Origin of the sequence: Streptomyces sp. NPDC053493, assembly GCF_044544825.1 — a bacterium.
Lineage (GTDB): Bacteria > Actinomycetota > Actinomycetes > Streptomycetales > Streptomycetaceae > Streptomyces.
Window position 1 is genome coordinate 57,672 of sequence record NZ_JBITXS010000015.1, and the last position, 40,539, is coordinate 98,210.

A 40,539-nucleotide genomic window follows, 5' to 3' on the forward strand; every position below is an offset into this window, starting at 1 on the left:
CGGCTTCGGCGCCCTTGCCGCACACATCGCCCAGGAAGAACGCCCACCGGCCCCCGTCCACGGGGAAGACGTCGTAGAAGTCGCCGCCCACTTGTTGCGGGGAGGCGGTCTGGTAGTGGCAGGCCAGTTCCAGCCCCGGTACGGCGGGCAGTGCCGGGGGCACCAGGGTGCGCTGCAGGGTGGAGGCGAACGCGGCGATGGCCGCCTTGTCCCGCTCCGCGCGCCGGCGGGCCTCTTCCTCCGCCTGGCGCTTCTCCTGCTCGGCGCGCACGACGTGCAGCGCGGACAGCCGCAGCTCCAGCTGGTCACGCACTACCGCCGCCAGGTCCGCCAGCGTGGCCGAATCCGCCTCGCTGATCTCGCGGGGGCGGGTGTCCAGGACGTTGACCGTGCCCAGCCGGTATCCGTCGGCGGTGATGATCGGAGCGGCGGCGTAGAACCGTACCCCCATCGGGCCGGCGACCAGCGGGTTGGAGCAGGCGACCGGATCGAGCAGGGTGTCGGGGATGACGGTGATGTCATCGGTGAGCACCGCCGAGGCGCACAGGCCCGGATCCCGGCCGATCTCGGTGACGCCTTCCAGGCCGTGCGTGGCCTTGAACCAGATCCGGTCCTCGTCCACGATCGTCACCGTCGCCACCGGCACCTCGAACAGGCGCGCGGCCAGCGCCGCGACCCTGTCGTAGGCGCCGTCCGGAGGAGTGTCGAGAATGTCGTAACGGCGTACGGCCGCCATCCGCGCCGCCTCGAGCGACGCGACCGCAGGTTCCTTCGGTGTTATCGCAGGCGGGCTCGCTTGCTCCGGCATGTTCCTCGTCTCGTCATCCCCCCCGGGAAGGCACTGACCAGACAGCCAGCACCCCGAGACCCTATCGAACATGCCAGCGCCACTGCTCAGGAGCGTCGCCGAGCGGCCGGTCCGGAGGCTTGCGGAGGAAGCCGGTGATCCGGCGGTACGCGTTCGCGTCCGGCTGTCTGCTCGGTCGGCCGCGTCCGGGCAGCGCCTGGGCGTCTGGGCCGCCGGTCGGGTCCGCCACGCCGGCACGTGGGTCCGGGGCGGTGCCGGGCGGCAGGCCGACCAAGCCACCGGGAGGCCGGCGGCGGGCATGCGCAGCGGCCCCGTAGACAGGAGGAGCAGGGTTCCACTGCCGGGTCTGCGGGGCCGGTGCGTGGGTCACGTACCCGCTAGGGCGTCCGATACGCCCGATCTTTCCCAACTGGCCCAGAGTCGGCCTTCTATACGAGTGGGGCCCGGCCTCATCGGCCGGGCCCCATCACCTCACGGGTAGCGCGTTCTCGCGCCGAGTGCTTCCTTCTTTACCAGCGGTACCAGCGGCCCCTGCGGCCTGCACCGTCCGCGGAACGGACGACGAAGCCCAGCAGCCAAACGATCAGCACGATCACCGCGACCCACCACAGGGCCTTCAGTGCGAAACCCGCACCGAAGAGGATCAGAGCCAGAAGCAGAACCAGAAGCAGGGGAACCATTGTTATCAACCTCCTGGCCAACGCATGCCCTTACCTCGACCCGACAAGCACATAAAATGTGAGTTACTTTCACGAAGTGCGGGGCATATGCAGACGCCGCGCGGGACATGCCTGACGTCCCAAGTCCCGCACCGCACGCAGGACCGACAGACAACACCCTCACCGCCCGGCGGCACGCCGCAGTCTGCGGCTCTGTCTTCTCCGGCGATGCGGCCGAACTGACCGTCCACGAGAAGGTGCGAGACAGCGAGGCAGAACGGCCCACCGGCTCGACGGAAGCGGAAACCGGGAATGTGCCGGCTTGGAAGGCGAGCCCAAGGTCCTGCCAAGGCCCTCGTCTTCGAACCGACCGTGCCGGGCCCTGGCGGGGAGGCCGTGCCCGGGGTCGGGGTCGGACTCTGCTGGGCGTGGTCGGCGAGGCCCCCGCCTATCTCGCCGAGCTGATCGCCGCCAAGGAAGCCGCGGAACACGCCCCAGCCGCCGGACCCGCGTCAGACGTCCTGGCCGCGGACCTGGAGTCCCTTCTCGCCGCCCTGACCGACGCCCAGAGCCGCACCCACCTGCCCGGCGAGGCCCGGGCCCACGACGACCTCGACGCGTTCGTCGTCCGTATCCGACTGACGTACGGACGCTGAGCCAGGACCTGGATGCCGGCCCGCATGCCGGCCGGCTTCGATCTGACGATCGCGCCGGAGCCGGCGTACGAGCTCAGGACGGCCGTCCCGCGGGGACATAGCCGCAGTCGGGCGGGCCGGCTGGCTGCTTCTGGCCTTCGTCCCTTCCCTCGTCTCGGTGGTGGCCGGGGCAACGGTCCTCGGCTTCGGGTCCGACGCCGACGGGGTCCGGCGTGCGGTGGGCGTACGCACGCCGTGACCTGGTGGCGCGGTTAGAGGGCTGGCCGGCCGGTGGGACGGGAGCGGGTCAGCGCGCGGCGGCCGAGGAGCACGGCGCCCAGTCCCAGAGGGATGGCCACGATGGCGCCGACGAGTCCGTTGCCGGTGCCGGGGCCGCCGCTGGAGGTGGCCAGGTGGAGCACCGCGAGGGCCGTGCCGACCAGCCCCACCGCGATGGCCGACATCCCGCCGATGCGTGCGTTGCCGGTGCTGGTCCGGCGGGCGGCGCGGGCCAGGGTCAGCCAGCCGGTGGCCAGTCCGAGGGCCCCCACTCCGAGGGCGAGGTTGGCCCCGGTTCGGCCGTCGCCGATGATCCCGCCCTCGGCGGCTGCCATCAGCGCTGCTGAAGCACTCATGCCGGTCTTCTCCTTCTCCGTGATGGGTATGCGAGGTTCGATGCGTGAAGAGCTTGCGGGGCGGGTCCCCTGTCGGTCGTCCAGCGGATGCAGGCACTTCGCGCTGCCGCCGTTGCTGCATCCGAATACTGCGGATGCAGCAGGCGGAGAGGCGGTGTCGTGCGCGCGGTAGCTGACTGATCGTCCTGGAGTCGGACTCGCCCGGAAACGCGTACGGTTACGGTGCACCCATGGAAAGAGGGCGGTTCGCTGTACCGGCCCAGGTCACCGACTGGGCGATCGCCGCTGGTGTGGCGGCGCTGTTGCTGAGCACCGGGCTGTCCGGGCCGCCGGCCGGGGGCCGCGAGCTGCTCGGCTCCGCGCTGTTGGCGGCCGGCGGGCTGGCGCTGGCCGCGCGCCGCCGGGCACCGCTTGTGGTCCTGGCCGTCACCGGGCTGTCCGCGGTGGGCTACCAGGCGGCCGGGTTCGAGGTGCTCGCCGTGTCGTACCTGGTCGCGGTCTACGGCGCGGTACGTGCTGGGCACCGCACCGTCGCACTGGTGGCAAGCGTGGGCCTGCTGGTCGTGCTCCACGTCACCGCCCTGGTTTCCCACGACGGGCCCGCGCGCGAGGTCGTGGCGCAGGCGCGGAGCACCCTGGAGATCGCCTGGCTGATCGCCGCGTTCGCCGCCGGGGAGGCGGTGCGGCAGGCCGAACGACGGGCGGACGAAGCCGAGCGCTCCCGCGAGGAGACCGCGCGACACCGGGCCGACGAGGAGCGGCTGCGCATCGCCCGGGAGCTGCACGACTCGCTCACCCACCAGATCTCGGTCATCAAGGTGCAGTCCGAGGTCGCCGTCCACGTGGCCCGCCGACGGGGCGAGCAGGTGCCGGAGGCCCTGCTGGCGATTCAGGAAGCCGGCCGGGAGGCCAGCCGGGAGCTGCGCGCGACCCTCGAGGCGCTGCGCGACGACGACACCGCCCCGCCGCACGGACTCGACCACATCCCCAGCTTGGTGAAACGGTTCCGAACGACCGGCCTGGAGACGACGCTGACGATCGACGGGCGACCGCAGGCCGTGCCGGCGGCAGTGGGCCGAACCGCGTACCGGATCGTTCAGGAGTCGCTCACCAACGTCGCCCGGCACGCCGCCGCCTCCACTGTCGCGGTGCTGATCGACTACCGGCCGGACCACCTCGCCATCCGCGTCGACGACAACGGAAAGGCCGCCCCGCATCCCGCGCCGGCGCCCGGCCTCGGGCTGCTCGGCATGCGCGAACGCGTCACGGCCCTGGGCGGCCGACTGCGCACCGAGCCGCGCAGCGCAGGCGGCTTCACCGTCCAGGCCGAACTCCCCACGAACGGAGCGCCGTGATCCGGGTCGTGCTGGTCGACGACCAGCCGCTCATCCGCAGCGGCTTCCGCGCGCTGCTCGGCCTCGAGGACGACATCGAGGTGGTCGCCGAGGCCGCCGACGGCGAAGAGGGCTTGGCGCTCGTCAAGGAGCTGCTGCCCGACGTCGCGCTCCTCGACATCCAGATGCCCGTCATGGACGGCATCGAAGCGACCCGGCGCATCGCCGCGGACCCGGCCACGGCCGGCGTACACGTCGTCATGCTGACCAACTACGGCATGGACGAGTACGTCTTCGAGGCGCTGCGGGCCGGCGCCGCCGGCTTTCTCGTCAAGGACATCGTCCCGGAGGACTTCCTGCACGCCGTGCGGGTCGCCGCCCGCGGCGACGCCCTGCTCGCCCCCGCGATCACCCGCAAGCTCATCGCCCGGTACGTCGCCCAGCCGCCCCGCGCCCGTGCCGGCAGCGGGCTGGAGCAACTGACCGGCCGCGAGCGCGAGGCGGTCGCCCTGGTCGCACAGGGCCTGTCCAACGACGAGATCGCGGACCGCCTGGTCATCAGCCCGTTGACCGCCAAGACCCACATCAACCGGGCCATGGCCAAGCTTCACGCGCGCGACCGCGCCCAGCTCGTGGTTCTTGCCTACGAATCCGGCCTGGTCACCCCGCGCAGCGGTGACGCTGCTTGACGACGAGGACGTTCCCGGCGAACGCGCCGTCACACCGGGAGCAGTCGGCCGGAGAAAGGGCTCCACGGGTCGCGGTGGAGCGAGGACGCGATGGAGTGATCCACGTCAGAGGCGGACCGCGACGAGGGCGATGTCGTCGCGGGCGCCGCCGGCGACTCCGAGGCGGGCGAGGACGGCGTCCGCGAGGCGGTCGGGGCTCATGGTGGCGTGACGGGCGAGGGCGTCGGTGAGCTGCTGCAGGCCGGCTTCGATGTCCTGGTCGCGGCGTTCGATGAGCCCGTCGGTGTACAGCACGAGCTGGTCGCCCGGGGTGTAGGGCACGGCGGCTTGCGGGCGCGGGACGTGGTCGGGGCGCGCGCCGAGAGGTGGGTCGGTGGCTTGGTCCAGCAGGTCGCAGGTGCCGTCGGCGTGCAGCAGGACCGGTGGCGGATGGCCGGCGCTGCTGTACGCGATCTGTCGGCGGCCGGCGTCGATGACGACCTGGACGGCGGTGGTGGCGAGCGCCCCTTCGACGGAGCGGGAGTACAGGCCGAGCACTTCCAGCGACCTGGCCGGTTCCTGCAGGGCTCTCACGGCGGCGCTCAGTGCGCTGCGGAGCATGCCCATGACGGTGGCGGCTTCGAGGCCGTGGCCCACGACGTCTCCGACGGCGACGGCGAAGGCGCCGTCGGGCAGATCGACGACGTCGTACCAGTCGCCGCACACGTTCAGCGACCCGACCGCGGGCACGTAACGCACGGCGATGTCCGGGTGCCGTTCGAGGTCGGGCGAGTGCAGCATGGCCTCCTGCAGGGTGAGAGCCACCTGGCGCTCCCGGGCGTGCGCCTGTCGGAGTTCTTCGTTCAGTCTCTGCAGCTCCCGCGCCCGGGCGTACAGCTCGGCCTCGATCGCCTCGCGCCGGCCCAGCGGTCCTATGGCAGGGCCGGGCGGGCGGGAGCGGACGAACTCGGTGACGTCCTCCACCCGGTGGATGATCCATGCCACCTGCCCGTCCGGGCCGAGGACGGGCGTGTTGATGGGCGACCACCACCGCTCCTCGAAGGTCCAGGATCGGGACGGGACAGGGATGTCGTATTTCTGTACCGCCATCGTGTCCGGCCGTCTGGACTGCAGGACCCGGTGCAGCGAGGCCGTCAGGTTCCGCACCCCGTCCGCGCTCGCATCGGCCGGGTTGTCCGGGAAGGCATCGAAGACGTACTGGCCGACCAGGTCCTGTCGGCTGCGGCCGGTGGCCTGCAGGTACGAATCGTTGACGTCGACGATCACCAGGTCCGGATCCAGGACCAGATACGGACTGGGCGTGGCGATGAACAACGCCTTGTAGTCGATCGTCGGTTCCACAGGCTCGGCCCTTTCCGCTGTTCGACGACGCCGGCCAGATCCGGGCCGGAGACGGCCCGGGGACCCTGCCAGGTGGGCTGGACGGTGAGGCGTCGGCGACCATGGCGGAACGGGAGAAGACGTTCAGTCCACTCCCTCATTCGATTGTCCCAGGGGACCGCCGGTAGCACCTGATGAGAGGGGCAGCGTCCGCGACAGCCGGTCGACAATCCGCCCGATACGCCTCGCGGCGCCGGCGCTTCTTCCGAGGTGGCCCACCGCTCGCGCAGGGTCTTCAGCCTCGGCTGCTTGGTAACTCTTCGAGGGACGGTGACGCTGCGTATGGGAGGGGAAAGCCTCTGTTGCGGGTGACCGGTGATGCGCCAGGCTGGGGCTGGGGCGCGGACGGGGGCCGGCAGGGGGCGCTGGCGGTCGCGTTCGATCGGTGATCGCCGATGGGCTGACTTATCCGGCGTCCGCGGACGACGACGGCGTGCACCAGGCTCGGGCTTCAGGTGGGCGGCGCCGGTGCGGACGTCAAGAGGTGGCGGAGGTCGCCGAGGCCCCCCTGGCCCAGCGTGCGGCGGTGCTCGGGGTCGGCGCCGATCTCTTCGAGTACCGACCGACCGCACGGGTCGCCGCGCAGGGCGAGCCCGCCCGCGGCGGCGATCCTGGCTTCGAGGCGCGGGTGTGCGAGCTGTGAAGCGAGGACGGCACGCAGTTCGGGGGTGTCGGCGGACGACCAGGTGAGCTGGTGGAGCGCGGTCTCCCGTACGTCGGGATCGGGGTCGGCGGCCAGGCGCCGGAGAGCGCCGAGGACCGCCCGGTCGACGGCCGCTCCGTCGGCCCTGGCGAGGGTGAGGCACGAGGCGACGGTCCGGCGGACGCGGGGATCGGGATGGCCGGAGTGCCGCAGGACGACGTGGCTTTCGTCGAGGCTGCTGTAGGAGGTGAAGGCGGCGATGACGGTGCCGAGGGCGTACGGGTCCTGCTCGTCCTGCAGCATCGGGCGCAGCAGTTCGACGGCTTCGCTGTCGAAGGAAAGCTCGATGTCGTCGACGCTGATGCTGGGCGCGAGCCCCAAGAACTGCACGGTGTCGAGGCCGAAGCGTCTGCGGGCGAGGGAGGACCTGTCCGTGGCGAGCTCGCGCGCCCAGTCGAAGGTCTCCTGGTCGGCTCGCAAGCCGAGCTGATAGAGCGAGGAGAACCAGTCGTCGTGATCGGGGTCGGCGTGTACCAGGGCGCGGGCGAGCAGCTCGTCCGGGGAGCGGTGCACGCCGAGCGCGGCCTCCAGCTCGGTGACGATCGCCCGGTGCGCGGGCGGTGGTTCGGTCCCGGCACCGGACCCGGTGCGGAGCGCGTCCTGGGCGACGCGGAGGGCGCGGCGGTGCGGGCTGTCAGGTGCCAGCGGGTCGTGGCGGGAGGACAGCAAAGCCTGGAGCACTCGGTACCTGCCGTGCCGGGCCGCCCACGTCACCAGGTCTGGGCCGCCGGCCCGGGGCCGGGTCACGTCGCTGTCGCGGACGACGAGCCGGTCGACGACCTCGTGCCGCCCGGCGTAGGCGGCGGCGGTCAGGAGCGCGACGGCGTCGTCTCTCCCGAGCGCTTCCGGGGTGGTGTGGTCGAGGAAGTCGAACACGACGGGGTCGTCGCCACGTTCGACGGCGGCGAGGAGGCTGGGCAGGCGCATCAGGCGATGATGGCGAGGGGAGCGGGGCTGGGGACAGTCCTTTTCGCCCTCGCCCACCGGTCTGACGACGACACGACCCGACTGAAGCGGCGTCCTGGCGCGTCCGGTCCTGCGGCAAGGAGACGCCCATGTGGATGCACAGGGACAGGCCGTTGCCCTTCGCAGCTCACATGATTTCTCGGACGGGAGTTCACGTAATCGCCGGCTGCCGACGCGAGGCGGTCTGTCTCAGTCCCACCACAGCACGGTGAGCAGCTGCCGTTGGGATGCCTCACGGTAGAACGCGCGCAGGGCGTTGAAGTGTCCCAGCAGGTACACCTTCGGGCCACCGGCGATCTTGTCTGCGCCGTTGCCGATCAAGGAGGCGGCCTCTGCTTCGTCTGCCGGAAGGGCGGCCAGGAGGGCCGGGAAGTCGATCTGCCCGAGCAGTTCCGCGACGCGAGCCACTTGAGCCGCTGAGAGGGCCGTGGGGTTCGGCCCGAAGGGGCTCAAGGCATACGGGTGGGTGCTGAGGAAGGTCACGTCGATGGTCGTGTCGCCGTCGAGAGCCTGCCGGAGGGCGTTCCGGTGGACGTCACCGAGACCTCCCAGCTCGCAGACCCGTTCGAGTAGGGTCGGTGCCCAGTCCAGATCCAGGACGTCCGCCGAGGGTGGGGCCCAGAGAGGGTCTCCATCCGGCGATGCGTCGGCCGACAGGCGGCAGGAGGCGAGACACTCCGCCGAGATGCGGGCGAGTTGCTGGGTGACGGCCATGACGCCAGTATCCCGACGGCGTCCACCGCTTTCCCGACGAGGTCTTGGCGGTCGGGTGTTTGGGCCGCGAACAGCTGCGGAGCCGGGCTCACCCGAGCATCGGTCAGGCAGTGACGCGCCACGCTCGCGCGTTGTTTCTCGTGAACATGTGCGGGCGGACGTCCCGACCCGATGAACGTGCTCAGTCCCCGGTGGTTCGGCGGAAGACCTGGGCGTTCTCCTGAGCCCATTGCCGGAACGGGCGGGCCGGCCTTCCCGTGACCTGGGAGACGGTGTCGCGCACCTTCAGCAGCTCCTGGTTCACGTCTCCGCCCATGACGTCGAGCACCGCGTCCGCGGCCTGGGGTCCGAAGACCGCGGCCATCCGTGCGTAGGCCTGCTCGCGGCTGATTTCGGCGAAGGGGATCTCGCGCCCCAAAGCCGTCGCGATGGCTTCGACCTGTTGGCGGGCGGTCACCGGCTCTGGACCGGTCAAGGCGTAGGTGCGTCCGTGGTGGCCGGGCTCGGTCAGTGCCACGCGTGCCACCGATGCGATGTCCGCGGGGTGGATGGTCGGCAGCGCGGTCTCGGCGTAGGGCGCGTGGACGGTCTCGTGGTCCCGGATGGAAGCGGCCCACATGAGAGCGTTGGATGCGAACTGCGTCGGCCGCAGGATCGTCCACGCCACGCCGCTTGTCTTGAGCAGCTGTTCCACTGCCAGGTTCTCGCCGGCGGGTCCGAGGTGCGGGTGGGTCTGGACGGTGATGGACGACACCAGCACGACGTGCTCCACGCCCGCCTGCCGGGCGGCTTCGAGGATGTCGGCCTCCGGGCCCAGACCCGGCACGAGAAACAGCGAGCGCACCCCCTCCAGTGCGTGCCTCAACGACGCGGGCTCCGCGAGGTCGCCCTCCACAGCCTCGACCCCTGCGGGGAAGTCGGCCCGTGCGGCATCACGGGTGAGCCCTCTGAGTGGCCCGACACCGCTTGCGCTCAGCTCTTTCAGCAAGGCACGGCCTATGTTTCCCGTAGCTCCGGTCACAAGGATCACAGCGTGTCTCCCGTCGTCAGATGATCACGTGAGCCATACGCTAAAACCTCAATCATGCTTAAGGTCAAGGGCCTTGCCGGGCTCGTGTCGCATGGGCAGGACGTCCTTCGTGGCCGTGCGTACGGTGCCGGCGGGAGTCGTCTCCGGCTCGGAGGTGCCGCGTCCGGTGAGGGTGAGGTCCGTCGTGCGGTCGGTGAACACGGACTTCGGTCGCACACGCATACGTGTCAAGTGCCCGGGCAGGCGAAAACCGTTGCCGATGACGGATCGGCAGGAAATGCCCCATTCCCGGTGTGACAGGTGGAGTGCATGAGCTCGGCAGACAACGGCACCTCGAAGCGGCTGTCCTTGACGGCCGTGATGCGTGGAGCCCGTGAACAGCTCGGTGATCTCCTGCAGAGACCGGCAGGAGCCGTGTCCGCCATCAAGGCCACCGACAGCGGGTGGACGGCGGACGTGGAGGTCGTCGAGCTGGAGAAGGTGCCCGACACCATGAGCGTGATGGCCCTGTACCACGTGGAGCTCGACTCGGACGGCGAGATCGTCGCCTACGAGCGAGGCCGCCGGTACGCCCGGGGCCAGATCGACCGCCGCTGAATCAGACGGCGCGGACGCCGCACGCCGGCGTCCGGGCCCGATCCACGGAAGGAGATCGACATGACCATCGTTCAGCAGCAGGGCAGTGCGGCCGCACGGAGCAGTGGCGGCGGTTCCGGAAATCTGTACGACGTTCTCGAGCTCATCCTCGACCGCGGCCTCGTCATCGACGCGTTCGTCCGCGTGTCGCTGGTGGGCATCGAGATCCTGAAGGTCGACATACGCGTCGTCGTGGCGAGCGTGGACACGTATCTGCGGTTCGCCGAAGCCTGCAACCGCCTCGACCTGGAGTCCGGCCGCAAGGCTCCCAGCCAGCTCACCGACATCGTCGGTGACATGACCGAGAGCGGCGCGAAGGGCAAGTCGAAGGGCGTGCTGAGCGGCGCCGTCGAGGCGTTCACCGACTCGCTCCAGGGCAAGCGGGACGAGTCGGAGGAAGAGCAGCCCCGCAAGCGCCCCGCCCGCAAGTCGACGTCCGCCCAGCGCCGAGAGGAGTAGTCCTTTGTCCACGTACGTCTACGGAATCACCGCCGCCGACCACCCGCTGCGTCTCGACGGCGTGCCCGGTGTCGGCGAACCCGCCGCACCCCTGCGTTCGGTACGCAGCGGCACCCTCACCGCGGTCGTCAGCGACGCTCCTCCCGGCCTGCGGGCCAAGCGTCGTGACGTCCAGGCGCACCAGGGCGTGATCGAGGCGCTCATGGTGGACGGCGCGACCCTGCCGATGCGTTTCGGGCTCGTGGCGCCCGACGACTCGGAGGTGGCCGCGGCGTTGGAGGCGGAGGGCGAGAACTATCTGGCGCGGCTGGAGGAGCTGGAAGGCCACGTCGAGTACAACCTGAAGGTGGCGCGAGAGGAGGACGACCTGCTGCGGGAGGTCGTCGCGGAGTCCGAGCGCGTCCGTGAGCTGCGGGAGCGGACCCGCGACGGGGCCGGCACGCACGAGGAGCGTCTGGAGCTGGGCGAGCTCGTCGCGAACGAGGTCGCCGCCCGCCGCGACGCCGAGGCCCAGCGCCTGGCGGAGGCGCTGTCTCCGAAGGCGAAGCGCGTCTCGGTCGGCGAGCCGACCGCGTCGGCGCTGCTCAGCGTCTCCTTCCTGGTGCCCGCTTCGGACGTCGACTCGTTCGTGCGGGCCGTGCAGGAGCAGGCCGACCGCCGGGGCGACGGCTACACCTTCACGCTCACCGGCCCGCTGCCGCCCTACAGCTTCGTCTGACGCGCCGCGCGGTGCGTCCGCCCGTGAGGGAGGCGATCGATGGGACTCATCACCGGTCTGGTGACCTTTCCACTGGCTCCGCTGCGCGGAACGCTCTGGGTCGTCGACCAGGTCCTGACGGCGGCGGAGCGCGAGTACTACGACCCGGAGCCCGTGGTGCAGGAGCTGAAGGACCTCGAGCGGCGCCTGGGCAGCGGGGAGATCGATGAGGACGAGTACGACCGCCGCGAGGACGAGCTGCTCGACCGGCTGGAGGAGATCGAGCGCTTCCGCGAGGGCGGCTGACGCACCGGCGCAGGACGCCTGCCCCTCCACGCGACCACGCGGCCACGCGACCACGAAGGGAGAGACAGAGGTGCACAGATCATGACGAGGAACGCGCAGATAGCGGTCGCGCTGGTGGGCGGGTATCTGCTCGGCCGTACGAAGAAGGCCAAGGTGGCCGTGGGGCTGGGCGTCTTCCTGGCGGGCAGGAAGGTCGGCTTCGATCCGCGGCGGATCGGCGAACTGCTGGGGAACGTCCCCGCGCTGAGCGGGCTGGACGAGCAGGTCCGCCGGGAGCTGGTGGAGGCGACGAAGTCGGCCGCCGGCAGGGCCCTCACGCAGCGGGCGACCGGACTCGCCGACTCCCTCGCCGAGCGCATCCGGGCTCTGGAGGAGCCTCGCTCCGAGGAAGAGGGAGAGGACGAGGGAGAGGAAGGAGACGACGGCGCTCAGGGCCCCGAGGAGGGTGAGGAGGGCGGCGATGAGCCGCGCAAGGGCGCGAGCCGCGGCCCGGCGCGTAACGGCGGCTCCGGACGGCGGTCGTCGGACGGAAACGCTCCCCGGGCCGGTGCGGCCAAGAAGGCCACTTCCGCCGCCCGGAAGCGTACGACCTCGAGCCGCTCCGGAGCGGCGAAGAAGCGGACCGCGTCGGCCGCCCGCAAGCGAGGTGGCGACGATGCCTGACTCGACCTTCGCCAAGGTCAGAAGCGACGTGCTCGCCGGCCCGGCGGCCGAGCGGCTCAAGGAAGAGCTGCGGCGCTACCTGCGCGCCCGCGCCGAGCACACCGTCACCCGGCTGGGAGCCCGGCTGGGCGAGAGCGTCGCGAGGCTCGGGCAGCCTGGCGCGTCGTCCGGCGGGGGCAGGAAGGGCCTGGCCAAGAGCCGGCAGGCGCTCGCCGACGGCAGGTCGCCCGCGCAGGCCGTGGTCGCGGGCGCCGTCACGTATCTGAAGGAAGGAGTGAAGGGCAAGGTCAAGGGCTTGGTGGGCAACGGCCGCACGTCGGCCGACGGGGCGGCGGCCGGCGGCATGTCGAGGAGCGTGACGATCGTCGAGGACATCGACGTCGGCGTGCCCGTGCGTGAGGCGTACGACGAGTGGATCCGGTTCCAGAAGTCCGTCGAGGAGGCGGAGGTCACCGAACAGGTCCCCGGCGAGCGGATCGCCTGGACCACGGAAGGCGCCAAGGGCACGGTCACGGGCGTCGTGACGTTCCACGCCCTGACCGACGACCTGACCCGGGTGCTCCTGGTCCTCGAGAAGACCGGCGGCCTCTGGCGTGCCCAGGGCCGCCGGGCCCGGCTCGACCTGAAGCGCTACCGCACGTTCGTCACGATGCGCGGAGCGGACGGCGAGGAGCCGCACGCGCACGATCGAGCCGCCGGCTGAGAGAGGAGGTGGAGACGTGTCCGATTCCTTCACCGGTCGACTGCCGACCGCACGCAGCACCGCGGCGTATCCGAGCCAGGGCTCCGGAGCGAACCTGGCCGACATCCTGGAGCGGGTGCTCGACAAGGGCATCGTGATCGCGGGTGACATCCAGATCAACCTGCTGGACATCGAGCTGCTCACCATCAAGCTCCGTCTCCTGGTCGCCTCCGTGGACAAGGCGAAGGAGATGGGGATCGACTGGTGGGAACACGATCCCTCGCTGTCGTCCAAGGCGCAGCCGTCGTCCAAGGCGCAGCCGTCGTCCAAGGCGGAGTTGTCGCCGGCGGCGGAGCCGTCGTCGACGGCGGACGTGCCGGCCCCTGCCGGGCGCGCATCGCTGAGCGAGGAGAACGAGCGGCTGCGGGCCGAGATCGCGCAGCTGCGGGCCGCCGCGGCGGGTGCGCCCGGCGGCCGGGACGATGCCGAGGCCGTCGTCCGGGCGGAGCACGCCGCGAACGGCCGTGACGGAGAGGGAGGCGAGCGCCGATGACCGATCGAGTGCTGCTCTACGTGTACGCGGTCGGAGCGGACGGGGCCGCGCTCGACGACGTGGCCCGCGACGTCACCGGTATCGACGGGACGGCCCTGCGCTGCGTCGCGGGTCCCGGCGGCCTCACTGCGCTCGTCTCCCCGGTCGACGGCCACCGCTTCGCCGAGGAAGCCCTTCCGGCCCAGCTGGAGGACCTGGAACGGCTCGAGGCGATCGCCCGCTCCCACCACGGTGTCGTCGACGCGGCGTTCGCCCGTACGACCGCGCTGCCTCTGCGGCTGGCCACGGTCTACCGTGACGAGGAGCGGGTCGTCGCGATGCTGACGGAGCGTCAGGTCTCTTTCTCGTCCCTGCTGGAGACGCTCCACGGGCAGGTGGAGATGGGCGTGAAGGTCTACGCCCGCGCCCCGGCGGCGGCCGGGCGCGCCCCCGGGGCCGTGGAGGCCGCCGTGGCCGCCGGTGACGGCGCCGACAGTCCCGGGCGTGCCTATCTGCAGCGTCGGCGGGCGCAGCGCCGGGCCGTTGACGACGTCTACCGGTCGGCGTCCGCCGCCGCGGACGACGTGACCAGGCGGGCGGAGCGCCACGCCTCCGCGCGGGCGATGCACCGCCCTCAGCAGAACGCGTGGTCGGCGGGGCGCGGCGAGAACGTCGTCAACGACGCCTACCTCGTCCCGGCGGCGCTCGTCGACGCCTTCCGCGCCGACATCGCCGCCCTGGCCGATCCCGCGTCGGGCGTCGTGGTCGAGGTCACCGGGCCCTGGGCCCCGTACTCCTTCGCGGGCGCGGACGCCGTGAGCGCGGAGGTGCGGGTATGAGCCTCTCCCCCGGCGGTCCCGAACCGGAACCGGGACTCGGCCGGCAGGTCGCGCTCGTCGATCTGCTCGACCGGCTGCTCAACGGCGGCGCGGTCCTCACCGGCGACCTGGTCCTGAGCATCGCGGACGTGGACCTGGTGCACATCAACCTGCGCGCCGTCATCCGTTCCGTCACGCACGACGCGCCGGCGCTCCTCTTCCCTTCGGCTCGTCATGCGGAGGTGAGCGAGCATGGCCGGTGAGAGCGGTCGCGACCTGGTGCCGTCGGGGCGGCACCACCTCGACCAGCGCGTCCGGACCGACCCCGACACCGTCGAACGCGACCTCATCAAGCTGGTCCTCACCATCGTCGAGCTGCTGCGCCAGCTGATGGAGCGCACGGCCCTCCACCGCGTGGACGTGGGCGACCTCGACGGCGACCAGGAGGAGCGCATCGGGATGACGCTCATGATCCTCGAGGAGCGCATGGAAGAACTGTGCGACCGCTACGGGCTGACGATGGACGATCTGAACCTCGACCTCGGCCCTCTGGGGTCCCTCCTGCCTCCTCGTTCCCAACCGAACTGACGGGCCGTTTGGCCTGGGCACAACCGGACAGAAGGAGTCACATGAGTACGGAAGAGAAGAACACGAAGAGCACCGCCGCGGGCAATTCCGGCGCCTCCGGGACCAAGAGCGGCGGCAACGGCCGCGTCAACGGCTCGGCCACCGCCAAGGCGGCAGCCGGTACCGCGAAGAAGTCGGCCGCCTCGGGCGCGCAGGCAGCCGGTGAGACCGGCCAGCGCGTCACGCGCAAGGTCTCGGACGGCCTGCAGAGCGGGCAGCAGGCCCTCACGGCCAATGCCGCCAAGCTCGCGTCGGCGGCGGGCACCGCCTGGACGGTGGTCAAGGACCGCAAGATGATCGCCGCCGGCGCCGCGGCCGGAGTCGTCGGTGTGGCGAGCGCCGCCTTCGCGGTCGGCCGGACCACGGCCAAGCCGGCGATGGGTCCCCTGACGCGACTGGCGCGCGGTCGCATCTGATCCGCGGTCACGTCTGATCCGCGGTCGCCGCACGGCGTCGCAGGCCCGCCGGTGAGCCATTCGCCTCCCGCCCCCGTACGGGGGCGGAGGCGAATGGCTCACCGCCGGCCGGTTCTGGAGGTCAGCAGCCGCTCGAGCGGCCAGGTCGTGATCAGCCGGTCCGCTTCGAGGCCGATCCGTGCCGCCCGGGCGTAACCGGAGCTCTGCCAGTGCAGTTGCTCGGGAGCGTGGGCGTCGGTGTCCACGGCGAACAGGCAGCCCGCCTCGGCGGCCTTGAGGAGCAGGTCGTCCGGCGGGTCGCGGCGTTCGGGCCGGCAGTTGATCTCCACGGCGGTGCCGGACTCGGCGCACGCGGCGAACACGGCTTCGGCGTCGAAGCGGGACTGCGGGCGCCCGCGGCCGGTGATGATGCGTCCCGTGCAGTGTCCGAGGACGTCCGTGTGCGGGTTGCGGACCGCGGCCAGCATGCGGGCGGTCATCGGCTCGGGTTCCGAGCGGAGCTTGGAGTGCACGGACGCCACGACGATGTCGAGCCGGTCGAGCAGCTCCTCGTCCTGGTCGAGTGAGCCGTCCTCGAGGATGTCGCACTCGATGCCGGTGAGCAGCCGGAAGCCGGGACCCGTTCTGGCGTTCAGGTCGGCCACGGCCTGGAGTTGGCGTCTGAGCCGGTCCGGGCTGAGTCCGTGGGCGATCGTCAGGCGGGGCGAGTGATCGGTCAGCACGGCCCACCGGTGGCCGAGGGCGCGGGCCGCGTCGGCCATCTCCTCGAGCGGACTGCCGCCGTCCGACCAGTCGGAGTGCAGGTGGCAGTCCCCGGCGCTCGCGGCGGCGAGTTCCCAGCCGGTGCGGGCGGCCGGGTCGGCTTCGGCCTGGAGACGGGCGAGGTAGTTCGGTACAGCTCCGGTCGATGCCTGGGCGATGACCTCCGCGGTGACCGGTCCGACTCCGCGCAGGCGTCTTGCCTCGTCGGCGTCGACCGGGCCCGGGCGCAGGTCGCGGACGGCGTCGGCCGCCGTATGAAAGGCGCGCACCCGGTACGGGGAGGCGCCGCGCCATTCGAGGAGGAAGGCGATCCGGCGCAGGGCTTCTTCCGGCTCCATGCTTCCAGTGTGGGCCTGGGCTGGAGCAGCGCCCCTCGGAGCGGCGCCCCTCGGAGCAGGGCCCTTCGGAGCAGGGCAGCAGGAGCAGCGCCCTTCGGAGCAGGCATCAGGGGCGGGAACCCGGGAGCCGCCCCGCTCTCAGAAGGGGTGCCGAGCGGCTCGGCGGCACGCCGGCCAGCGGCACGACGGTCAACTCCGCGGGCAGGTCGTGTCCGAGAGGAGCGAGGCCTACGGTGCCGTTCCACAGCACGGCGTGGAGGCGTTCCGGCCGGACGTGATGAGCCGGTGCGCGACCGAGCCCGCCACCGAAGGCGACGGCGCGGGCGCCGCGGCGGTCACGCACCGGACGGAGGCGGCGTCCGGTGCGTGACAGGTCCTTCCGCGCCGAGACGGGAGCTAGCTCAGCGTCTTCACCGCGGCGGCGTCGTACGGCTTGAGTTCGTCGGTGCGGCCGGCGAGGACCTTGGCCGCCCACTCCGGGTCCTGGAGCAGCGCGCGTCCGACGGCGACCAGGTCGAACTCGTCGCGCTCGAGGCGGTCGAGGAGCTCGTCGATGCCCTGGACCGGCGCGCCCTCGCCGGCGAAGGCGTGGAGGAAGTCGCCGTCGAGGCCGACCGAGCCGACGGTGATGGTGGGCCTGCCGGTGAGCTTCTTGGTCCAGCCCGCCAGGTTCAGGTCCGAGCCGTCGAACTCGGGGACCCAGTGGCGGCGGGTGGAGGCGTGGAAGACGTCGACGCCGGCGGCGGCGAGCGGGGTGAGGATGGCCTCCAGCTCCTCCGGGGTCTCGGCGAGGCGGGCGTCGTAGGCGTCCTGCTTCCACTGCGAGTAGCGGAAGATGACGGGGAAGTCGGGCGACACGCTCGCGCGGACCGCGGCGACGATCTCGGCCGCGAACTTCGTGCGGGCCACGGGGTCGCCGCCGTACGCGTCGGTGCGGCGGTTCGTGCCCGCCCAGAGGAACTGGTCGATGAGGTAGCCGTGGGCGCCGTGCAGTTCGACGCCGTCGAAGCCGATGCGCTCGGCGGCCGCGGCGGCCTCGGCGAAGGCGCCGATGACGTCGTCGAGGTCGCTTCGGGTCATGGCCTTGCCCTCGCCCTCGGTGCCGTCGGTGCGGATGCCGGAGGGGCCCACGGCCGGGGCGTCGGCGTAGGGCGGCTGGCCCTGCTTGCGCACCATGCCGATGTGCCACAGCTGCGGCACGATGGTGCCGCCGGCCGCGTGCACGTCCTCGGCGACCTTCGCCCAGCCCGCGAGCTGCTCCTCGCCGTGGAAGCGCGGCACGCGGTCGCTCTGTCCCGCCGACTCGTGGCCGACGTAGGTGCCCTCGGTGACGATCAGGCCGACACCGGCGGCGGCGCGGCGGGCGTAGTACGACCGGACGTCCTCGCCGGGGATGCCGCCCGGCGAGAACATGCGCGTCATCGGCGCCATCACGATGCGGTTCGGGACGGTCAGGCCGTTCAGGGCGACGGGCCGGGACAGGATCTCGGCCGCGCGCGAGGCGGGGGACGCGGTGACGGTCACAGGGACGCTCCTCATAGCCTTTTACTTCATAACCTTGATGCTTGAGAACTTCATGCAACGGCACGACGCTAGAGGCAGATGTTTGAGATAGTCAAGCTTCCCGGGATAGGCTGGTGTCCATGACAGAAGCCGCTCCCGCAGATGCGTCCGTCGGCACGGCCCAGCTCATGGAGCTGCTGTCGGTGTCGCTCGGCGTCTACTACGGCGACTTCACCGTCGCGGCGGCGAGCGAGAACCTCACGGCCAGCCAGGGCAGGGCGCTGACCGTCCTGCGCCGGGGACCGGCCGCGATGCGGGCTCTCGCCGAGACCATGACCTGCGACGCCTCCAACATGACCGGGATCATCGACCGGCTGGAGAAGCGCGGCCTCGTGCGCCGCGAAGCCGGCGCGTCCGACCGACGCGTCAAGAACGTCATCCTCACGGCCGAGGGCGAGCGGGTCGCCGACGCGATCCGCGCGAAGATGCGCCTCACCCGGGACGGCCTGGACGGTCTCAGCGGCGAGGAGCGGGACGCGCTGTACGCCCTGCTCGAGCGGGTCTTCGTCGCCCCGCCCGCCGGCTGAGCGCGGCGATCCGCGAGCGCCGCCTTCGGCCCCTGGCGACGGGCGCCGCGCGGCTCCGTCCGCCGTCCCCCGGAGGGCGCGTGCGCCGTACCGGGCGCCCCGTGTCCCCCGTATACGGGTTCGGTTAGGCTGACCTTGCCTGGCGTGCGGTGGTACGGATTCGGATTCCGGTACCGCGGGTGACAGCCCGCCGGACGCGAGGGCAGACGGAGGGCTGGGAACGAGATGAGGCGTCGTGGATAAGATCGCGCTCACGGCCGGAGCCCTCTATGTCATCGTCCTGCTCCGCGCCGGTGGGACGTTCGCCGTCGGGTGGCTCGCCGGCGCCGGTGCGCGGCGCAGCAGGTTCGCCGGACGGATCTCCTCGGCGAAGTTCCGGCGCGCCGAGCGGGCGATCCAGCGGTGGGGCGCGCCGGTGGTGGCCGTCTCCTTCCTGACCGTCGGTTTCCAGACCGCCGCCAACTTCCTCGCGGGCAGCATGCGGGTGCCGCTGCCGCGCTATCTGCCCGCCCTGTTCCTGGGTGGAGCGGCCTGGGCGCTGCTCTACGCGACCGCGGGGCTGGGCGTGCTCGAAGTGCTGCGGACGCTCTTCGCCGAGCGGCCGGCCCTCGGAGCCTCCGCCGTGGCCGTCCTGCTCCTCGCGGTGTGCGCCGCGGTGCTCTACCGGCGGAGAAGGGCGGCCCCGTCCTCTGCCGACCCGGTGGCCGAGGAGTCCTGAGCCGGGAGTCCTGAGCGGAGGGTCCAGCACGGGGGGCGTCCTGGCGCGTCGCGCACGGCAGGGCGCCCCGGCAGGCAACGCGGGCGGCCGATCCGACGTCTGCCAAGCGGAGAGCGAACGGGGCGGACCGGCCCCTCCTCCACCGGGTGAAGGGACCTGCTTGTGCTCATAGGACTGCTGACCGCCGTCGCCGCCTCGATCTGTTACGGCACGGGATCCGTCCTTCAGGCCGTCGGCTCCCGCAAGTCCGCCCGGCGCGAGGCGGCCGCGGCGGGGCGGCTCACCCAGCAGGGCGGGCCGAGCCTGTCGTCGACCGCGAAGGCCGCGATGACCTGGGAGTTCATCGCGGGAACGGTCCTGGACTTCGTCGGTTTCGGGCTCGGCGCGCTCGCTGCCCGGATGCTCCCGCTGTTCCTCTCGCAGACCGTGATCAGCGCCAACCTGGTGATCACGGCCGTCCTCGGCGTGCGGCTGCTCGGCATCCGGCTGACCCGCGCGGAGTGGACCTCGATCGGTGTGGTCTGCTCGGCCCTGGTGCTGCTGGCGGGTGCGGCGGGCCCGGAGGGCAGCGGGCGCACCCCGATCGCCACGCACTGGTGGCTGCTCGCGGTCGCGGTGCTGCTGATGGCCGGCGGCACGGTCCTCGTCCGGATGCTCGGTGCCCGGGCGGCGATTCTCGCGGGCCTCCTGTCGGGTCTCGGCTTCGGCGCGCTGGGCGTCGGGGTGCGGATCCTGAACGGCATCGACCCGTTCGCGCCGGGCGCGCTCCTGGCGGACCCGGCGCTGTACGCGATCGTCGTGGCCGGCGCCGGCGGCATGTATCTGCACACGGTCGCGCTGCAGCTCGGTTCGGTGAACGGGGCGACGGCGGCGCTCGTGGTCGGCGAGACGGTGCTGCCGGGAATGATCGGTGTGTGGTGGCTGGGTGACGCCTCACGCCCGGGCTTCGTCTGGGCGGCCGTCCTCGGCTTCGTGCTGGCGGTCGCGGGCGCGGTCGCAGTGGCGTGGTTCGGGGCCCCGGAGAGCCAGGGAGCGGAGCCCGAGGACCCGTCGGGGCCCGTGCCCTCTCCCGTACGCGCTCCGGAGCCCGCCCGCCTGCCTTGAGGCCCTGGTGATCCGGGCCGCTGTCGACGCGTTACAGCACGTCGGCGGCGTAGAACAGCTGGTTGTAGCCCCAGTGGCAGTCCCACTGGCGGGCCGGAGCGCCGTTGTCCTTGCGCCAGTCCGCGATTTCGAGGCACTTACCGCTGTGGAGGTTCCGCAGGGCGATCACGTCCTGTCCGTCGACGGTGGTGCCGATCGACTGCCACTGTTGGTTGGCTCCTCCGTGGCAGTCCCACTGCCGGACGGTGGCACCGTTGGCGGTGCTCCAGTCGGCGACCTCGAGGCACTTTCCGCTGTTGGCGTTCCACACCAGGTCGGTCGCGCCCTGGTCGGAGAAGTACCACTGCTGGTTTCCGCCGAGGTGACAGCCCCACTGTCCGACCGCCGCGCCGTTGGCGGTGCTCCAGCCGGGGATCTCGAGGCACTTGGCGCTGTTGATGCCGGTGAGCCTCTGCGGGTGGCCGGAGGAGGGAGCCGCGGAGGCGGGCGACGTGGGAAGGCTCAGGGCGAGGAGGACTCCCGCCGCGAGGGTGCCGGCGGCGCGGCGGGCGAAGGTGAGCATGCGAGGGGACATCTGCTGTCTCGTTCTCCTGGTTGGCTGAGGGCATGGCCGGCTCCGGTGCCGGAGTGCGGCCCTCGTTCGGTGGGTTGCGGGGCGGGGCGCGGTCAGGAGGAGACGGTCGTCCAGTCGCCGCTCTGCGAGGTGGGCACCCACGCGTTGGTCTCTCCGAAGTACGTGGCGACGGAGCAGGAGCTGGTCTTGTAGAAGGTGACGGTGACCTCGCCCTTCCACCACCAGCCGCCGACCCAGGTGTCCCGGCCCGGAGTGGCGAAGCATCCCGAGGCCACGTCGCCGTTCTGGTTGTAGCCCTCGATGCGGATGGAGTAGACGCTGCCGCTGCTGTCGTGGAAGTGGATCTGCTGGCCGTTCGACGCGGCCGTCGACGGGCCGGCGGCCCCGAGGACGCCGGCGAAGGCCAGGGCGGCCGCGGAGGCGGTGGTGGCGGCCTTCGTGCGCAAGCTCATTTCGTTCCCCCATGGAGTTGGATCCCGGACGCCTGCGCGCGGTGAGGCGCGCAGGCACGGAGACACGGCCGCCGCGGTCGGACGCGGCACCGGGCACCGAGCACGGGCAGGGGCACGGGCACGGGCACCGGGCTCACGCCGTGGCGGCGTCTCCGGAGGTGAATCTAGGTCTGCGCGGCGCCTGGTGGTGTGCGGAGCGTGCGGGCTTTCTGTGCTCCGCGCGCCGGGCCGCGGCCAGGCAGAGCGCGCGGTGTTCGGTAGGAGTGAGGCCGAATTCCTCGCGAAACGCGCGGCTGAAACCGGTGGCGCTGGGAAAGCCCCAGCGGGCCGCGATCGCCTGGACGGGCTGACCGCTCAGTTCCCCGCGTGCGAGGTCGGCGCGGGCGCGTTCCAGCCGGCTTCGGCGGATGTGTGCCGCGACGGTCAGCGGCTGGTCGCCGAAGAGGGCGTGGAGGCGCCGCAGGGACATGTGGTGGTGATCGGCGATCGCCTGCGGAGTCAGGTCCGGGTCGCCGAGGTTGTTCTCGATGAAGCGGTGGATCCGCTGCAGTGTCTCCTGCGCGCGGGCCTCGGCCGGGGCCTGGCCGGGGTCGCCGAGCCTGCGCGCGAGGAACGCCGTGGCCAGGTCGAGGGTGACGGCTCCCATGCCGTGCAGCTCCTCGGCGCGACAGCTCGGGCCGCGGGTGAGCAGGGTGGTGAGGAAGTCGGCGAGGATCGCCCCGGAGCCGCTGTCCGCGGCCAGGCCCCGGGCGAGGAGGCGGTCCACACGATGGGGGTTCAGCGCCAGGGTCTGACGGGGGATCTGCAGGACGACCGTCTCGAACTCGCCTCCGCAGGTGCCCTCGTACGGTCGTGAGGTGTCGGTGAGTACGAGTCCGTGCGTGACCACCGATTCGTTGCCTCGCTGGCGTGCCTTGAAGACGCCCCGGGTGACGAGCGCCAGCTGCAGCTGCTCGGGATCGCCGCGCCGGATGTGGGTCGGGGTGCGGCGGGAGACCACCGGTGAGCACGAGACGGCGGACAGCCGCACCGTGCCGAGGTCCAGGTCGGTGATGCCCGCCCGGAAGTCGGACGCCCTCGGAGTGCTCATCGTCACGGGCATGATGTCGCTGGACACCGTCTCGCAGAACCATGCGAACCTGTCCTCACGCGCCTCGACCGCGTCCGACGTCACCAGCGATCCCATGTGTGTCCCCCCGCTTCCGCACGGCGGTGGTCACCGCCGTCGCACCATGATCGACGATCGGACGGTGCTGGTCGGTCGCGGCCGACGGCGGTGGCGGGAGAGGTGCGCGTTCCAGGGCCGGACAGGCCCTAGCCGTCCTGGCCGTTCTGGTCGCTCTCTTCGTGGGTCGGCGGCGCGGGCGGCGTCAGAGGGCGGAGGGCGAGCCAGACGAGGAAGAAGAGGCCCAGGGCGAGCATCGACAGGCCCGTCCAGAGGTTGATGTTGACGCCGGCGGCCTTGGCGATGGCGGCGTCGTCGGCGGTGAGGCCGGCGAGGGTCACGATCACGCCGTAGAGGGTGAACAGGCCGCCGATGATGCGGCGGATGTCGAAGAGGCGGGCCGCGGTGGCGGACTTCTTCTCCAGTTCGGAGACCTCGTGGTGGAGTTCGGACATGGAAGGTGCCTCCGATCGTCAGAAGGAGTACGGGATGTAGCAGGCGGCGGCCAGCGCGACGGCGGCCCAGCCGAGCAGGGCGGGGCGGCGGTACCAGGCCTCGTCGCCCTGCGAGGGCGCCTCGTCCATGCCGGGCGACCGGGTGCCGTAGACCAGGCCGGCGAGTTCGGACGCGGGCTTGGGCGCCGTGAAGAGGGTGACGGCGACCATGACCACGGCGCCGGCGACGAAGCCGACGATGGCGGAGACGAAGTTGGCGCCCTGGTCGGTGGGGATGTCGACGACGCCCTGCTTGTAGATGACGAAGTAGTTGACCATCGCGGCCACCGTGCCCGCCGTCAGGCCCCAGAAGCCGGACCTGACCGAGGCCCGCTTCCAGAACATGCCGATGATGAAGACGACGAACATCGGCACGTTGAAGAACGAGAACAGGGTCTGCAGATAGCCCATGATGTTGGAGAAGCTGGACGCGAGGAACGCGGTGCCGATCGAGGCGAGGACGCCGAGCGCCGTGACGAGCCGTCCGAACCGCAGGTAGTAGCCGTCGTCGCGGCCCTTGACCACGTACTTGGCCCAGATGTCAGCGGTGAAGACCGTGTTGAAGGACGAGACGTTCGCCGCCATGCCCGCCATGAACGCCGCCAGCAGGCCGGTGACGGCGATGCCGAGCACGCCGTTGGGCAGCAGCTCCTGCATGAGCAGCGGTATGGCGTCGTTGTACGTGAGGTCGGAGCCGGCGGTGCCGATCCTCGGGACGAGGGTGGCGGCGACCAGGCCCGGGATCATCACGACGAAGACGATGAAGATCTTCGGGAAGGCGGCGATCAGTGGTGTGCGGCGGGCGGCCGAGAGGTTCTTGGCGGACAGGGCCCGCTGGACCTCGGCGAAGTTGGTGGTCCAGTAGCCGAAGGAGAGCACGAAGCCGAGGCCGAGGACGATGGTCAGCCAGTTGGCGCCGAGCGGGTTGGCGTCGCCGATGCCGGTGCCGCCCCAGGCGGAGAGGAAGTCGGCGCCGTGGCTCTTCTCCAGGGACGTGGTCAGTCCGTCCCAGCCGCCGACCCGCTTGAGCCCGAGGACGGTGAGCGGGATGAGCGCGGCGAGGATCACGAAGAACTGCAGCACTTCGTTGTAGATGGCGGAGGACAGGCCGCCGACGGTGATGTACGCCAGGACGAAGAAGCCGGCGACGACGATGGCGACCCACTGCGGCCAGCCGAGCAGCGCCTCGACGACGATCGACAGGGCGTAGAGGTTGACGCCCGCGATCAGGATCGCGGCGAGCGCGAACAGCACCGAGCTGAGCAGGTGGGCCGACCGGTCGAAGCGCTGGAGCAGGAACTCGGGGACCGAGCGGACCTTGGAGCCGTAGTAGAACGGCATCATCACCAGGCCGAGGAAGACCATCGCCGGGATGGCGCCGATCCAGTACCAGTGGACGACGGCCACGCCGTACTGGGCGCCGGTCGCCGCCATGCCGAGGATCTCCGTCGCGCCGAGGTTGGCGGCGACGAAGGCCAGTCCGGTGACCCAGGCCGGCAGCGAGCGGCCCGAGAGGAAGAAGTCGAGGCTGGTTCTGACACTCGCCCGGGCGGCGAAGCCGATGCCCAGGACGACGGCGAAGTAGATCGCCAGGATGGAGTAGTCGAGCCAGTTCGTGGGGAGCCGCAGCTCCGCGGCCAGGTGCATGAGTCACTCGCTTCGTCGCCCGAAAGGAACAGCGGCGAAGCTACGGGAGTGCGCACAAGAAGTGAACACGGATCCTGGTCATCTTTGTTTGATTGTGATTGAACGTGGTGGAAATGCCGGAAGAAAGCGCTGTCACCGGGGGTTCGTGCCGCTGTGCTCCCGCACACCCCTCCCGCACAGGGGGCCCGGCGCCGTACCGTGGAGGTCTCCGAGATGAGGAGGCGTCACCATGAGCGCGCTGCCGCAGAATTCGGTCCCGGCCTACGCCGACCCGTATCGGATCGAGGCCGGTGAAGGGCCGCAGACGCTCGCGGAGCTGCGCGCCGCGCTGGCCGTCGTCGACCCGGCCGAGCTGGTCGCCTTCAACGCGCGGCTCGACGCCGCCCGGTTCGGGCGGGAGCACGAGGCCGTCATCCTGGAGGCCCGTCATCTGGTCGCGCTGCGCACCCGGCCGGAGGTACGGGACGCGATCCGGGCCTCGCTCGCCGGCGAGGCCGACCTGATGACGTTCGAGGACCTGGTCGCCCACCTCGACAAGGGCGCCACCGCGTGAGCGGCCGCTGGGCCGTCGAGATTCCCCGCCGCCTCTACTCCACGATCGCGCACCTCTCCCCCGGTGGCCGCCGGGCGTTGCACGACGCCTTGGCCGCCCTCGCCGACGATCCGCGGCCCGCGGAGTCGCGCACCGAGCAGCTGCAGGGCGCCGAACTGCGCCGGGTGGCCACGCTTCCGGCCGCCGACACCGGCATCACCGTGACCCTGCTCTACCGGGTGCACGACACGGGAGACGGTGAGCCGGGCCGGGTCGAGATCGTCTTCCTCGTCGCCGGGCCCTGAACGGGGCCGGTGGCCGCCGGTCGGCGGCCACCGGCGCTTGCTGGTCAGTGCGGTGCCGTGCTCGGCGCCGGAGGGCGGTCAGGCGTACGGGTGTCGTCCGGTACGGCGTGCAGGCGGACGGCCTCGGCGCCGGCGGGGTGGTGGCGGGCGGCCCACGCCTCCAGCGCGGTGCGGCAGGCGTGGTCCAGGTGGTGGACCTGGGAGAGGTCCAGTTCGACCGGGCGGTCGTGCGGCAGGGCTTCGAGGGCGTCGAGTATCTTCGGCAGGCGCAGGAAGGTGACCGTGCCGGAGATTTGGACCCGGACGGGGCCCTGGCCGTCGTCCGTACGGTCGATGCGCAGGTGGGAGGCGTCCCAGGCGGCCTTGGCCAGGGACAGCACGAGACCGATCAGCACACCCTCGAACATGTTGACCGCCACGATCGCCACCGCCGTGACGACGAGCACGAGCGCCTCGCCGCGGTGGGTGCGCCAGAGGGTGGCCACGGCCCGGAAGGGAATCAGCTTCCAGCCGGCGTGGACGAGGATTCCGGCGAGGGCGGCGAGCGGGATGAAAGTGAGGGCGGCCGGGAGGAAGGCGGCGAACAGCAGCAGCCAGACGCCGTGCAGGACCCGGGAGGCCTTGGTCCGGGCGCCGGCCTGCACGTTGGCCGAGCTGCGGACGATCACGGCGGTCATGGGCAGCGCGCCGAGCAGACCGCACACCGTGTTGCCGACGCCCTGGGCGACGAGTTCGCGGTCGTAGTGCGTGCGCGGGCCGGCGTGCAGCCGGTCGACGGCCGCCGCGCTGAACAGCGACTCGGCCGAGGCGATCAGCGCGAACGCGAGCACGGTGCCGAGGAGGGCCACGTCGGCGAGGGCGGCGAGGGAGTCCGCGCCGGGCAGGCGTACGGCGTCCAGGACGCCGCCCACCCGCACCGTGGCGACCGGGAGGTCGAACAGCCAGGTCGCCGCCGCGGCGAGGACGACCGCGACCAGTGCGCCGGGAACGGCCCGGGCCGCGCGGGGCAGTCGGCGCCAGCCGGCGACGACGAGGACCGTGCCGGCGGCGACGGCCACGGAGGCGAGGGCGGCCGTGCTGTCCAGGGCCTTGACCAGCGCGCCGGGCAGGCCGGCGAGCTTGGCGAGACCGGAGGCGGGTGCGGGAAGGCCGGCGGCCGCGTACAGCTGGCCGGCGATGATGACGAGGCCGATGCCGGCGAGCATGCCCTCGACGACGGACAGCGAGATGGCACGGAACCAGCGCCCCCATTTCAGGGCGCCCATGAGGATCTGCAGGAGCCCGGCGAGGAGCACGATCACGCCGAGCGCGGGCAGGCCGAAGCTGCGGACGGCCTCGAAGACGAGCACGGTCAGGCCGGCGGCCGGCCCTGACACCTGGAGGCTGCTGCCGCGCATCATGCCGGTGACGACGCCGCCGACGATGCCGGTGACGAGTCCGAGTTCGGCCGGTACGCCGGAGGCGACGGCCACACCGATGCACAGCGGGAGGGCGACGAGGAAGACGACGAGGGAGGCGGCGACGTCGGACCTGAGGTCCGGGAGACGCACACGCCGGTCGGAGCGGCCGGAGCCGCGGGTGGTGTGGGTGAGGGATCGCATGGATGAATTCCTCCTGGCGCGCCGTGAGGGCGCGTCGGGCTGACAGGACGAGAGTCGCGTCGGTCCTGCCTGTCAGCAGCGAAACACCTGGAGTGCGGAGGGTTCTCGTGCGGGGTCGGGCGCGGCGGCGGGGCCGGCCCGGCGGTGCCGGCCGCGGCGGGTCGCGCCGGTCCGGTCCGGGCGTGGCACCGGGCCCGTGGGTCGCGGGTCGGTGCGTCGGCGTCGGCGGGTGGCCGAGCGGCCCGGTGCGGCGGTGAGCTCGCCGTCGTTCGCGCGGTTCGCGGAGCTGCTGGAACCGGTGGGCTGCGGGGAGTTGGCGGAGGGCGCGGGGCTGGTCGAGGTGCCGGAGTTCGTGGGCACGGTCTCGTACGCGGTCGAAACGGCGCCGGCCGTCCCGGAAGTGCCGGAGCCGCAGAGAACGGCGAGGAGCAGGGCGAGCACGAGGGCGACGCTCGTCGTGCGGGCGCGCCCGGCCGGTGTCTTGAGCACGTCCCTCCCCCGTGTCACGCCGACATCAGCATTCACCAAAGCACATTCAAGCCGAGGTCAATGAAGAGTAATACGCGCCGGTGACAGGGCCCCGTAACGGCCGGTGAACAGCCCGGGTTTCCGACTGGAACCCACCGCACTTTGACGCGATCGGATACGGGATCGGCGCCAGGGCGCGCACGGCGCCGGAGGCTCACCCGTCCGCGGCCGCCCGCGCACGGCGGCACGGTCCGGGCGCGCCCGGCGCACGTCCGGACCGGTCAGTGCTCCGGTGTGCGGACCGGCCGGCGCAGCAGGTAGAGGGCGGCGGGGACGATGAGGAGCAGCATGCAGCCGATGAACACGTCGCCCGCTCCTTCCAGGCCGAGCGGGCCGGTCAGCAGGCCGACGCCGATGACGGGGAGCGAGATGCCGGTGTAGGCCACGACGAACAGGCTGGAGATGACGGCCGCGCGGCGGTCGGGCGGTGCGGCCTGGGCGACGGCGGACATCGCCGCGCGGAAGGCGAGGCCCTGTCCGGTGCCGCCGACGAGGGCCGACAGGACGACGAGGGCGAGCAGGTCGGCGTACAGGGCGCCGGCGAGCAGCAGCAGCCCGACCAGGAGCACGGCGCAGCCCAGGGGCAGGGAGCGGGCCACGCCGACGCGGGTGACGACGAGTTGTCCGGCGGTGGAGGCGAAGAAGGCGAGGGCGACGACGAGGCCGCTGACGGCGTGGTCGTCGACGTGCAGGGACTGGGCGAGGAAGACCGGGCTGACCGAGGTGAACACGCCGAACAGGGCGAATCCCACGAAGGAGGCGATCGCGGCCGGCACGAACACCGCCCGCACCTCGGGCGGCAGGGCCGGGCGCCGGGGCCGTACGGCGGTCAGCGGCCCTGGTTCCTCGACCGTCTCGGGCAGCCGCCACAGGACGAGGGCCGAGACGGCGACCAGGCCGAGGTGGACGGCGAAGGGGAGGACGAGCGGGTCGGGAGCGTACTGCGCGAGCAGGCCGGCGAGGAGCGGGCCGCAGCCCAGGCCGCCCATGTTGGCCGCGGTCGCCACGAAGGTGGCGCGGGAGGAGCCGCCGGGCGGGGCGAGCTCCATGACGTAGGCGGTGGCGGAGCCGGTGAACAGGCCCGCCGACAGGCCCGACAGGAGCCGGCCCGCGTACAGCCAGCCGAGGCCGGTCGCGGCCAGGAAGCAGACGGCGCTCACGGCGGCGAAGCCGAGGCCCCACAGCAGGGCCGGGCGGCGGCCGACGGTGTCCGAGGCGTTGCCGGCGAGCAGCAGGACGCCGATGACCCCGAAGGCGTAGACGGCGTAGACGACGGTGACCGTCAGCTCGGAGAAGCCGAACTTGTCCTGGTAGAGCGGGTAGAGCGGGGTCGGCAGCGTCGTACCGGCCATGCACACGACGAACACGGCGCCCGCGAGGAGACACCGGAGCCAGCTCTGACGCTCACCGACGACCATGCCGTCGACCGTAACCCGGCCGGGTGCGCCGTGCGCGGTGACCGGCCGTCAGGAGCGGGGCGTGATCCGTACGGTCTCCACCCAGGCGGGCGGCTCGGGTGCCCCGTCGCCGATGAGGGCGGCGACGAGGCGGCAGGAGACGGGTTCCGCGGGCCAGGGCGTGTAGCCGTCGGTGAGCACGACGACGATCCGCGGCGGCTCGGGCGCGGCGAGCGCGGCGCGGATGCCGACGGTCATGTCCGTGCCGCCGCCGCCCGCCAGTTCGACCTGGTCGACGGCGGTGACCCGGGCGACGGCGTGGACGTCGGCGTCGCAGGCGAGGACGGCGACGCGGTTGCCGCCGATGCCCACCTCGCGCAGCACGCCGGAGACTTCGGCGAGCGCGGCGGCGAGGTCGTCCTCGCCCATCGAGCCGGAGGTGTCGACGACGATCGCCACGCGCGGCAGCGGGCGGCGCAGGGTGGGCAGGACGACGCGGCCGCCGAGGGCCGGTGTGCGGCGGGAGGGGCGGCGGTAGGTGTAGTCGACCGCGCCGGCCGCCCATGCGGCGGCCTCGCGGACGGCGCCGGTCAGGGCCTTGCGCCAGTCGACGGTGGGTTCCAGGACCTCCTCGGCCCAGCGGCGCCAGCCGGCCGGGACCGTGCCCCTGGAGCGCTGCCGGGCGTGGGCGCGGACGGCCTGGGCGGTCTGGCGGCGCAGGGCCTCGGCCTCGACGGGGCCGAGGCCGGTGACGCCGTCGGCGCCGCCGGCCGGTCCGAGGTCCCAGGGCGCCGGGACGCCGTGCGCGCCGGAGCCGCAGTCCAGGTGGTGGTCGGTCGGCGGGATGCCGGGAAGGTACTCCTCGAAGAGCCTGCCTTCGGGCAGGCCGAAGAGGCGCGGTTCCACGCGTCCTTCGGGCAGGCGCAGTCCGTCGGAGATCAGGTCGTCGTTGATCTCGCAGTCCTGGGCGAGGTTGACGCGGAGGTGGTCGCGCTGGTCGGCGGCGGGGAGCCGGTCGGCCCGGCCGTGGTGGTCGCGCAGGAGGTGCGCCGCCTCGTGGATCCACACCCCGGCGAGTTCCTCGACGTCGGTCGTCTCGACGAAGGAGGGCGCGACGTAGCAGCGCCAGTGCCGGTCGACGGCCATGGTCCGCACCCGGTGGGAGGGCACGACCGTGAGCGCGTAGAGGGCGGAGGCGAGGTACGGGCGGTTCTCGGCCGCCTTGTAGCGGGCGGCGAGCAGCTTGGCGCGGTCCAGTTCGGGGGCGAGGCCGGGTGCCGGGTCCGGTTCGGGGGCGGGTGCCGGGTCGGGGTCTCGGGTGGGGGCGGGCATGGGGTGGGCCGTCAGCGGGCGCCCGGCAGGGCGCCGGCGAGCTGGAGGAGTTCCAGGAAGGCGTCGATGCCGGACGGGATGGGCCAGGCGGGTTCGCGGAGGGCGGCGAGGTCGCGGGCGGCCCGGGCGGCCACGTCGGGCACCCCGGCGTCGACGGCCTTGGCGAGGACCTCCCAGCCGGCCTCCCAGCGCGGTCGGGTGGGTTCGCTCTGCACGGCGGCGACGACGGCGATGAGGAAGGCCAGCTGGCGGTCGCCGCGTTCGGGCAGGGCGAAGGCCGACGGGTCGGCGAGCACCCGGTCCGGGTCGGGCAGGTCGAGGTTCTCCAGGTAGGACAGGAGCTCGATGCCGGCGGCCTCGCCGACGGCGCCGACGACGGCGGCCGCCCGGGCCTCCTGCCCGGCACCGGAGGCGTAACCGGCGGCGAGCAGGCGCAGGGCCATCTCCCAGGTGCGCGGGGAGGGCCAGGCCCGGCCGCGGCTCTCGGCGTCCTTCGGCATGTGATGGGCGAGGCCCGGGCGGGCGGTGAGGAAGCCGGAGACGACACCGCGGGCACGGGCGACGGCGCCGGAGGCGCGGGCGGGCTCGACCGTCGGCAGCGTCGTCTCGGGCCAGGTGCCGGCCATGCCGCGGGCCACGGTGCGCGGTTCGTGCGTCCAGTCGAGGTGGACGAAGCGGTTGGCGAGCGGAGGGCTGAGGTGCCAGCCGTCGGCGGCGCTGGAGGGCGGGTTGGCGGCGGCGACGATGCGGACGGACTCGGGCAGGGCGAGGCTGCCGACCCGGCGTTCGAGGACGACGCGGAGCAGGGCGGCCTGCACGGCGGGCGGCGCCGAGGACAGCTCGTCGAAGAACAGCAGCCCGTGGCCGGTGCGGGCGAGCCGGACGGCCCAGTCGGGCGGGGCCATGGGGACGCCGGTGGTGGCCGGGTCGTCGCCGACGATCGGCAGGCCGGCGAAGTCGGACGGCTCGTGGACGCTGGCGACGACGGTCTCCAGGTGGACGCCGAGGGCGTCGGCGAGCTGCTGCATGCCGGCGGACTTGCCGATGCCCGGCTCGCCCCAGAGCAGGACCGGCTGGTTCGCCGTCACGGCCAGGGCGAGGGCCTCCAGCTGGGTGTTGCCGGCGGCTTCGGTACGGGTGGTGCTCAGCCGGGCGTTGAGGGCGTCGGCGGCGGCGAGCGGCGCGGGGACGCCGGCGGGCGCGGCGGTGGAGGGCGTGGCCGTGGTCGTGTTCCGGGTCGGGGCGGTCATGCGGAGGTGTCCTCGTCCTTGGCCTCGTGCGCGTCGTCGCGGTGGTCGGCGTCGCCGGTCGCGTCGCCGGTCGCGTCGCCGGTGTCGTTGTCGGTGCCGTTGTCGCCGTGGTCGCCGTCGCCGGTCGCGTCGCCGGTCTCGTCGGTGTCGTCCGGGTCGTCGTCCCAGTCGTGCTCGGAGTCCCGCTCGCTCAGGAATTCCTCGTACCACTCGTTGCCGAGGCCCGGGTGCTCCTCCTGGACCCGCCTGCGCAGGAACAGCAGGTCGATCCGCTCGTAACGGCGGATGAAGTGCGCGAGCGAGAGGTCCATCTCGTCGGTGACGTCGATCCGGGCGCCGGCGGCGAGGAGGTCTGCGACGAGTTCGGCCGATCCTCCGTCGGCGACGGCGCTGAGCAGAGGCGTGCGGTCCGCCTTGTCCTTCGCCTCCAGGTCGAGGCCGGTGGCCAGCAGCCGCGGCAGCAGTTCCTCGTGGTCGACGAGGTGGAGGACGTGCAGCAGGCCGCGGCCCGAACGGTCGCGGACGTGCGGGTCGCCGCCGGCGTCGAGGTACGCCAGGACGGCGGGTGTGTCGCCGTGCTGGACGTGCTGGAAGAGCGCGAGCCGCTGGGCGTGGAGGCCGCGCGGAAGCCGTCCCTCGCCCGTGGTCCAGGCGTGCTGGGCGGCGAAGCAGCCGGATATGGTCCCGCCGAAGGCGCGCAGGGCGTGTTCGCGCTGCCGCTCCTGCTCGGTGTGCGGCATGTCGAGGGTGCCGTTCCTGGGCGCGACCTGGTGCCAGACGCCGTTGCAGCGGACCCGGACCGCTTCGGCCGGCCTCGGGCCGGGCGGGCCGGCGGCGGGGCCGGCCTCGGGCAGGAGCGCGGCGGCGACGAGCGGGTGCAGTTCCTCGGGGCGGACAAGGCCGGCGCGCAGCAGGGCGATGTCGGGCAGGCGCTGCCAGACGTACGAGGGCAGGAGGGTGGCGCCCTCCTCCTGACCGCGCTCCCGGCCGGTGACACGGGCCCGGGCCCGCTCGGCGTCCGGGTCGGAGGCGTCGAGGGTGAGGCGCAGGTGGCCGCTCCAGTGGACGGGGACGCGGAAGCTCGTACCGAATCCGGCACGGTGGAGCCGACGGGCCTCGGGAACGAGGCGGGTGAGATCGTGCGGGCACCAGGCGACGAGCCCGGCGACGTCGAGCTGCCGGTAGGAGCGCGGGCCCTGGGGCGGTGGCGTCAGGTCGAGGTCGAGTCCGGCGGCGGCGAACGCCTCGACGTGGGCGCCGCGGGACTGGAGCACGGCGACCCATTCGGCGCGGGCGGCCGGGTCGGTGGTACCCGGGTCCTCGGTGGGCAGCTCGTCGGCGGAGAGCGGGGTGCCGTCCGGGTGGAGGAAGGGCAGGCGGCCGGTGGCGGCGGGACCGGCACTGAGGCGCAGTTCGCCCGAGCGGCGGGCGTCCCAGAAGCGGCGGGCCCCACTCCAGTCCTGGGTGGTGTACGTGACGCCGTGGAGCTGGTGGCGGTCGGGACCGGCGGGTGCGGCGTCGAGGTGCAGGCGCAGGCGCTGCGGTCCCTCCAGCATCGGGTGGGTGGTCAGTGACAGGACGGGGCCCGCGCTGCCGTACCGGGCGAGGACGACGCGCTGGGCAGGCGCGAGCGTGGTGTGGCCGCCGAGGGCGCGCGGCAGGTGCCAGCGGATGAGGTCGGGCGCGAGGTGGCGCAGGTCGTCGGCGAGCCGGGCCGCGACATCCGCGCCGTACTTCTCGGCGGCGCGTTCCGGGTCGAGGTCGGCGGGGACGTCGACGGCGGCCGCGGCACAGGCGGCCTTCCAGTCGCCGGCGAGACGGGCCTGCGTGGCGCGTTCGATCATCCAGCCGGGGACGGCGTAGCGGCGGATGCGGACCCAGGCGGAGGTGTCGGCGGGCGAGAGGAGGGCGACCGGGGGCGCGGCGGTGGCGGTGGCGGTGGCGGTGAGGAGGGTCGGATTCCGGCTCATCGGTAGAGGCTGCCGATCGCGCGCAGGTCGGGGTGGGTGGGGCGGGCGGGGCGCAGTCGCTCGGTGAAGGAGCGCTTGACGCGGCGGGGCAGGCCGGGGCCGAGTCCCACGTACTCGAGGCGGTGTTCGTCGGGGAGGGAGGCGAGCAGGCTCTTGGCGCCGCGGCCGGTGATGCCGGTGTGGCGGAGTTCGAGGCGGCGCAGCGGGCTGCCGGGCAGGGCGTCGGCGAGGGCGCGGGCGCCGTCGTCGCCGGTGGTGTTGCCGGGGCAGCCGAGGCTGCGTTCGGACAGGGCGCGGCCGAGGTCGAGGGTGTCGATGCCGTCCAGGGCGTCGGCGAGGGCGCGGGCGCCGGCGGGGCCGATGCCGTTGCCGCCGAGGCCGAGGCGGACGGGCCGTGCCGGGTCGGTCGCGGCCGCGAGGACGGCGGTGCCGTCGTCGCCGAGGTGGTTGGCGGGCAGGTAGAGCTCGCGGACGCCGGCGTCGCGGACAAGGGCGGCGAGCAGCGGCGCGTCGGCGGCGGTCAGGCCGTTGCCGCCGAGGAAGAGCCGTTCGAGCGGGGCTTCCCGGTCGAGGAGCGCGTCGAGGATCAGGCGTACACCGCCCGGTCCGAGGCCGGAGTTGACGAGGTCGAGGGTGCGCAGGGCGGTGTTGCGGCGGAGCAGTGCGGCGAGGGTGCGGGCGCCGGTGGTGTGGACGGGGTTCCGCTTGAGCCAGAGCGCGCGGACGGTGGTGTCGTCGGCGAGGGCGTCGGCGAGGGCGGTCACGCCGGCCGGGCCGATGCGGTTGCAGCCGAGGTAGAGCGTGTGGATCCGGTGGCCGGCGCCGGTCTCGCGGGCGGCGAGGAGGGCGTCGGCGAGGGTGCGGGCGCCGTCGTCGCCGAGGGAGTTGGTGCCGAGGAGGAGGTGCGCGGCGTGCGGCGAGGCGACGGCGGCGGGCAGCAGCCGGGCGGCTCCGTCGGGGCCGAGGCCCTGCTTGCACAGGTCGAGGCGTCCGTCGGCGCGGAGCGTGCCGAGCGGGAAGGTCTCGTCGTCGGCGAGCGGGCGCGGGTCGCCGAGGCGGGCCGTCAGCGGGGCGAGCAGGGCGGGGTCGGCGAGCGGCAGGTCGGGGTGCTCGATCGCGGGGCAGCGTACGGGCGTTGTCGGCTCTTCCATCACCACTCCACCGGTCCTCGCCGGGGCCCGGCGTCCGCGTCGACTTCAAGGAGACGCAAGACCGGTCGGATTCGAACCGACGTCCTCCCGCTTGATGCGTGGGCGCGACGACCTCTGCGCTACGGCCTTGCTGCGGACGATCATAGCCGTGCGCACGGCCGGTTTCGATCATTCGTTTGACGGACGCGGGTCCGGCGGGCGGACCCGGTGACCGGCGTCGGCGGATCTGCGGGTGTTGCGGATCTGCGGGTGTTGCGGATCTGCGGGTGTTGCGGATCTGTGCGGCCGGGTCTAGCGGGCGCCGGGGACGACGAGGCCGGATTCGTAGGCGACGACGACGGCTTGGGCGCGGCTGTCGACGTTGAGTTTGGTCATGGTGCGGTTGAGGTGGGTCTTGACGGTGGCCTCGCCGATGTAGAGCTGTGCGGCGATCTCGGTGTTGGACAGGCCCCTCGCGGTGAGGCGGAGCACCTCGCACTCGCGGGCGGTGAGGACGTCGAGGTCGGGCGCCGGGTCCGGGGTGGGGTCGGCGTGGTGGACGTAGGTCTCGATCAGGCGGCGGGTGACGCTCGGCGCGAAGAGCATGCCGCCGCGGGCGACGGCGGTGACGGCGTCGATCAGCCGCTGGGGCCCGGTGTCCTTGAGGAGGAAGCCGGAGGCGCCGGCGCGCAGGGCCGCGTAGACGTACTCGTCGAGGTCGAAGGTGGTCAGGACGAGGATGCGCGGGACGGGGTCGTCGGCTGCGGCGAGGATGCGTTCGGTGGCCACGGTGCCGTCCATGCCCGGCATGCGGATGTCCATGAGGATGACGTCGGGCCGTACGTGGGCGGCGCGGTCGACCGCGGACTCGCCGTCGTCGGCCTCCGCGACGACCTCGATGCCGGGGGCGGCCTGGAGCAGGGCGACGAGACCGGCCCGGATCAGGTCCTGGTCGTCCACCACGAGCACTCTGATCATGCCGGTGGCGCACTCCCCCACCGGCCGGAACCCTCGCCGGTGACGGGAAGTCTGAGGCGCACGGCGAATCCCCCCTCGGCCCGAGGGCCCACGTCCACTGTTCCTCCGTAGAGCCTGGCGCGTTCGCGCATGCCGATCAAGCCGTGTCCTGACGGCGCGGCAACGTTGGCCGGATCCGTACGGTTGACGGGCGCGGGGCGGCCGCGGCCGTCGTCGGTGACGGTGACGCGCAGTTCGGCCGGCCCGTACTCGACGAGGACGGCGGCGTGGGCCGGGCGGGCGTGCTTGATGACGTTGGTCAGGGCCTCCTGCACGACGCGGTAGGCGCACAGCTCCACGCCGGGTGCGAGGGGCCGCGGCGTGCCGGCGGTGCGCAGTTCCACGGCGACGCCGGCCGCCCGGACGCGTTCGGCCATGTCCGCGAGCCCGGCGAGGCCGGGCATCGGGGCGTATCCCGTGCCGGGCTCGGCAGCCGGGTCGTCCGGGCTCGCCTCGACGGACGACTCGGTACGGAGCAGGGTCAGGATGCGGCGGAGCTCGCGCAGGCCCTCCTGGCTGGTCTCGCTGATCGTGTCCAGGGCGGCGCGAGCGGTGGCGGGCGCGGATGTGAAGACGTAACCGGCCATGCCCGCCTGCACGTTGATCACCGACATGTGGTGGGCGACCACGTCGTGGAGTTCGCGGGCGATGCGCCGCTGCTCCTCGGCGACGGCGCGTTTGGCCCGTTCCTCCTGTGCCTCGCGCAGTTGGGCGGTGAGCTGCGCGAGCTGCCGGTTCCTGCGGGCGATGCGGCGGGTGCTGGTGCCGAAGAGCCAGACGACGGGCGGCACGGCGAGGGCCTGGACGACGGCGGTGGCGACGCCGAGTTCGGGAGCGGTCAGTCCGCTGTAGAGGATGACGGCGGCGACGAGGACGGCGGCGGCCGCGGCCGTACGGAAGGGCCGCTGGGCCGCGACGCTGTAGAGCGCGATCGCCGGGACCCAGAAGTTGAGCGAGGGCTGGTAGCCCGCGGCCAGGTACCAGGCGAACGCGGCGCAGGACACGACCAGCGCGGCGACCGGCGTGACCCTGCGGAACGCGAGCGGAATGCCGATGAGCGCGGTGAGGCCGTACGCGCTCGCGTCGAACGGCGGCCAGCCCGCCGGGTGGTACTGGTGTCCCACCGCGGACGTCGCCGCCACCAGGCCCACGGCCAGCGTCGCGTCGACGAACCGGGGATCCACGTCACGAAGCCACGTCGCCGATACGGCCCTGGTGCGCATCGCACGATGCTAGGGCCGGCCGTGCGGCGTGTCGTCATACCCGGGAAGCAGCCGGCGGCGTCGGGCGCTACCGCGCAGGTTTACCCGGTGACTCGTCTCGTCGGCCGATGCGGTGGGGCGGGGCCGTGGGAGATCGTTCTGCCGCGGGCGAGCACGACGGTACGGCGGCGCGCTCGCCCGCGGCCGGCCGGGGACCGCCGCGGGGCGCGGCGGCGCCGGTTCTCGCACGGGGGAGAATCGGCGCCGCCTTGTGCTCGGAGCGCCGGGCTCTGGGGCGTGGGTTGTGGGCTGCGGGCCGTGCGCGACGGGGCGGGCGGAATCGGGTGGCGTTCCGCAGCGGAAGTGGGGAAGGCTCTGGCACATGTTTTCGGTAGTGCAGAACGTGGCGATCGACTGTGCGGATGCCTATGAACTGGCCCGGTTCTGGAGCGAGGTGACGGGCCGGCCGCTGCATCCGGAGAGCAGACCGGGCGACCGGGAGACCCAGGTCCTGCCGGCGGACGGCGGCCCGGTGCTGTACTTCAACCAGGTGCCCGAGGCCAAGCAGGTCAAGAACCGGATCCATCTCTGTCTTCGCCCCGAGACCTCGCGTGAGCAGGAGGTGGAGCGGCTGCTGGGTCTGGGTGCCGCCTTCGTCGCCGATCACCGCGAGCCCGACGGTTCCGGCTGGGCGGTGCTCGCAGACCCCGAGGGCAACGAGTTCTGCGTGCTTCGCAGCGCGTCCGACCGGGCCGCGACGCCTTCCTGACGCCCGCGTGCCCGGCCGGACGGTGCCGCCTGGGCCGTACACGGCCTACGAGCGGCCCTGGAGGGCCTTGACGTTGTCGCCGAAGGTCCAGCCCTTCGAGCCGTCCCAGTTGGCCGACCAGGTCATCAGGCCCTTGAGGGATCCGCCGTAGTGGTTCCACGCCTGTGCCACCGCCGACGGCGCCATGTGGCCGCCGCCGGCGCCGGGCTGGGCGGGGAGGCCGGGGACCTGCTTGTCGTACGGGACGCGGACGGTGGTGCCCTGGACCACGAGCCCTCGGTTCAGGCAGTCGGTCTGCGCGACGAAGCCGGCGACGGTGCCGGCGGAGTAGGAGTCGCCGGAGCACCCGTACATGCTGCCGTTGTAGTACTGCATGTTGAGCCACCACAGGCGGCCGTTGTCCGCGTACTTCTTGACGATCGGCAGGTACGCGCCCCAGATCGAGCCGTACGCGACGCTGCCGCCGGTGACGTACGCCGTCTCCGGCGCCATCGTCAGTCCGAAGCCGGCGGGCATGCGGGCCAGGATCCCGTCGATGATGCGCACCAGGTTGGCCTGGGAGGCGGAGAGGGTGGTGATGCTGCCGCTGCCGACGAGTCCGGTCTCGATGTCGATGTCGACGCCGTCGAAGTTGTACGTCTTCAGGATCGGGACGATCGTCTCGACGAAGCGGTCGGCGACGGCGCGTGAGCTGAGGTCGATGCCGGCGGCGGCACCGCCGATCGACAGCAGGATGGTGGCTCCGGCGGCCTTGGCCCGGCACATCTCGGCGGGTGTGGGGACGCGGACGGTGGCGTCCATGCCGTCCTCCCACAGCACGGTGCCGTCGGAACGGATGACGGGGAAGGCGGCGTTGACGACGTTGTAGCCGTGGGCGGCGAACCGCGGGTCGTCGATGGGCGCCCAGCCGAAGGGCGGATGGACGCCGTTGGCCGCGCCGTCCCAGTTCTCCCAGTAGCCCTGGAGCACCTTGCCGGCGGGCTTCGGCTTGAGTGCGCAGGTCTCCGCGGCGACGGTGGGCGCGGTCGTGGCGGAAGGTGCGACGGCGGACGCGGGGGCCGTGAGGACGGTGGCGGCGACCAGGGCGGCGAGCGCGGTGGCGAGGCTGTGCGCGATCCGGTGGCGTGGCATGCGTGCTCCTTGGGACGTGGGGGGTGGGTCCTGAGCATGGCGCGCGCTGCAGCCGACCGTAGATTGGTCCATACCTTTCGTCAACTACCCGTGCAGCAAGAGAAGTTGGGGGTGGTGTGCAGCGCGGCCGGGCAGGCCTCGGAACGACCGAGAGTCCGGTACCGTCTGGACGACCACGTGCTCTGCCTTTCTGTGCCACCTCCTGCACAGCTGTTGCACTGTATGGCGGAGCGATGAATCGGTTCGCCCGACCAGGCCGGGTGAAGCTCCGCGTGTGGGACGGGGCGCGGGAGGACGGCGGGCGGCAGCCTTGGCGGCGACGCGAGGGCGAGCGAACGACTCGCCCCGCCGATGAAGGAGATCCCTGTCATGAAGACGTTCACACGTCTTGTCGCTGTTGCCGCCTGTACCGCCGCGGCGGCCTTCGCCGTCGTCCCCACGGCGCAGGCCGCGCCCGCTGCGAAGGCGGCCGTCGGCTGCCGCTACTACTACACCAGCTACTTCACCGGCCCCAACGGCGAGAAGACCGGCAGCGGCGAGTACGCCGAAGGCGACCACGACCCCGAGGGCCGCATCTGCCGCAACGGCTGGTGGGTGTCCCCGTACGAGCTGGACGACTTCACCGGCTGACCTCGCGGTGAGGAGGGGGGCCGCTCCGGCGGCCCGCCCCGTAGACGCCCCATCGCGTGCGCATGGACCGACTCGGGCACGTCCGGAAGCGTGTTGCTGAGCGACGAGAAGAGCCCCCGGCAGCGGCCGAGATCGCCCTGCAGTTCAGGACCACCTCGGAGCAGCGAGACTGACGCCCGCCGGGCGGGTCCCGCAGGAGAGAAAAGGCGTGGCTGCCGGGCGGGCGTGGTGCGACAATCCGTCCGCGTCTTGATCCACATCCGCGTCCCGGAGGTCCGCATGGATGTCGCCTCGCTGCTGCCGTTGACCACGGCCCGGTTGTCGCTGCGTCTGTTCACTCCCGACGACGCCGACGACCTGTACGCCTACCAGAGCCTGCCGAGCGTGGCGCGCTACCTGTACCGGCCGGCGCACACGCGTGAGCGCAGCGAGCAGGTTGCCGCCGAGCGCGCGGTGCAGACGGTCTGGCGGGCCGACGGGGACAAACTGTCGCTCGCCGTCTGCCGACGCGACGAGCCCGGCGTCCTCGGCGAGGTGAGCCTCGCCCTGGCCGACGCCCGCGCCGCCCAGGCCGAGATCGGCTGGACGATCCACCCGGCTCACCAGGGGCACGGCTACGCGACCGAGGCGGCTGCGGCGCTGGCCGGGTTCGCCTTCGACACGCTGGGCGTGCACCGGCTCTACGCGCGGCTGGACGTGGAGAACACCGGGTCCGTGCGGGTCTGTGAGCGCCTCGGGATGCGCCGGGAGGCGCACCTGGTCGAGAACGATCTCGACGGGGACCGCTGGGGCAGCGAGTACATCTACGCGGCGCTGTCCGCGGATCTCGACAGCCGGTCGAAGGCGGACGGCTCGGTGTCCCGGACCCGCACGGACCGCAGGGCCTCCTGAGCATCCGTCATGAGGCCCTGCGGCACGGTGGTGCGGGAGATACGGGACCGGCCCGCCGGGTCAGCCGGTGTAGTAGCCGGTGACGTCGGCGATCAGGTCGACCGAGCCGTTCTTGTTGTAG

Annotated in this window: 47 protein-coding genes and 1 tRNA gene (1 of these 48 cut by a window edge); 22 read left to right on the forward strand and 26 right to left on the reverse strand. The window is 72.6% G+C overall.

The window, feature by feature from the left end; genetic code table 11:
- Both ACIGO8_RS30840 and ACIGO8_RS30845 read right to left on the reverse strand, forming a co-directional pair.
- Positions 1–736, reverse strand: the 5' portion of a protein-coding gene (locus ACIGO8_RS30840; RefSeq protein WP_399737510.1) for a PP2C family protein-serine/threonine phosphatase. The gene continues 641 nt to the left of window position 1, outside the view; only the first 736 of its 1,377 coding nucleotides appear in the window; it begins with the start codon at positions 734–736; its stop codon lies off the left edge, out of view.
- Between the two features lie 581 nt (positions 737–1,317).
- Complete coding sequence (locus ACIGO8_RS30845) at positions 1,318–1,488, reverse strand: hydrophobic protein (protein WP_399737513.1); 171 nt, start codon at positions 1,486–1,488, stop codon at positions 1,318–1,320.
- Positions 1,489–1,895: 407 nt separating this feature from the next.
- Between ACIGO8_RS30845 and ACIGO8_RS30850 the strand changes: the two genes are divergently transcribed.
- Positions 1,896–2,123, forward strand: a complete 228-nt coding sequence (locus ACIGO8_RS30850) for a hypothetical protein (RefSeq protein ID WP_399737515.1) — start codon at positions 1,896–1,898, stop codon at positions 2,121–2,123.
- A 251-nt stretch (positions 2,124–2,374) separates the two neighbouring features.
- On the opposite strand, the gene ACIGO8_RS30855 is transcribed toward ACIGO8_RS30850, so the two are convergent.
- Positions 2,375–2,737, reverse strand: coding sequence for a DUF6223 family protein (locus ACIGO8_RS30855; RefSeq protein WP_399737517.1), 363 nt, complete (start codon positions 2,735–2,737; stop codon positions 2,375–2,377).
- A gap of 230 nt (positions 2,738–2,967) precedes the next feature.
- Here ACIGO8_RS30855 and ACIGO8_RS30860 point away from each other — a divergent pair, with 230 nt between their 5' ends.
- Positions 2,968–4,092, forward strand: a complete 1,125-nt coding sequence (locus ACIGO8_RS30860) for a histidine kinase (RefSeq protein ID WP_399737519.1) — start codon at positions 2,968–2,970, stop codon at positions 4,090–4,092.
- Positions 4,089–4,760 carry a response regulator gene (locus tag ACIGO8_RS30865; RefSeq protein ID WP_399737521.1) on the forward strand — a complete coding sequence of 224 codons (672 nt, stop codon included), beginning with the start codon at positions 4,089–4,091 and terminating at the stop codon, positions 4,758–4,760. The genes ACIGO8_RS30860 and ACIGO8_RS30865 overlap by 4 nt, the downstream gene beginning before the upstream one ends.
- A 105-nt stretch (positions 4,761–4,865) precedes the next feature.
- Here ACIGO8_RS30865 and ACIGO8_RS30870 read toward each other — a convergent pair whose 3' ends face one another.
- The 5 genes from ACIGO8_RS30870 to ACIGO8_RS30890 form a co-directional block, all read right to left on the reverse strand.
- A complete protein-coding gene (locus tag ACIGO8_RS30870) occupies positions 4,866–6,101 on the reverse strand; it encodes a PP2C family protein-serine/threonine phosphatase (protein ID WP_399737523.1) in 1,236 nt (411 codons plus the stop codon).
- A gap of 490 nt (positions 6,102–6,591) precedes the next feature.
- Positions 6,592–7,770 carry a HEAT repeat domain-containing protein gene (locus ACIGO8_RS30875; protein ID WP_399737525.1) on the reverse strand — a complete coding sequence of 393 codons (1,179 nt, stop codon included), beginning with the start codon at positions 7,768–7,770 and terminating at the stop codon, positions 6,592–6,594.
- Between the two features lie 228 nt (positions 7,771–7,998).
- On the reverse strand, positions 7,999–8,523 hold the full coding sequence (locus ACIGO8_RS30880) for a DUF1877 family protein (RefSeq protein WP_399737527.1): 525 nt from the start codon (positions 8,521–8,523) through the stop codon (positions 7,999–8,001).
- Positions 8,524–8,704: 181 nt separating this feature from the next.
- On the reverse strand, positions 8,705–9,553 hold the full coding sequence (locus ACIGO8_RS30885) for an NAD(P)H-binding protein (RefSeq protein ID WP_399737529.1): 849 nt from the start codon (positions 9,551–9,553) through the stop codon (positions 8,705–8,707).
- A gap of 48 nt (positions 9,554–9,601) precedes the next feature.
- Positions 9,602–9,769, reverse strand: coding sequence for a hypothetical protein (locus ACIGO8_RS30890; RefSeq protein WP_399737531.1), 168 nt, complete (start codon positions 9,767–9,769; stop codon positions 9,602–9,604).
- Positions 9,770–9,862: 93 nt separating this feature from the next.
- Between ACIGO8_RS30890 and ACIGO8_RS30895 the strand changes: the two genes are divergently transcribed.
- From ACIGO8_RS30895 to ACIGO8_RS30945, 11 genes are all read left to right on the forward strand, one after another.
- Positions 9,863–10,150 carry a gas vesicle protein gene (locus ACIGO8_RS30895; RefSeq protein ID WP_399737533.1) on the forward strand — a complete coding sequence of 96 codons (288 nt, stop codon included), beginning with the start codon at positions 9,863–9,865 and terminating at the stop codon, positions 10,148–10,150.
- A gap of 60 nt (positions 10,151–10,210) precedes the next feature.
- Entirely contained in the window at positions 10,211–10,648 is a 438-nt protein-coding gene (locus tag ACIGO8_RS30900; protein ID WP_399737535.1) for a gas vesicle structural protein GvpA, read from the forward strand.
- A gap of 4 nt (positions 10,649–10,652) precedes the next feature.
- Positions 10,653–11,366 carry a GvpL/GvpF family gas vesicle protein gene (locus tag ACIGO8_RS30905; RefSeq protein WP_399737537.1) on the forward strand — a complete coding sequence of 238 codons (714 nt, stop codon included), beginning with the start codon at positions 10,653–10,655 and terminating at the stop codon, positions 11,364–11,366.
- A 39-nt stretch (positions 11,367–11,405) separates the two neighbouring features.
- Entirely contained in the window at positions 11,406–11,651 is a 246-nt protein-coding gene (locus ACIGO8_RS30910; protein WP_399737539.1) for a gas vesicle protein GvpG, read from the forward strand.
- A gap of 81 nt (positions 11,652–11,732) precedes the next feature.
- On the forward strand, positions 11,733–12,314 hold the full coding sequence (locus tag ACIGO8_RS30915) for a hypothetical protein (RefSeq protein ID WP_399737541.1): 582 nt from the start codon (positions 11,733–11,735) through the stop codon (positions 12,312–12,314).
- Positions 12,307–13,017 carry a hypothetical protein gene (locus ACIGO8_RS30920; protein ID WP_399737543.1) on the forward strand — a complete coding sequence of 237 codons (711 nt, stop codon included), beginning with the start codon at positions 12,307–12,309 and terminating at the stop codon, positions 13,015–13,017. Before ACIGO8_RS30915 ends, ACIGO8_RS30920 begins: the two co-directional genes overlap by 8 nt.
- A gap of 16 nt (positions 13,018–13,033) precedes the next feature.
- A complete protein-coding gene (locus tag ACIGO8_RS30925) occupies positions 13,034–13,549 on the forward strand; it encodes a gas vesicle protein (RefSeq protein WP_399737545.1) in 516 nt (171 codons plus the stop codon).
- A complete protein-coding gene (locus ACIGO8_RS30930) occupies positions 13,546–14,367 on the forward strand; it encodes a GvpL/GvpF family gas vesicle protein (protein ID WP_399737547.1) in 822 nt (273 codons plus the stop codon). The genes ACIGO8_RS30925 and ACIGO8_RS30930 overlap by 4 nt, the downstream gene beginning before the upstream one ends.
- On the forward strand, positions 14,364–14,609 hold the full coding sequence (locus ACIGO8_RS30935) for a gas vesicle protein (protein WP_399737549.1): 246 nt from the start codon (positions 14,364–14,366) through the stop codon (positions 14,607–14,609). The genes ACIGO8_RS30930 and ACIGO8_RS30935 overlap by 4 nt, the downstream gene beginning before the upstream one ends.
- Positions 14,599–14,934, forward strand: a complete 336-nt coding sequence (locus ACIGO8_RS30940; RefSeq protein WP_399737551.1) for a gas vesicle protein K — start codon at positions 14,599–14,601, stop codon at positions 14,932–14,934. Before ACIGO8_RS30935 ends, ACIGO8_RS30940 begins: the two co-directional genes overlap by 11 nt.
- Positions 14,935–14,975: 41 nt before the next feature.
- Positions 14,976–15,389 carry a hypothetical protein gene (locus ACIGO8_RS30945; protein WP_399737553.1) on the forward strand — a complete coding sequence of 138 codons (414 nt, stop codon included), beginning with the start codon at positions 14,976–14,978 and terminating at the stop codon, positions 15,387–15,389.
- Positions 15,390–15,487: 98 nt separating this feature from the next.
- On the opposite strand, the gene ACIGO8_RS30950 is transcribed toward ACIGO8_RS30945, so the two are convergent.
- Both ACIGO8_RS30950 and ACIGO8_RS30955 read right to left on the reverse strand, forming a co-directional pair.
- Positions 15,488–16,489, reverse strand: coding sequence for a PHP domain-containing protein (locus ACIGO8_RS30950; protein ID WP_399737555.1), 1,002 nt, complete (start codon positions 16,487–16,489; stop codon positions 15,488–15,490).
- 396 nt (positions 16,490–16,885) lie between these two features.
- Positions 16,886–18,013, reverse strand: coding sequence for an NADH:flavin oxidoreductase (locus ACIGO8_RS30955; RefSeq protein WP_399737557.1), 1,128 nt, complete (start codon positions 18,011–18,013; stop codon positions 16,886–16,888).
- 119 nt (positions 18,014–18,132) lie between these two features.
- On the opposite strand from ACIGO8_RS30955, the gene ACIGO8_RS30960 reads away from it, so the two are divergent.
- The 3 genes from ACIGO8_RS30960 (at position 18,133) to ACIGO8_RS30970 (ending at position 20,401) form a co-directional block, all read left to right on the forward strand.
- Complete coding sequence (locus ACIGO8_RS30960) at positions 18,133–18,579, forward strand: MarR family winged helix-turn-helix transcriptional regulator (RefSeq protein WP_399737559.1); 447 nt, start codon at positions 18,133–18,135, stop codon at positions 18,577–18,579.
- 235 nt (positions 18,580–18,814) lie between these two features.
- A complete protein-coding gene (locus ACIGO8_RS30965) occupies positions 18,815–19,297 on the forward strand; it encodes a DedA family protein (RefSeq protein WP_399737561.1) in 483 nt (160 codons plus the stop codon).
- A gap of 162 nt (positions 19,298–19,459) precedes the next feature.
- Positions 19,460–20,401 (forward strand): hypothetical protein, encoded by a 942-nt coding sequence (locus tag ACIGO8_RS30970; RefSeq protein WP_399737563.1) that lies wholly within the window; start codon positions 19,460–19,462, stop codon positions 20,399–20,401.
- 31 nt (positions 20,402–20,432) lie between these two features.
- On the opposite strand, the gene ACIGO8_RS30975 is transcribed toward ACIGO8_RS30970, so the two are convergent.
- The 5 genes from ACIGO8_RS30975 to ACIGO8_RS30995 form a co-directional block, all read right to left on the reverse strand.
- Positions 20,433–20,975 carry an RICIN domain-containing protein gene (locus ACIGO8_RS30975; RefSeq protein WP_399737565.1) on the reverse strand — a complete coding sequence of 181 codons (543 nt, stop codon included), beginning with the start codon at positions 20,973–20,975 and terminating at the stop codon, positions 20,433–20,435.
- 92 nt (positions 20,976–21,067) lie between these two features.
- On the reverse strand, positions 21,068–21,427 hold the full coding sequence (locus tag ACIGO8_RS30980; RefSeq protein WP_399737567.1) for a hypothetical protein: 360 nt from the start codon (positions 21,425–21,427) through the stop codon (positions 21,068–21,070).
- 133 nt (positions 21,428–21,560) lie between these two features.
- The gene (locus ACIGO8_RS30985) at positions 21,561–22,613 is read right to left on the reverse strand and encodes a helix-turn-helix domain-containing protein (RefSeq protein ID WP_399737569.1); all 1,053 of its coding nucleotides are present in this window, start codon (positions 22,611–22,613) and stop codon (positions 21,561–21,563) included.
- A 128-nt stretch (positions 22,614–22,741) separates the two neighbouring features.
- Complete coding sequence (locus ACIGO8_RS30990; protein WP_399737571.1) at positions 22,742–23,047, reverse strand: hypothetical protein; 306 nt, start codon at positions 23,045–23,047, stop codon at positions 22,742–22,744.
- An 18-nt stretch (positions 23,048–23,065) separates the two neighbouring features.
- The gene (locus tag ACIGO8_RS30995; protein ID WP_399737573.1) at positions 23,066–24,733 is read right to left on the reverse strand and encodes a sodium:solute symporter family protein; all 1,668 of its coding nucleotides are present in this window, start codon (positions 24,731–24,733) and stop codon (positions 23,066–23,068) included.
- A gap of 229 nt (positions 24,734–24,962) precedes the next feature.
- Here ACIGO8_RS30995 and ACIGO8_RS31000 point away from each other — a divergent pair, with 229 nt between their 5' ends.
- Both ACIGO8_RS31000 and ACIGO8_RS31005 read left to right on the forward strand, forming a co-directional pair.
- Entirely contained in the window at positions 24,963–25,286 is a 324-nt protein-coding gene (locus ACIGO8_RS31000) for a hypothetical protein (protein WP_399737575.1), read from the forward strand.
- The gene (locus ACIGO8_RS31005; RefSeq protein WP_399737577.1) at positions 25,283–25,570 is read left to right on the forward strand and encodes a hypothetical protein; all 288 of its coding nucleotides are present in this window, start codon (positions 25,283–25,285) and stop codon (positions 25,568–25,570) included. The genes ACIGO8_RS31000 and ACIGO8_RS31005 overlap by 4 nt, the downstream gene beginning before the upstream one ends.
- Before the next feature lie 44 nt (positions 25,571–25,614).
- Here ACIGO8_RS31005 and ACIGO8_RS31010 read toward each other — a convergent pair whose 3' ends face one another.
- The 10 genes from ACIGO8_RS31010 to ACIGO8_RS31055 all read right to left on the reverse strand — a co-directional run bounded on the left by ACIGO8_RS31010 (position 25,615) and on the right by ACIGO8_RS31055 (position 37,018).
- Positions 25,615–27,171, reverse strand: coding sequence for a SulP family inorganic anion transporter (locus ACIGO8_RS31010; RefSeq protein ID WP_399737579.1), 1,557 nt, complete (start codon positions 27,169–27,171; stop codon positions 25,615–25,617).
- A 72-nt stretch (positions 27,172–27,243) separates the two neighbouring features.
- Positions 27,244–27,660, reverse strand: a complete 417-nt coding sequence (locus tag ACIGO8_RS31015; protein ID WP_399737581.1) for a hypothetical protein — start codon at positions 27,658–27,660, stop codon at positions 27,244–27,246.
- A 260-nt stretch (positions 27,661–27,920) separates the two neighbouring features.
- Positions 27,921–29,117 carry an MFS transporter gene (locus ACIGO8_RS31020; RefSeq protein WP_399737584.1) on the reverse strand — a complete coding sequence of 399 codons (1,197 nt, stop codon included), beginning with the start codon at positions 29,115–29,117 and terminating at the stop codon, positions 27,921–27,923.
- Between the two features lie 48 nt (positions 29,118–29,165).
- Positions 29,166–30,428: a VWA-like domain-containing protein gene (locus ACIGO8_RS31025; protein WP_399737586.1), complete on the reverse strand. Its 1,263-nt coding sequence runs from the start codon at positions 30,426–30,428 to the stop codon at positions 29,166–29,168.
- A gap of 11 nt (positions 30,429–30,439) precedes the next feature.
- Positions 30,440–31,678 carry an AAA family ATPase gene (locus tag ACIGO8_RS31030; protein WP_399737587.1) on the reverse strand — a complete coding sequence of 413 codons (1,239 nt, stop codon included), beginning with the start codon at positions 31,676–31,678 and terminating at the stop codon, positions 30,440–30,442.
- Positions 31,675–33,648, reverse strand: a complete 1,974-nt coding sequence (locus ACIGO8_RS31035) for an ankyrin repeat domain-containing protein (RefSeq protein ID WP_399737589.1) — start codon at positions 33,646–33,648, stop codon at positions 31,675–31,677. Before ACIGO8_RS31035 ends, ACIGO8_RS31030 begins: the two co-directional genes overlap by 4 nt.
- Entirely contained in the window at positions 33,645–34,799 is a 1,155-nt protein-coding gene (locus ACIGO8_RS31040) for a gala protein (protein ID WP_399737591.1), read from the reverse strand. The genes ACIGO8_RS31035 and ACIGO8_RS31040 overlap by 4 nt, the downstream gene beginning before the upstream one ends.
- A gap of 56 nt (positions 34,800–34,855) precedes the next feature.
- Positions 34,856–34,928: transfer RNA gene (locus ACIGO8_RS31045), tRNA-Asp, on the reverse strand.
- Positions 34,929–35,090: 162 nt separating this feature from the next.
- Entirely contained in the window at positions 35,091–35,756 is a 666-nt protein-coding gene (locus ACIGO8_RS31050; protein ID WP_399737593.1) for a response regulator, read from the reverse strand.
- Positions 35,753–37,018 carry a sensor histidine kinase gene (locus ACIGO8_RS31055; protein WP_399737595.1) on the reverse strand — a complete coding sequence of 422 codons (1,266 nt, stop codon included), beginning with the start codon at positions 37,016–37,018 and terminating at the stop codon, positions 35,753–35,755. Before ACIGO8_RS31055 ends, ACIGO8_RS31050 begins: the two co-directional genes overlap by 4 nt.
- Before the next feature lie 361 nt (positions 37,019–37,379).
- Here ACIGO8_RS31055 and ACIGO8_RS31060 point away from each other — a divergent pair, with 361 nt between their 5' ends.
- Entirely contained in the window at positions 37,380–37,766 is a 387-nt protein-coding gene (locus tag ACIGO8_RS31060) for a VOC family protein (RefSeq protein WP_399737597.1), read from the forward strand.
- Between the two features lie 45 nt (positions 37,767–37,811).
- Here the strand turns inward: ACIGO8_RS31060 and ACIGO8_RS31065 are convergent, their stop codons facing one another.
- The gene (locus ACIGO8_RS31065; protein ID WP_399737599.1) at positions 37,812–38,897 is read right to left on the reverse strand and encodes a chitinase; all 1,086 of its coding nucleotides are present in this window, start codon (positions 38,895–38,897) and stop codon (positions 37,812–37,814) included.
- Positions 38,898–39,266: 369 nt separating this feature from the next.
- Here ACIGO8_RS31065 and ACIGO8_RS31070 point away from each other — a divergent pair, with 369 nt between their 5' ends.
- A complete protein-coding gene (locus ACIGO8_RS31070) occupies positions 39,267–39,527 on the forward strand; it encodes a hypothetical protein (protein WP_399737601.1) in 261 nt (86 codons plus the stop codon).
- A gap of 279 nt (positions 39,528–39,806) precedes the next feature.
- Complete coding sequence (locus tag ACIGO8_RS31075) at positions 39,807–40,418, forward strand: GNAT family N-acetyltransferase (RefSeq protein WP_399737603.1); 612 nt, start codon at positions 39,807–39,809, stop codon at positions 40,416–40,418.
- Positions 40,419–40,539: the final 121 nt, after the last annotated feature.

Coding starts and splice junctions, on each gene's coding strand:
- ACIGO8_RS30930 (WP_399737547.1), top strand. CDS start 13,546: ATGACCGATCGAGTGCTGCTCTACGTGTACGCGGTCGGAGCGGACGGG.
- ACIGO8_RS30855 (WP_399737517.1), bottom strand. CDS start 2,737: ATGAGTGCTTCAGCAGCGCTGATGGCAGCCGCCGAGGGCGGGATCATC.
- ACIGO8_RS31075 (WP_399737603.1), top strand. CDS start 39,807: ATGGATGTCGCCTCGCTGCTGCCGTTGACCACGGCCCGGTTGTCGCTG.
- ACIGO8_RS31020 (WP_399737584.1), bottom strand. CDS start 29,117: ATGGTCGTCGGTGAGCGTCAGAGCTGGCTCCGGTGTCTCCTCGCGGGC.
- ACIGO8_RS31060 (WP_399737597.1), top strand. CDS start 37,380: ATGTTTTCGGTAGTGCAGAACGTGGCGATCGACTGTGCGGATGCCTAT.
- ACIGO8_RS30980 (WP_399737567.1), bottom strand. CDS start 21,427: ATGAGCTTGCGCACGAAGGCCGCCACCACCGCCTCCGCGGCCGCCCTG.
- ACIGO8_RS30910 (WP_399737539.1), top strand. CDS start 11,406: ATGGGACTCATCACCGGTCTGGTGACCTTTCCACTGGCTCCGCTGCGC.
- ACIGO8_RS30845 (WP_399737513.1), bottom strand. CDS start 1,488: ATGGTTCCCCTGCTTCTGGTTCTGCTTCTGGCTCTGATCCTCTTCGGT.
- ACIGO8_RS30915 (WP_399737541.1), top strand. CDS start 11,733: ATGACGAGGAACGCGCAGATAGCGGTCGCGCTGGTGGGCGGGTATCTG.
- ACIGO8_RS30990 (WP_399737571.1), bottom strand. CDS start 23,047: ATGTCCGAACTCCACCACGAGGTCTCCGAACTGGAGAAGAAGTCCGCC.
- ACIGO8_RS30960 (WP_399737559.1), top strand. CDS start 18,133: ATGACAGAAGCCGCTCCCGCAGATGCGTCCGTCGGCACGGCCCAGCTC.
- ACIGO8_RS31040 (WP_399737591.1), bottom strand. CDS start 34,799: ATGGAAGAGCCGACAACGCCCGTACGCTGCCCCGCGATCGAGCACCCC.
- ACIGO8_RS31010 (WP_399737579.1), bottom strand. CDS start 27,171: ATGCGATCCCTCACCCACACCACCCGCGGCTCCGGCCGCTCCGACCGG.
- ACIGO8_RS30950 (WP_399737555.1), bottom strand. CDS start 16,489: ATGGAGCCGGAAGAAGCCCTGCGCCGGATCGCCTTCCTCCTCGAATGG.
- ACIGO8_RS31035 (WP_399737589.1), bottom strand. CDS start 33,648: ATGAGCCGGAATCCGACCCTCCTCACCGCCACCGCCACCGCCACCGCC.
- ACIGO8_RS30940 (WP_399737551.1), top strand. CDS start 14,599: ATGGCCGGTGAGAGCGGTCGCGACCTGGTGCCGTCGGGGCGGCACCAC.
- ACIGO8_RS30985 (WP_399737569.1), bottom strand. CDS start 22,613: ATGGGATCGCTGGTGACGTCGGACGCGGTCGAGGCGCGTGAGGACAGG.
- ACIGO8_RS30935 (WP_399737549.1), top strand. CDS start 14,364: ATGAGCCTCTCCCCCGGCGGTCCCGAACCGGAACCGGGACTCGGCCGG.
- ACIGO8_RS30875 (WP_399737525.1), bottom strand. CDS start 7,770: ATGCGCCTGCCCAGCCTCCTCGCCGCCGTCGAACGTGGCGACGACCCC.
- ACIGO8_RS30920 (WP_399737543.1), top strand. CDS start 12,307: ATGCCTGACTCGACCTTCGCCAAGGTCAGAAGCGACGTGCTCGCCGGC.
- ACIGO8_RS30895 (WP_399737533.1), top strand. CDS start 9,863: ATGAGCTCGGCAGACAACGGCACCTCGAAGCGGCTGTCCTTGACGGCC.
- ACIGO8_RS31070 (WP_399737601.1), top strand. CDS start 39,267: ATGAAGACGTTCACACGTCTTGTCGCTGTTGCCGCCTGTACCGCCGCG.
- ACIGO8_RS30880 (WP_399737527.1), bottom strand. CDS start 8,523: ATGGCCGTCACCCAGCAACTCGCCCGCATCTCGGCGGAGTGTCTCGCC.
- ACIGO8_RS31065 (WP_399737599.1), bottom strand. CDS start 38,897: ATGCCACGCCACCGGATCGCGCACAGCCTCGCCACCGCGCTCGCCGCC.
- ACIGO8_RS30945 (WP_399737553.1), top strand. CDS start 14,976: ATGAGTACGGAAGAGAAGAACACGAAGAGCACCGCCGCGGGCAATTCC.
- ACIGO8_RS31025 (WP_399737586.1), bottom strand. CDS start 30,428: ATGCCCGCCCCCACCCGAGACCCCGACCCGGCACCCGCCCCCGAACCG.
- ACIGO8_RS30900 (WP_399737535.1), top strand. CDS start 10,211: ATGACCATCGTTCAGCAGCAGGGCAGTGCGGCCGCACGGAGCAGTGGC.
- ACIGO8_RS30975 (WP_399737565.1), bottom strand. CDS start 20,975: ATGTCCCCTCGCATGCTCACCTTCGCCCGCCGCGCCGCCGGCACCCTC.
- ACIGO8_RS31030 (WP_399737587.1), bottom strand. CDS start 31,678: ATGACCGCCCCGACCCGGAACACGACCACGGCCACGCCCTCCACCGCC.
- ACIGO8_RS31000 (WP_399737575.1), top strand. CDS start 24,963: ATGAGCGCGCTGCCGCAGAATTCGGTCCCGGCCTACGCCGACCCGTAT.
- ACIGO8_RS31055 (WP_399737595.1), bottom strand. CDS start 37,018: ATGCGCACCAGGGCCGTATCGGCGACGTGGCTTCGTGACGTGGATCCC.
- ACIGO8_RS31050 (WP_399737593.1), bottom strand. CDS start 35,756: ATGATCAGAGTGCTCGTGGTGGACGACCAGGACCTGATCCGGGCCGGT.
- ACIGO8_RS30995 (WP_399737573.1), bottom strand. CDS start 24,733: ATGCACCTGGCCGCGGAGCTGCGGCTCCCCACGAACTGGCTCGACTAC.
- ACIGO8_RS30860 (WP_399737519.1), top strand. CDS start 2,968: ATGGAAAGAGGGCGGTTCGCTGTACCGGCCCAGGTCACCGACTGGGCG.